Annotated in this window: 45 protein-coding genes and 1 pseudogene (2 of these 46 cut by a window edge); 12 read left to right on the forward strand and 34 right to left on the reverse strand. The window is 71.1% G+C overall.

The genetic code is table 11. The annotated features are described in order from the left end of the window. Nucleotides 1-322, forward strand: the end of a protein-coding gene (locus tag ACZ4Z3_RS30680; RefSeq protein ID WP_468504241.1) for an AI-2E family transporter. 725 nt of this gene lie to the left of the window's left edge; the window shows 322 of its 1,047 coding nt (coding positions 726-1,047); its start codon lies off the left edge, out of view; the stop codon is at nucleotides 320-322. An 84-nt stretch (nucleotides 323-406) separates the two neighbouring features. Here ACZ4Z3_RS30680 and ACZ4Z3_RS30685 read toward each other — a convergent pair whose 3' ends face one another. The 4 genes and pseudogenes from ACZ4Z3_RS30685 to ACZ4Z3_RS30700 all read right to left on the reverse strand — a co-directional run bounded on the left by ACZ4Z3_RS30685 (nucleotide 407) and on the right by ACZ4Z3_RS30700 (nucleotide 5,943). After that, complete coding sequence (locus ACZ4Z3_RS30685; protein ID WP_468504081.1) at nucleotides 407-1,840, reverse strand: non-reducing end alpha-L-arabinofuranosidase family hydrolase; 1,434 nt, start codon at nucleotides 1,838-1,840, stop codon at nucleotides 407-409. 187 nt (nucleotides 1,841-2,027) lie between these two features. Beyond that, entirely contained in the window at nucleotides 2,028-4,499 is a 2,472-nt protein-coding gene (locus tag ACZ4Z3_RS30690) for a CBM35 domain-containing protein (RefSeq protein WP_468504082.1), read from the reverse strand. A 112-nt stretch (nucleotides 4,500-4,611) separates the two neighbouring features. Continuing rightward, nucleotides 4,612-4,716, reverse strand: a pseudogene (locus tag ACZ4Z3_RS30695) (carbohydrate ABC transporter permease); the annotation flags it as partial. Between the two features lie 189 nt (nucleotides 4,717-4,905). After that, nucleotides 4,906-5,943 (reverse strand): LacI family DNA-binding transcriptional regulator, encoded by a 1,038-nt coding sequence (locus ACZ4Z3_RS30700; RefSeq protein WP_468504083.1) that lies wholly within the window; start codon nucleotides 5,941-5,943, stop codon nucleotides 4,906-4,908. An 84-nt stretch (nucleotides 5,944-6,027) separates the two neighbouring features. On the opposite strand from ACZ4Z3_RS30700, the gene ACZ4Z3_RS30705 reads away from it, so the two are divergent. Beyond that, on the forward strand, nucleotides 6,028-8,199 hold the full coding sequence (locus ACZ4Z3_RS30705) for a glycoside hydrolase family 36 protein (RefSeq protein ID WP_468504084.1): 2,172 nt from the start codon (nucleotides 6,028-6,030) through the stop codon (nucleotides 8,197-8,199). Between the two features lie 97 nt (nucleotides 8,200-8,296). Here ACZ4Z3_RS30705 and ACZ4Z3_RS30710 read toward each other — a convergent pair whose 3' ends face one another. The 6 genes from ACZ4Z3_RS30710 to ACZ4Z3_RS30735 form a co-directional block, all read right to left on the reverse strand. Then, complete coding sequence (locus tag ACZ4Z3_RS30710) at nucleotides 8,297-9,019, reverse strand: glycoside hydrolase family 12 protein (protein WP_468504085.1); 723 nt, start codon at nucleotides 9,017-9,019, stop codon at nucleotides 8,297-8,299. Between the two features lie 120 nt (nucleotides 9,020-9,139). Beyond that, entirely contained in the window at nucleotides 9,140-11,128 is a 1,989-nt protein-coding gene (locus ACZ4Z3_RS30715; RefSeq protein WP_468504086.1) for a beta-galactosidase, read from the reverse strand. Continuing rightward, nucleotides 11,125-13,356: a 1,4-beta-glucanase gene (locus ACZ4Z3_RS30720; protein ID WP_468504087.1), complete on the reverse strand. Its 2,232-nt coding sequence runs from the start codon at nucleotides 13,354-13,356 to the stop codon at nucleotides 11,125-11,127. Before ACZ4Z3_RS30720 ends, ACZ4Z3_RS30715 begins: the two co-directional genes overlap by 4 nt. 323 nt (nucleotides 13,357-13,679) lie before the next feature. Next, on the reverse strand, nucleotides 13,680-14,651 hold the full coding sequence (locus ACZ4Z3_RS30725; protein WP_468504088.1) for a carbohydrate ABC transporter permease: 972 nt from the start codon (nucleotides 14,649-14,651) through the stop codon (nucleotides 13,680-13,682). Further along, nucleotides 14,648-15,694, reverse strand: coding sequence for an ABC transporter permease (locus ACZ4Z3_RS30730; RefSeq protein WP_468504089.1), 1,047 nt, complete (start codon nucleotides 15,692-15,694; stop codon nucleotides 14,648-14,650). The genes ACZ4Z3_RS30725 and ACZ4Z3_RS30730 overlap by 4 nt, the downstream gene beginning before the upstream one ends. 26 nt (nucleotides 15,695-15,720) lie before the next feature. Then, nucleotides 15,721-17,406, reverse strand: coding sequence for an extracellular solute-binding protein (locus ACZ4Z3_RS30735; RefSeq protein WP_468504090.1), 1,686 nt, complete (start codon nucleotides 17,404-17,406; stop codon nucleotides 15,721-15,723). 374 nt (nucleotides 17,407-17,780) lie between these two features. Here ACZ4Z3_RS30735 and ACZ4Z3_RS30740 point away from each other — a divergent pair, with 374 nt between their 5' ends. Beyond that, nucleotides 17,781-20,633, forward strand: a complete 2,853-nt coding sequence (locus ACZ4Z3_RS30740; protein ID WP_468504091.1) for a glycoside hydrolase family 3 C-terminal domain-containing protein — start codon at nucleotides 17,781-17,783, stop codon at nucleotides 20,631-20,633. Nucleotides 20,634-20,766: 133 nt separating this feature from the next. Here the strand turns inward: ACZ4Z3_RS30740 and ACZ4Z3_RS30745 are convergent, their stop codons facing one another. The 3 genes from ACZ4Z3_RS30745 to ACZ4Z3_RS30755 form a co-directional block, all read right to left on the reverse strand. Continuing rightward, nucleotides 20,767-22,212 carry an aldehyde dehydrogenase family protein gene (locus ACZ4Z3_RS30745; RefSeq protein ID WP_468504092.1) on the reverse strand — a complete coding sequence of 482 codons (1,446 nt, stop codon included), beginning with the start codon at nucleotides 22,210-22,212 and terminating at the stop codon, nucleotides 20,767-20,769. 365 nt (nucleotides 22,213-22,577) lie between these two features. Continuing rightward, on the reverse strand, nucleotides 22,578-24,431 hold the full coding sequence (locus ACZ4Z3_RS30750) for a PucR family transcriptional regulator (RefSeq protein ID WP_468504093.1): 1,854 nt from the start codon (nucleotides 24,429-24,431) through the stop codon (nucleotides 22,578-22,580). 256 nt (nucleotides 24,432-24,687) lie between these two features. Next, nucleotides 24,688-26,817, reverse strand: coding sequence for an ATP-binding protein (locus ACZ4Z3_RS30755; protein WP_468504094.1), 2,130 nt, complete (start codon nucleotides 26,815-26,817; stop codon nucleotides 24,688-24,690). A 272-nt stretch (nucleotides 26,818-27,089) separates the two neighbouring features. Between ACZ4Z3_RS30755 and gabT the strand changes: the two genes are divergently transcribed. Beyond that, the gene (gene gabT, locus ACZ4Z3_RS30760) at nucleotides 27,090-28,424 is read left to right on the forward strand and encodes a 4-aminobutyrate--2-oxoglutarate transaminase (RefSeq protein ID WP_468504095.1); all 1,335 of its coding nucleotides are present in this window, start codon (nucleotides 27,090-27,092) and stop codon (nucleotides 28,422-28,424) included. Nucleotides 28,425-28,632: 208 nt separating this feature from the next. Continuing rightward, nucleotides 28,633-29,499, forward strand: a complete 867-nt coding sequence (locus ACZ4Z3_RS30765; RefSeq protein WP_468504242.1) for a phosphatase PAP2 family protein — start codon at nucleotides 28,633-28,635, stop codon at nucleotides 29,497-29,499. A gap of 36 nt (nucleotides 29,500-29,535) precedes the next feature. Here the strand turns inward: ACZ4Z3_RS30765 and ACZ4Z3_RS30770 are convergent, their stop codons facing one another. The 14 genes from ACZ4Z3_RS30770 to ACZ4Z3_RS30835 form a co-directional block, all read right to left on the reverse strand. Beyond that, entirely contained in the window at nucleotides 29,536-29,829 is a 294-nt protein-coding gene (locus ACZ4Z3_RS30770) for a Dabb family protein (protein ID WP_468504096.1), read from the reverse strand. After that, nucleotides 29,826-31,007, reverse strand: coding sequence for an aminotransferase class I/II-fold pyridoxal phosphate-dependent enzyme (locus ACZ4Z3_RS30775; RefSeq protein WP_468504097.1), 1,182 nt, complete (start codon nucleotides 31,005-31,007; stop codon nucleotides 29,826-29,828). Before ACZ4Z3_RS30775 ends, ACZ4Z3_RS30770 begins: the two co-directional genes overlap by 4 nt. After that, nucleotides 30,997-32,313: an MFS transporter gene (locus ACZ4Z3_RS30780; protein ID WP_468504098.1), complete on the reverse strand. Its 1,317-nt coding sequence runs from the start codon at nucleotides 32,311-32,313 to the stop codon at nucleotides 30,997-30,999. Before ACZ4Z3_RS30780 ends, ACZ4Z3_RS30775 begins: the two co-directional genes overlap by 11 nt. A gap of 74 nt (nucleotides 32,314-32,387) precedes the next feature. Beyond that, on the reverse strand, nucleotides 32,388-33,143 hold the full coding sequence (locus ACZ4Z3_RS30785) for an SDR family NAD(P)-dependent oxidoreductase (protein WP_468504099.1): 756 nt from the start codon (nucleotides 33,141-33,143) through the stop codon (nucleotides 32,388-32,390). Further along, nucleotides 33,140-33,907 carry an SDR family oxidoreductase gene (locus ACZ4Z3_RS30790; protein ID WP_468504100.1) on the reverse strand — a complete coding sequence of 256 codons (768 nt, stop codon included), beginning with the start codon at nucleotides 33,905-33,907 and terminating at the stop codon, nucleotides 33,140-33,142. The genes ACZ4Z3_RS30785 and ACZ4Z3_RS30790 overlap by 4 nt, the downstream gene beginning before the upstream one ends. Then, nucleotides 33,904-34,605, reverse strand: a complete 702-nt coding sequence (locus ACZ4Z3_RS30795) for a cupin domain-containing protein (RefSeq protein WP_468504101.1) — start codon at nucleotides 34,603-34,605, stop codon at nucleotides 33,904-33,906. The genes ACZ4Z3_RS30790 and ACZ4Z3_RS30795 overlap by 4 nt, the downstream gene beginning before the upstream one ends. Then, nucleotides 34,586-35,218 (reverse strand): type 2 periplasmic-binding domain-containing protein, encoded by a 633-nt coding sequence (locus ACZ4Z3_RS30800; protein WP_468504102.1) that lies wholly within the window; start codon nucleotides 35,216-35,218, stop codon nucleotides 34,586-34,588. Before ACZ4Z3_RS30800 ends, ACZ4Z3_RS30795 begins: the two co-directional genes overlap by 20 nt. A gap of 202 nt (nucleotides 35,219-35,420) precedes the next feature. Next, the gene (locus ACZ4Z3_RS30805) at nucleotides 35,421-35,873 is read right to left on the reverse strand and encodes a hypothetical protein (RefSeq protein WP_468504103.1); all 453 of its coding nucleotides are present in this window, start codon (nucleotides 35,871-35,873) and stop codon (nucleotides 35,421-35,423) included. Between the two features lie 210 nt (nucleotides 35,874-36,083). After that, the gene (locus tag ACZ4Z3_RS30810; RefSeq protein WP_468504104.1) at nucleotides 36,084-37,502 is read right to left on the reverse strand and encodes an NAD(P)/FAD-dependent oxidoreductase; all 1,419 of its coding nucleotides are present in this window, start codon (nucleotides 37,500-37,502) and stop codon (nucleotides 36,084-36,086) included. Between the two features lie 36 nt (nucleotides 37,503-37,538). Then, nucleotides 37,539-38,339 carry an ABC transporter permease gene (locus tag ACZ4Z3_RS30815; RefSeq protein WP_468504105.1) on the reverse strand — a complete coding sequence of 267 codons (801 nt, stop codon included), beginning with the start codon at nucleotides 38,337-38,339 and terminating at the stop codon, nucleotides 37,539-37,541. Beyond that, nucleotides 38,340-39,272, reverse strand: a complete 933-nt coding sequence (locus ACZ4Z3_RS30820; RefSeq protein ID WP_468504106.1) for an ABC transporter permease — start codon at nucleotides 39,270-39,272, stop codon at nucleotides 38,340-38,342. Continuing rightward, nucleotides 39,272-40,441: an ABC transporter ATP-binding protein gene (locus tag ACZ4Z3_RS30825; protein ID WP_055540686.1), complete on the reverse strand. Its 1,170-nt coding sequence runs from the start codon at nucleotides 40,439-40,441 to the stop codon at nucleotides 39,272-39,274. The genes ACZ4Z3_RS30820 and ACZ4Z3_RS30825 overlap by 1 nt, the downstream gene beginning before the upstream one ends. A gap of 8 nt (nucleotides 40,442-40,449) precedes the next feature. After that, the gene (locus ACZ4Z3_RS30830; protein ID WP_468504107.1) at nucleotides 40,450-41,694 is read right to left on the reverse strand and encodes a polyamine ABC transporter substrate-binding protein; all 1,245 of its coding nucleotides are present in this window, start codon (nucleotides 41,692-41,694) and stop codon (nucleotides 40,450-40,452) included. An 83-nt stretch (nucleotides 41,695-41,777) separates the two neighbouring features. Next, a complete protein-coding gene (locus tag ACZ4Z3_RS30835) occupies nucleotides 41,778-43,313 on the reverse strand; it encodes a gamma-aminobutyraldehyde dehydrogenase (RefSeq protein ID WP_468504108.1) in 1,536 nt (511 codons plus the stop codon). A gap of 211 nt (nucleotides 43,314-43,524) precedes the next feature. Here ACZ4Z3_RS30835 and ACZ4Z3_RS30840 point away from each other — a divergent pair, with 211 nt between their 5' ends. Then, nucleotides 43,525-44,091, forward strand: a complete 567-nt coding sequence (locus tag ACZ4Z3_RS30840) for an NADAR family protein (protein ID WP_468504109.1) — start codon at nucleotides 43,525-43,527, stop codon at nucleotides 44,089-44,091. 92 nt (nucleotides 44,092-44,183) lie between these two features. Here the strand turns inward: ACZ4Z3_RS30840 and ACZ4Z3_RS30845 are convergent, their stop codons facing one another. Next, on the reverse strand, nucleotides 44,184-45,044 hold the full coding sequence (locus tag ACZ4Z3_RS30845) for a DUF4190 domain-containing protein (RefSeq protein ID WP_468504110.1): 861 nt from the start codon (nucleotides 45,042-45,044) through the stop codon (nucleotides 44,184-44,186). 843 nt (nucleotides 45,045-45,887) lie between these two features. Between ACZ4Z3_RS30845 and ACZ4Z3_RS30850 the strand changes: the two genes are divergently transcribed. Both ACZ4Z3_RS30850 and ACZ4Z3_RS30855 read left to right on the forward strand, forming a co-directional pair. Then, nucleotides 45,888-46,991, forward strand: a complete 1,104-nt coding sequence (locus ACZ4Z3_RS30850) for an adenosine deaminase (protein WP_468504111.1) — start codon at nucleotides 45,888-45,890, stop codon at nucleotides 46,989-46,991. Nucleotides 46,992-47,024: 33 nt separating this feature from the next. Further along, nucleotides 47,025-47,720, forward strand: coding sequence for a glycerophosphodiester phosphodiesterase (locus tag ACZ4Z3_RS30855; protein ID WP_468504112.1), 696 nt, complete (start codon nucleotides 47,025-47,027; stop codon nucleotides 47,718-47,720). A gap of 26 nt (nucleotides 47,721-47,746) precedes the next feature. Here ACZ4Z3_RS30855 and ACZ4Z3_RS30860 read toward each other — a convergent pair whose 3' ends face one another. Beyond that, nucleotides 47,747-49,441, reverse strand: coding sequence for an RNA polymerase sigma factor (locus ACZ4Z3_RS30860; protein WP_468504113.1), 1,695 nt, complete (start codon nucleotides 49,439-49,441; stop codon nucleotides 47,747-47,749). 211 nt (nucleotides 49,442-49,652) lie between these two features. Next, nucleotides 49,653-50,177: a hypothetical protein gene (locus tag ACZ4Z3_RS30865; RefSeq protein ID WP_468504114.1), complete on the reverse strand. Its 525-nt coding sequence runs from the start codon at nucleotides 50,175-50,177 to the stop codon at nucleotides 49,653-49,655. A gap of 283 nt (nucleotides 50,178-50,460) precedes the next feature. Between ACZ4Z3_RS30865 and ACZ4Z3_RS30870 the strand changes: the two genes are divergently transcribed. Next, entirely contained in the window at nucleotides 50,461-51,120 is a 660-nt protein-coding gene (locus tag ACZ4Z3_RS30870; RefSeq protein WP_468504115.1) for a YceI family protein, read from the forward strand. 82 nt (nucleotides 51,121-51,202) lie between these two features. Here ACZ4Z3_RS30870 and ACZ4Z3_RS30875 read toward each other — a convergent pair whose 3' ends face one another. Further along, on the reverse strand, nucleotides 51,203-51,595 hold the full coding sequence (locus tag ACZ4Z3_RS30875; RefSeq protein WP_468504116.1) for a nuclear transport factor 2 family protein: 393 nt from the start codon (nucleotides 51,593-51,595) through the stop codon (nucleotides 51,203-51,205). A 140-nt stretch (nucleotides 51,596-51,735) separates the two neighbouring features. On the opposite strand from ACZ4Z3_RS30875, the gene ACZ4Z3_RS30880 reads away from it, so the two are divergent. After that, nucleotides 51,736-52,311 (forward strand): PadR family transcriptional regulator, encoded by a 576-nt coding sequence (locus tag ACZ4Z3_RS30880; protein WP_468504117.1) that lies wholly within the window; start codon nucleotides 51,736-51,738, stop codon nucleotides 52,309-52,311. 54 nt (nucleotides 52,312-52,365) lie between these two features. On the opposite strand, the gene ACZ4Z3_RS30885 is transcribed toward ACZ4Z3_RS30880, so the two are convergent. From ACZ4Z3_RS30885 to ACZ4Z3_RS30895, 3 genes are all read right to left on the reverse strand, one after another. Then, nucleotides 52,366-53,154, reverse strand: a complete 789-nt coding sequence (locus ACZ4Z3_RS30885; RefSeq protein ID WP_468504118.1) for an SGNH/GDSL hydrolase family protein — start codon at nucleotides 53,152-53,154, stop codon at nucleotides 52,366-52,368. 184 nt (nucleotides 53,155-53,338) lie between these two features. Then, nucleotides 53,339-54,532, reverse strand: a complete 1,194-nt coding sequence (locus ACZ4Z3_RS30890; protein WP_468504119.1) for an ABC transporter substrate-binding protein — start codon at nucleotides 54,530-54,532, stop codon at nucleotides 53,339-53,341. Between the two features lie 52 nt (nucleotides 54,533-54,584). Next, entirely contained in the window at nucleotides 54,585-56,021 is a 1,437-nt protein-coding gene (locus ACZ4Z3_RS30895) for a gamma-aminobutyraldehyde dehydrogenase (protein WP_359701623.1), read from the reverse strand. Nucleotides 56,022-56,199: 178 nt separating this feature from the next. On the opposite strand from ACZ4Z3_RS30895, the gene ACZ4Z3_RS30900 reads away from it, so the two are divergent. Both ACZ4Z3_RS30900 and ACZ4Z3_RS30905 read left to right on the forward strand, forming a co-directional pair. After that, entirely contained in the window at nucleotides 56,200-56,736 is a 537-nt protein-coding gene (locus ACZ4Z3_RS30900) for an Lrp/AsnC family transcriptional regulator (protein WP_079049258.1), read from the forward strand. Between the two features lie 19 nt (nucleotides 56,737-56,755). After that, nucleotides 56,756-57,671, forward strand: the 5' portion of a protein-coding gene (locus ACZ4Z3_RS30905; RefSeq protein WP_468504120.1) for an aspartate aminotransferase family protein. 449 nt of this gene lie beyond the right edge of the window; 916 of the gene's 1,365 nt are visible here — the first part of the coding sequence; it begins with the start codon at nucleotides 56,756-56,758; the stop codon falls past the right edge of the window.

The following is a 57,671-nucleotide window of genomic DNA, read 5'->3' on the forward strand; positions in this document are numbered from 1 at the left end:
GGTGGCGATCCTGGTGGCGTTCGCCGACCGGGGGCTGGTGACGGCGCTGTGGGCGGTCGGGGTGGTGTTCGCGGTGCAGATCCTGGAGGGGAACGTGCTCCAGCCGATGATCCACAGCCGGACCGTGCAGATGCATCCGGCGGCGATCCTGCTGGCGCTCACCGCGGGCGCCTCCATCGCCGGCATCCTCGGCATGCTCCTGTCGGTGCCGCTGACGGCGGCGGCGTTCGGCGTGCTGTCGGAGCTGCGCTCCCGGTACGGCGACGGCGCGGACCGGGCCGAGCCCGCTCGGCCGAAGGAGATCGCCGGAACGGCGGGATGACCGCCGGCGCCCGCCGGCCGCAAAAAGGGGGAACCCCAGCCGACGTGCGGCTGGGGTTCCTTCAGGTGGTGCGTATCAGGCGGGTCAGCGCTGCAGGGTGAGGACACCCGGCCGGTACGGCCACTTCAGGTAGTCGGTGCCCGCAGCTGTGGCGCCCCGGCCCTGGTAGAGGAACTGCAGGTTGCAGGGGTCGATGGTCTTGGTCTGGTCGGGGTTGTTGCGGACCAGGTCACCGTGGCTGATGTCGTTGGTCCAGGTGGCACCACTGTTGGCCTTGCCCGCGAAGGGGTTGGCCTCGGTGCCGGCCTGCACGGTCCACGGACCGTTCAGGCTGGAGGCGGTGTACGAGCGGAAGTAGCGCCCGTTCGCGCCCCGCGCCTCGACGATCATGAGGTACTGGTTCTGGCCCTGGACCTTGTAGACCTCCGGCGCCTCGAACACCTTGTCCACGGTGTCGCTGATGACCGTCGTGTACGACGAGCCGAAGTTGCCCGGGAAGTTCCCGATCGGCATGGTCGACTTGTAGATCTTGCCGTTGTCACCGGCGAAGAACAGGTGCATGTTCTGGTCGTCGGCGATCAGGGTCTGGTCGATGGGGCCCGTGGGGGAGTTGTCGGTGCTGGGCAGGGTGCCGGTGAACAGCGGCTGCGGTGCGGACCAGCTGTTGGGGTTGGTGGGGTCGGTCGACGTGCGGTAGTTGAAGGGCCAGCCGCCGGCCCACTGGGAGGCCATCACCCAGATGTTCTTGGGCGCGTGGTAGAACAGCGTGGGCGCCACCGCGCCCTGGCTCATGGCGGTCTGGGGGGCCGACGCCATGTCCGACCAGTTCGTGAAGGCGCCGAAGCCCATCGAGCGCCAGTTGCTGCCGTCGGAGTACGTCCCGTAGACCAGGTGCTTGCCCTGGTGCGTCACGGTGGTGAAGTCCTTCAGCGCGGACCACCCGTTCGCCGGCTGCGCCAGCGCGCCGGTCGAGGTCCACCGGTACGTCGACGGCAGAGAACACGTGGTGCCCGACGCGGACAGGCCGGACCACTTCTGGTTGCTGCCACCGTTGCAGGTCGCGATCTCCACCGCGGTGCCGTTGGCGGTACCCGCACCCACGACGCTCAGGCACAGCCCGGACTCCACGCCGACGACCGTGCCGTCCGTGTTCACCCGCCACTGCTGGTTCGTACCGCCGTTGCAGTCCCAGATCACCGGCCGGGTCCCGGGCGTGGTGGCGTGGCCCGGGACGTCCAGGCACTTGTTGCCGTACACGGTCAGCTGGTTGCTGTCCGTCAGCGTCCACTGCTGATTGGTCCCACCCCAGCAGTCCCAGATCTGGGTGGCGGTGCCATTGGTCTGGCTGGCGCCCGGGACGTCGAGACACCGGTTGGAGCCGGTGCCGCGCAGGGCGCCGCTGCTGGCCGCCTGGGCGGTCGGGCTGGCGACCAGCAGCGCCGCCAGCGAGACCAGGGTCGCGGTCGTGGCGGCGAGCACCGCGGACGGACGTCTGCGGCTGAGGCTGAGTCTGTGCATGGGGACCTCGTTTTTCTGAGTGCGCGGCTCTGCCGGCCCCTCGGAGGCTGTGCGTGGGGTGATGCGGCGCGACCTCACATGCGTTCGGCATTTCGAACACAGATCGAAGTATCGAGCAAGTGGATAATAAAGATCCGGCCACCAGCGTCAATACTTCTCACAGAATTCACGAGCCGGAAAAAACGGCCTAGCCGATGACCCGGCCCAGTTCGATCCGGTCGATGTTCGGGGCCCAGGCGGTCGCGTTGGCGATGGTGACCTTGTTGGAGCCCTTCCTCAGGTCGACGGGGACGCCGACGGTCCAGTAGTCGTCCCAGCTCCAGGTGTTCTTGAAGGTGACCTTCCGCGGGGCCCCGGTGCCGACGGTGATGTCCGCCGTGCGGGACATGATGTCGGTGTTGTAGGCGTGGCCGTTGTCCCGGCGGTCGTTGTGGGCGTAGTGGACGACCAGGACGTACCGGCCGGCGGCGGGCGCGTTCACGGTGAACTCCGCTGCGCTGTCGGCGCTGTTGCCGAGCCGGCCGATGTAGGAGCCGCTGGAGGCGTGCGCCGAGTCGACCAGCCTGGCACCGCCGGTGAGCGTGGCGGCGGCGGCCCCGTAGGAGAGGACGCCGTCGGACGAGCCGTCGCCGGAGACGTCGAGGGAGCGCACGGCGGAGTGCTTGGCGGTCGTCTCGATCCGGTTGTTGCCCGCGACGAGGTACAGCTTCAGCGGACGGCCGGGCACCGCCGCCAGCGTCTGCCCGTGCAGGGCGAGCCGCACCGGCGCCGACGCCCGGGGCACCACCCGGTAGTAGCCGTCGCGCGGGGCGTACACGTCGAAGACCGCCTTGTCGCCGGGGCCGAGGACGAGGGCGCCGGTGCCGACGCCGGCCGACGAGGAGTAGTCGTACGACGGCCTGCCGCTGATGTCGGCGAGCGTGGCCTCGTAGGAGGCTGCGGGTGCCGCGGTGCGGGCGGTGAGGTCGATCCGGTCCAGGGTGACCTCGGCGGCGCCCTTGGCGAGGGTCAGGGTGTGGCTGCCGGCCGACAGCTCCACGCGGACGTCCTTCTTGGCGCGGTAGGTCCAGTTCTCGGTGGAGGGGTAGGTGACCGTGACCGGGTCGCCGCCGTCGACGGACAGCTTCTGGGTGGCGGGGGCGCCGGACTGGTTGCCGTACAGGATCGCCAGGTCGTAACGGCCGTCCTCGGGCACGGTCACCGTGAAGTCGACCTTGCTGCCTGCCTGGTTGAGGGAGCCGACATCCTTGGTGCCGGAGGCGGCGTAGCCGTTGGCGTTGGAGACGGTGCCCTGGGTGTAGACCTTGCCGTCGGTGATGGCGGCGTCCTCGGCCTCGTGGGACGCGGTCCAGGACACGGTGGGGGCGGTGGGGGTACCGGAGCCGCCGGGGGTGAGGACGATCCGGTAGGCGGACATGCGGTGCAGGCCGCGCAGGGGGAGGGTCACCGTGCCGTCGTCGGCGACCCGTACCTTCGTGCGGCTCAGGACGCGGGGCGTGGCGTGCTGTCCCTCGTAACCGGACCAGGCGGCCTCGGCGACGGTCGCGGTGACCGTACGGCCGAAGAGGGGCCGGGGGACCTCGCGGACGACGACGTCCGTGTCATCGGCCGAGCCGCCCAGCAGGACCTGGGCCTGGCGGCGGGAGGCGTCGAGGGAGGCGAGGCCCTGAAGGGTGTCGATGGTGTTCGCCCGCGGTGGGGTGACCTTCACGGTGTCGCCGGTGAGGCCCGCGTACCAACGGAAGAACCACCAGCCGCCGTTGGGGATGTTGGAGCGGACGACGTTGCCGTCCATGTTCCCGGCGGCGTCCCAGTACGCCTGGTTGGCGTACACCTTGTTCCTCTCGAACATCGAGACCCACTGCACGAGCTGGCCGGGGACGGACAGGTCGCGGCGGTTGGCGTACTCATCGATGTTGATCTTCAGGGGGGTGATGCCCAACTGCCTTTCCAGGGACCGGTAGTCGTCGTAGTGGCCCTGGAAGTCGCGGAGCGAGCCGGAGCCCAGTTCGTGCCAGGTCATGATCTGGGGCAGGACGTCCTCGCGCTGGGCGAAGGCGAGGAAGTCCCTCAGCAGCCTTGTGTGGTACGAGGCTTCGTTGGGGCCGGCGATCCGCGCGTCGGGGTCGATGGCGCGGATGCGCCGGTACACGGTCTTCCAGTCCCGGAAGAACCGGTCGCGGTTCCTCTCGTACTGGGCCTGGTCGGCGATGTCGAGCTTGTACCAGATCTGGTCGGGCTCGTTGAAGGGGACGTAGACGAAGCGGTCGCTGTTCGGGTCGGCCGCGATCTCCTCGGCGATCCTGTCCACCTTGGGGAGGTAGTCGTCGATGCCGAGGTCCTCGTAGGGCCACTTGGCGTAGATGTCCTGCATCATCACGTTGATCTCGCCGCCGCCGTTGCGGAAGAACGACTTCGAGACGGTCAGCGCGTCGCCGTTGGGGTGCTGGGCGCCGCCCTCCGGCTTCTGCGAGATGCTGGTGATCTTCAGGGGGGCGAGGGCGGCGTCGCTGGGCACCCCGTCGTCGCTGAGCCCGTACAGCGCGCCGTTGGCGCCCCGCATCACGGGCCCCTCGGGGGCGGAGAGGTCGACGGTGAGGCGCTGCGGGTCCGCGGCGGCGGCCGCGGGGGCCCCGGTGGCGGGAAGGGTGCCTGCCATGGCGGCGACTCCAATGACTGCGGTGACCAGGGCGGTTCGCGCCCGGGACCTGATGCGGGTTCGTTCACGGGCGCGTGTGCGGGTGGGGGTGATCACGCGGTCGGACCTCCGGTCATGTGACGGCTCCACTGGTGATTCCGGACACGATCTTGCGCCGGCCGACGAGGAACTCGGCGACCGTCGTCAGGCTCATCACCACGACGTACGCGAAGACGAGTTGTCCGTGCTCCCGTCCCCGGCGGCCGTGGGGTCGCCGCCCGCGGTGGCGGCGGGACCGGCGGCGCGGAGGAGGGCCAGGACAGGCAGTGCTCTTCTGTGCATGAACGTGCCTTTCGAGAAGGAGTGGTTCAGGGCAGAGAGAGGAAGCACGGCGGCGGAGGCGGTCCGGCGCGGGCGCCGGGACCGGTCAGACGCGGGCGGGCGGCGGCCCCGAGCTCTCCCGGATCACCAGCTCCGGTACGGAGACCCGGTGCGGGGCGATCGGGGCGGACTGCTCCAGGACGCCGTGCAGCAGGGCGAACGCGGCCCGGCCGAGGCCGGTGAAGTCCAGGCGCGCGGTCGTCAGGGACGGGGTGAGATACGCGGAGTGCGGGGCGTCGTCGAAGCCGGCCACGCTGACGTCGCCGGGAACGGACCGGCCGTTCTCGTGCAGGGCGCGGAGCACGCCGAGCGCCAGGTCGTCGTTGCCGCACAGGATCGCCGTGACCGACGGGTCCTCCGCCAGCCTCCGGCCGGCCCGATGACCGCCCGCCGGGCCCCAGTTGCCCTGCACCGGGCGGGGTTCGGGCGCGCCCGCCTCCCGGAGCGCCTGCCGCCAGCCGGTGGTGCGGGCGCTGGTGCGGCAGGTGCTGGACGGGATGGCGACGTAGTGCACGGTCTCGTGGCCGAGGGAGAGCAGATGGCGGGTCACCGCGTGGGCGGCCTCGCGGTCGTCGGTCCACACCCAGGGGCGGTCGCCGCCGGGCGGGGTGGCCGGGGTCTCGACGACACCGACGACGGGCAGCTCGGCGGGCACGGCGGCCAGGGCGCCGACACCGGCCGGATCGTAGGCGATCACGATGAGTCCGCCGCCCGCGTCCGCCGCCCGCCGCACCTCGGCGGCGACGGCCGCCTCCTGCGCCGACTCCAGGACACCGATCCCGACCGCGTACGACGCCGCGCGGGCCGCCTCCTCGACGCCCTGGAGGATCGACGCGTAGCCGTAGTGGGTGGTGTTCGCGGTCAGCACGGTCACCGCGCGACTGCGGCCGCTGGCCAGGGCCAGAGCGGTCGCGTTGCGGCGGAAGCCCAGCTCGTCGATGGCCGCCAGCACCCGCTCCCGCGTGGACGGTTTGACGCTGGGGTGACCGTTGATCACCCGCGAGACGGTCTGGTACGAGACGCCGGCGGCGGTCGCGACGTCCCGGATGCTCGCGGGCCGCCTTGTGTGACCGGTCACAACCATGCCAGGATTGTGACCGGTCACACTGGGGGCGTCAAGAGAACGTGAAGCGGGATTCCCGCGAGGGACCGCCGGGAGGGCAGCGATTTGACCAGTGCGGCGGATCGGACGGCGGACGGCTCCACCACCTCGTGCCCGACGTTCAGTTGGGGGCATCCGGCGCTGCGCGCTGAGTTCGCCGCGGCGGCCGACGGCACCCCGCGTCTGGTCCGGCTGGGCCCCGCCGGGACCGCCGTCGAGCCCGGGGTCGCCCTGCCCCTCGTCGAGTTGACGGCGGTCGGGCACGGGAGCGGCTGGTCCGGGCCCCGGTTCACCGGCACGGCTCTCGGCTCGCGGCTCGCGTACCGCGGGCACCGTGACGCCGGCTCCTCCGACTGGGCGCGGCTGACCGTCGAACTCCACGACCCGGTGACGGCTTTGACCGCCTTCGTCGAGCTGGCCTCCCCGATCGGGCTGCCGGTGCTCCGCTCCCGGGTGCGGCTGCGCAACGACGGCACGGACCCCCTCGTCGTCCAGTCCGTCAGCAGCCTCCTCCTCGGCGGGCTGCCCTCCGCCGACGTCCTCGACGTGCACCGGGCCCGCAACGACTGGCTCGCCGAATGCCGTTGGTACGCCGAGCCGCTGCGCGAAACCGTCGCCGACATCGGCGTCGACGCCCACCAGCACGACAGCCGGGCCGCGCTCACCCTCACGGGGCGCGGCAGCTGGCCCACCGACGGCCATCTGCCGATGGGGGCGCTGACGGAGCGGGGCGGTGGCCGGGCCTGGGTGTGGCAGGTGGAGTCACCGGCCGGCTGGCGCTGGGACCTGGGCGAACGCGCGCACGGCACGTACCTCGCGGTGAACGGCCCGACGGACGCCGAGCACCAGTGGCGGGTGCGGCTGGCGCCGGGCGAGGAGTTCACCACGGTGTGGGCGGCGGTCGCGACGGGTTCGGCGCGGGCGGGGGTGTCCCGCCCGGGGGACGGGTCGGCGCTCGACGAGGCGTTCGGGGTCATGACCGCGTACCGGCGGGCCGTGCGGCGGCCGCATCCGGACCATGGCGCGCTGCCCGTCGTCTTCAACGACTACATGAACACGCTCATGGGCGACCCGACCACCGAGAAGCTGCTGCCGTTGATCGACGCGGCGGCTCGCGCGGGCGCGGAGTACTTCTGCGTCGACTCCGGCTGGTACGACGACACTGTGGACGGCGGCTGGTGGGACGGCGTCGGCGCGTGGCAGCCGTCGACGCGCCGCTTCCCCGACGGCGGCATCGAGGCCGTGCTGGACCGGATCCGGGAGCGCGGCATGGTGCCGGGACTGTGGCTGGAGCCGGAGGTCGTCGGCGTGCACAGCCCGGTCGCCTCGGCGCTCCCCCCGGACGCCTTCTTCCAGCGGGACGGCGTAAGGATCGCCGAGCAGGGCCGCCATCAGCTCGACCTGCGCCATCCCGCCGCCCGCGCGCACGTCGACGGGACGGTCGACCGGATCGTCGGCGACTGGGGCGTGGGCTATCTGAAGCTGGACTACAACATCGTCGTCGACCCGGGCACGTGCGCCCCCGGCGACCTCTCCCCCGGCGCCGGGCTCCTCGGCCATGCCCACGCCTACCTGGAGTGGCTGTCCGACGTCCTGGAGCGCCACCCCGGGCTCGTCGTCGAGAACTGCGCCTCCGGGGGCATGCGCATGGACGGTGCCACCCTGGCCGTCGCCCAGCTCCAGTCCATCAGCGACCAGCAGGACCCGCTGCGCTTCCCCGCGATCGCCGCCGCCGCGCCGACGGCGGTCCCGCCGGAACAGGGCGCGGTGTGGGCCTACCCGCAGCCCGGGTTCGACGACGATCTGATCGCGTTCACCCTCGGCGGCGCGCTCCTCGGCCGCATCCACCTCTCCGGCCATCTGAACCGGATGTCGGAGCGGCAACTCGGCCTCGTCCGGGACGCCGTGGACACGTACAAGTCGATCCGCGGGGACCTGGCGCGGGCCGTGCCCTTCTGGCCGCTCGGTCTGCCGGGGTGGACGGACGCGTGGCTCGCGCTGGGCCTGCGGGTGCCGGACGGGGCGTCGTACGTGTCGGTGTGGCGGCGCGGCGGGGAGGCGGACGTGTCGCTGCCCGTCGGGCACCTGGCGGGCCGCGATGTGCGTCCGGAGATCCTGCACCCGTCCGCGGGGAGCGGTGGCTCGGCGGTCTGGGACCGGGACGGGCACGCGCTGCGGGTGTCGCTGCCCCGCACACCGACCACCGTGCTGATCCGCCTTCGCGCCGGGACCGGCTGAACGACCGCCGCCCGTCGGTCCCGCGCGAAGGCGGACGGGCCCGAGCCGGGGCCGTATGGGGGGCGGCACCGGGTCGGCACCGGCTCGGGCGGAGGGCTCAGCTGCTGCTGACGGTCAGGTTGTTGGTCTGGAAGTTCAGGCCGCCGGACGACGAGGTGATCTCGAAGCCGAACTGCACGTCACCGATGGTCTCGTTGCCCATCCAGCCCTTGGTGTCCTTGAGCCACCTCAGGACGGGCAGGATCTGGACCGAGCCGGAGGTGGAGTCCGCGGTCCGCAGGAAGGAGAAGACGTCCCAGTACGTGCCGTTGCTCCGGTACACCCGGCCCTTGTGGACGTTCCAGTTGTGGCCGCCGAGCGTGACGTTGCCCTGGTAGTCGCCGAGCGCGCCGACCGCGCCGTTGTAGTTGACCCAGAGCATGATCTCGTAGTCGTGGTCCGTGTCCCAGACGTCGTACGAGGTGTTGTACGCGCCCGAGGACGGGACCGTGACGTTGTAGTTGCTGTTGAGCGAACCGAGCGAGGTGATCGACTTGTTGATCACCTTCTTGGAGTTGGGGTACGACTTGATGCCGCCGGTGTTGGGGTGGTTGGCCCAGACACCCCAGTTGGTGCCGGAGTTGGCCCAGATGCACTGGCTGCCGGCGCCGCCGCCCCAGATGTTGTTGTAGAGCGTGTAGCCGCCCAGGCTGGTGTTGCCCCACTGGTCACAGCTGTTCCAGACGGCGGCGGAGGCGGGGGCGGCGGCGAGACCGACGGTGGCGCCGAGCGCGAGCGTGGGGGCGAGCAGGGCCTTGCCGATGCGGGTGCGTACTGCCATGGCTTTCCTTCCATGGGTGGGGGGAACTGCGGGAGGATCACCACGCCCCTGTGGGGAGGACGTGGCCTTCTCCGGCGAGTGGTCGGAGCGGTTCCGCGCCGGAGAGGGTCTCGGGGTCGGTCATGGCTTGAGCACCGCGGCCCCGTACCGTCCGAGGGACAGCGGGCCGGTGACCGTCGTGCCCGTCAGGAGGTCGCGGTGGGTGCCCGGCACCTCGAAGGTGACCTCGTCGCGGCCGTGGTTGAGCAGGAAGAGGACGTCTCCCCTGCGCACCGCCTCGACCCCGTCGGGCAGCCCGTCGAGCACCGGCCGCACCCCGGCGCCGTCGGCGATCCGGGTCAGCAGCGCGCGCAGCCCGGCGGGTTCGGGCAGCGTGGAGACGTACCAGGCGCGTCCCTTGCGCAGCACCGACGGAAGGCCGTCGAGTTCACCGCCCCGGTAGGGGATCACCTCGTCCGCGTCGGCCGCCTCCAGTTCCTCGGACCACAGCGTGCCCCGGAAGCCGTCGCAGCGGACGTCCTCCCCGGCGTCCAGCGGCCACCACTCGTGCAGGGTGCGGATGCCGAGGAGATCGCGGAGCCGGGCGTCCATGCCGCCGGGTCGGACCCGGTCGTCCTCGTCGGCGACTCCGGTCAGGAAGCCGCAGACGAGGGTGCCGCCGCCGCGGACGTGGGCGAGGAGGTTCTCGACGGCGGTGTCGGTGAGGAGGTAGAGCTGGGGGACGACGACGAGCCGGTATGCCGACAGGTCGTGCTCGGGGTGGGCGAAGTCGGTGGTGAGATGGGCCTCCCAGAGGGCGCGGTGCCAGTCCCGGACGACCTGGGGGAGGTCCATCTCGGACGACAGGCGGCCGTCCTGCGCGCCGGCCCACCAGGAGTTCCAGTCGAACAGCACGGCGACGTCGGCGGTGAGGGGCCGGCCGGACACCTCGGCGCCGATCGCGGCGAGGTCGGCGCCGAGCCGCTTGACCTCCTGGAAGGTGCGGCCCTGCTCGCCCGCGTGGCTGACCATCCCGGAGTGGAACTTCTCGGCGCCCTGCCGGGACTGCCGCCACTGGAAGTAGCAGACGGCGTCGGCGCCGCGGGCGACGGCCTGGAGGGACCAGAGGCGGTTCAGGCCCCGGGGCTTGGGGTGGTTCACCCCGCGCCAGTTGACGGGCCCGGCGGCCTGTTCCATGACCACCCAGGGGTCGCCGCCCGCCTGCGAGCGGGTCATGTCCTGGACGAGCGCGCCGTGCTGGGCGCCCAGCGGGTCACGCGGGTCCGGGTACAGATCGACTGAGACGACGTCCTCCTCCTCGGCCCAGCGCCAGGCGTCCTGGCCCACCCACAGCGGCATGAAGTTGGTGGTGACCGGGATGTGTGGGGTGTGCCGGCGGACGATGTCCCGCTCCATGACGTAGCACTCCAGGAGCATGTCGCTCGTGAAGCGCTTGAAGTCCAGCACCTGGGTGGGGTTCCTCATGTAGTGGGCGCGGCGGGGCGGGAGGATCTCGTGCCAGCCGTCGTAGCCCTGGCTCCAGAAGGACGTCCCCCAGGCCTCGTTGAGCGCGTCGAGCGTGCCGTACTTCCGGCGCAGCCAGTCGCGGAAGGTGGTCGCGGCCTCGTCGCCCCAGTCGTAGGTGCAGTACTCGTTGTTGATGTGCCACAGGGTGAGCGCGGGGTGGGAGCCGTAGCGGGCGGCGAGGTCCTCGGTGATGGCGGCGGCGTAGCGGCGGTAGACGGTGCTGGAGTGGGAGAAGTGCTGGCGGGAGCCCCACCACTCGACCTGCCCGTTCTCGTCGCGCGGGAGGGTGTCGGGGTGGAGGCGGCCCATCCACGGCGGCGGGGAGGAGGTAGGGGTGGCGAGGACGACCCCGACGCCGTGCTCGTGCAGCAGGTCCATCAGGGTGTCCAGCCAGCCGAACTCCCTTGCTCCGGGCCGGGGTTCGAGCTTCGCCCAGGAGAAGACGCCGAGGGTGACGGAGTTGACGCCCGCCTCCTTCATGAGGCGGACGTCCTCGTACCAGACCTCCTCGGGCCACTGCTCGGGGTTGTAGTCACCGCCGAAGAGAAGCCGGCCGCGGGTGGCGTCGGCGAGGGTGGGCCCGGTGTGCCGCCGCCGGGTCATCGGACCGGGTCCCCGTACTGGATGCCGCGGCCGTTCGTCCCCACGTACACGCGGCCGTACAGCCGCGGGTCGCCGGCGATGGCCTCGCCGGTCCAGCCCCACTGGTGGGCGTCGTCGTTGACGCGGGTCCAGGTCCGCGCGCCGTCGTCGGAGCGGAGGACGGCGGTGAGGCTGTCGACGGCCCCGATCTGGTAGATCGCCGGGTAGGCGGCGCCGGGCGCGGCCTTGCCGAAGCCGAGGACGTGCGAGGCGCGCAGGCCGGCGACCTTCGTGAAGGAGGTACCGCCGTCGGTGGACCGGTACAGGCCGTTCGTCTTGGTGCTCAGCCACAGGTCGCCGGTGCGTCCCGGGGTCGCGGCCAGCTTGTACTGGCTGTCCCCCGAGGGCAGGCCCGTCGCGCCCGCCGTGAAGGAGCGGCCGCCGTCGGTGCTGGCGTAGAGCGTGCCGGTGTCGGTGTCGTACGCGTAGAAGCGCGTCGCGTCCGCCGGGTCGGCGACCGGGGTGGCTCCCTTCGGGAAGGAGGGGACCTCGGTCCAGGTCACCCCCTTGTCGGTGGAGCGGTGGGCCGTGTACTTCGTGCCGTCCCAGTGGACGAAGGACCACAGCAGCACACTGCCGTCGGTGTTGACGGCGATCGGTCCCGGTGCGTCCTTGGCGATGGCGGGCTGGCTCCCGAAGGGCGCCCAGGTCCGCCCGCCGTCGTTCGAGAAGGCGCCGTTTCCGTGGTCGCCCCAGCCGGCGCGGACCACGTACGACGGCTTCGCCGCGGCCTGCGCGAGGCCGGTCGCCGATCCGAACACGGGGTTCGTCGCCATTCCGCGCCTCGGGGACGCCGTGAGCCGCTCGTGGTACATCGTGCCGATGTCCCCGAGTCCGCTGATCAGGTGCGCCTCTCCGACCGGGGGCGAGAGCAGCTGGCGCACGGCTGTCTCCTCGAGGCCGCGGATCTGCGGGGCCCAGTGCGTGAGGTCGCGGGTGCCGTAGAGGGTCGCACCGGTGCCGTACACGACATGCTTCGAGTCGTACGGGTCGAGCGCGAGGGCCTGGATCCACCAGCCGAACTTCGGCTTCTCACCGCCCCACTTGAGATAGGGGGTCTCGGACACGTCGAAGACCGCGGAGTCCTTGAGGGAGGTCCAGGTGCGGCCGCCGTTCGTGGAGCGGAACACCGTGTCGATGTCCGCCCAGCGGTTGTTGGTGGAGACGACGACGGTGCCGGGGCGGCGGGCGTCGACGGCGACCCCGCCGTAGCCGAAGGTGTCGGCGGAGCCGTCGGCCGCCGTACCGCCCGGCTTCACCGGGGTGACGTCGGTCCACTTGCCGCTGGTGGTGCGCAGCTTGTGCACGCTGCCGTCGGACTGGCCGTTGGGGCCCGGTCCGTTGGCGTACGTCACGTACAGCTCACGTGAGTGCCGGTCGTACGCGGCGCGGATCGGGACCTTGGCGGAGACGCCGGCCGGCTGCCCGGGGACCGCCTCCCAGGTGGTGCCGTCGGTCGTGCGGTACAGGTTGGCGGTGGCGGAGGTGCCGTCGCCGTCGCCCCAGCCGGCGTAGAGGGCGCGGCCTGCGGCGACGAGCAGGGTGACGCCCTGCCCGGTGGCGGTGGGCGTGGCCGGGAAGCCGGTGGCCCTCACCCAGGTGGTGCCCCGGTCCGTCGACCTGAGGAGGCCGTCGTGCCGGGTGCCGAGCCACAGGGTGTCGCTGTCCCGGGGGTCGACGAGCAGGCGCTCGCCCGTTCCCCGGCCGTCCTCGTTGCCGCCGAGCTTCACGGTGAGGTCGCTACGGGTCCAGGTGGCGCCGCGGTCGTCGGAGCGGAGGAGCGCGCCGTTGCCGGCCCAGGACTGGGTGTAGGTGCCGAGTGCGAGGTAGACGCGGTTCGGGTGGGCCGGGTCGACGGCGATCGACTCCACACCGAGGAGGTTCCAGTCGTCCCAGCCGAGGTGGTCGGTCAGCGGGATCCAGCGGGCCCTGCGGTCGTCCCAGCGGTAGGGGCCGCCGATGTCCGTGCGGGCGTAGGCGAGGCCGCGGACGGAGGGGTGGAAGAGGACGCCGGTGATGAAACCGGTGCCGCCGATCACGGCGGTGCGCCAGCGGTAGCCTCCGGCGGTCGGGCCGTTTCGGGCCTCGGTGGCGTGGGCCGGGGTGGTGAGTGCGGGGAGGGTGGTGAGGGCTGCTGCGGCTGTGGTCGCGGTGAGTACGGTGCGGCGGCTCGGGTGGGGCGTGCGCATGACATACCTCGGGGCGTCGGGAAGGGGCAGGGAGGGGGAGGGAGGGGGAGGGAGGGGGAGGGAGGGGGAGGGAGGGGTGCGTCGGGGGGTGCAAGGGGGCGTCGGGGGGCGTGTTTCGGCGCCTGAGAGCTCGGGGTGCCGGGGTGGGGTGGCGACTGCCGGTCGTGTGTGGCTGGTCGCGCGGTTCCCCGCGCCCCTGGAAGGGCTGCGCCCTTCGGCGGGGCGGGGCTCCGCTGACACAGGCGTCCGGCCGCTGGGCCCGCCGTGCTCGGCCGGGTGACAGGCACGGCCGAACACGGCGGGGGTCGGGCGGGCGGTGCGGGTCAGCCCTTGATCGCCCCGGTGAGCATGCCCTTCTTGAAGTGCTTCTGAACGAAGGGCGACAGGACGGCGACCGGGAGCAGGGCCATCACCATGACGGCCATCTGGATGGCGAGCGGGGAGAGTTGGCCCGTGTTGATCTGGGCCGCGAGGCCGACGGGGCGTTCCTGCTTCTGGACGAGCTGGATCATGACGTTCTGCAGCGGCATCATGTCCTGGTCCGTGAGGTAGATGGACGCGTTGAACCAGGCGCTCCAGTAGCCCACCGCGTAGAAGAGGGCGATGACCGCGAGGACCGCCCTCGACAGCGGCATCACGATCTTCCACAGGATGCGCCAGTCGCCGGCGCCGTCGATACGGGCGCTGTCGATGAGTTCCGGGGAGATGCCCATGAAGAACGACCGCAGGACGAGGATGTTGAAGACGCTCACCGCGCTGGGGAGGATCAGCGCGAGATAGGTGTCCGTGAGGCCGAGGGCCTGGACCAGGAGGTACGTCGGGATCAGGCCCGCGCCGAAGAACATGGTCGCGAGCAGGGTCATCAGGATCCAGCGGTGGCCGAGCGAGCCCGTGCGGGAGAGGCCGTAGGCGCACAGGACCGAGACGGTCATGCTGAACAGGGTGCCGACGACGGTGACGCCGACGCTGACCAGCGCGGCCCGCTGCACCTGGCCGCCGCCGAGGAGTTCCTGGTAGGCGACGAAGGTGATGCTTCTCGGGACGACGACCAGGCCGCCCGCCTCGTCGATGGTCTTCTTCGTCTGGAGGCTGGTGACGATGACGATCCACAGGGGGAAGAGGATCGCGAGGCAGGCGAAGCCCAGGGCGATGCCCTTGCCCGCGAGTCCCGCCTTGGCGGGTTCCTCCTCCCAGACCGGGCGGGGTGGGGCGGCCCAGCGGCCCGGCCTGTCGGCCGTCGCCCGCCGGTCGGCGGTCTCGGTCTTCTCACCCGATGTGTGGAGGAGCGCGCTCATTTCTTGTACACCCCCTGCTCGCCCATGAGATGGGCGACCTTGTTGGCGGTCAGGACCAGGGCGAGGCCGACCACGCCCTTGATGAGTCCGGCCGCGGCGGCGTAGCTGAAGTCCTGGTTGCGGATGCCGTTCCACCACACATAGGTGTCGAGGACGTCGGAGGCCTCGACGCCCACCGCCTGTCGTTGCAGGAGCAGTTGCTCGAAGCCGACGGTCAGGGCGTCGCCGACGCGCAGCACCAGCAGGAGGGCGATCACCGGGCGCAGGGCGGGCAGGGTGATGTGCCACATGCGCCGCCAGCGGCCGGCGCCGTCCATGGCGGCGGCCTCGTAGAGGTCGTGGGAGACGGAGGACAGCGCCGCGAGGAAGACGATGATGCCCCAGCCGGCGTCCTTCCAGATCATCTCGACCGTGACCAGGTACTTGAAGGTCTCCGGGTTGGTCATCAGGTCGAAACCGTCGACGCCGTGCTCGCGGAGGGTCTGCGCGATGACGCCCGCCCCGCCGAAGATCTGCATGAACACGGTGACGACGAGGACCCAGGAGAAGAAGTGCGGGAGGTACATGACCGCCTGGGCGACCGCCCGGACCCGGGGCCTGACGATGCTGTTGATGAGCAGCGCGAGCAGGATCGGGACGGGGAAGAACAGGACGAGCTGGAGGAAGAACAGTACGAACGTGTTCTGCACCGCGTGCCAGAAGTCCGAGTCCGCGAAGATCCGTTCGAACTGCTCGACGCCGACCCAGGGGCTCTGGAAGATGGCGACGAAGCCGTTCTCGCTGAGGTAGGGGTCGTAGTCCTGGAAGGCGACCACGTTGCCGAGGATCGGTATGTAGTTGAAGACCAGGATCAGCAGGACCGCGGGCAGCGTCATCAGGAGCAGGGCGCGGTCACGCTTGAATCTCAGGCGGAGGCTCAGCCTGCCCGCGCGCCGGCCGCCCTGGTGCGGGGGCCGGGTGGTGTCGTCGGACGCGGACGCCACCGGGGTCGTCTCCGAAGTCTTCGCCTCGGCCCTCGGCCGGGGCACCGTGCTGTGGGACACGGCCTTCTCCTCGTCTCGGCCCCGGGTCAGTTCGCCGAACCGGTGTCGTCGAGCAGCTTCTTGTACCAGTCGCGCAGGTCGTCGCCGCCCTTGCTCTTCCAGTCGGCCACCGCCTGCTGGACGTCACTGATCTTCTTGCGCCCGCGCACGGCGTCGTCCTCCAACTGTTCGAAGTTGTCGGCGAGGTTGGCCCATCGGTTGGGCTCGGTGACGGTCAGCCCGAAGAAGGAGGTCTTCTTGGTGAAGGCGCCCATGCGCTGCTGCCACTCGACGACGCCCTTGGCGATCTCGGGGAAGTCGGGGTAGGCGACGTACGGCGCGGGGTTGCCGGTGTAGTCGTAGGCGCCGTTGACCTCGTTGACGCCCGTGGTGGACTTGACCGGCAGGCCCTTCTTCATGTCGTAGTCCGTGCCCTCGACGCCGTAGGCGGTGAGCATGAACTCCTTGGTGCCGTAGGGCGCGGCGCAGAAGTTGCACAGGGCGAGGAAGTCCTTGATCTGCTGCTCGGACGCCTTCTTGCTGACGAAGGTGAAGATGTTGGCGGGCTGCCCCGCCCACAGGGTGGGGTCACCGCCGTCGGGGCCGAAGAAGTCGAACGCGGCCATGTCGAAGTCGCTCTTCTGCGTGGCCTGTTCGGACACCGAGCCCCACCAGGAGGAGATGTTGTCGTTGAAGACCAGGCACTGACCGGCGGTGAACCGGTTCCGGGCGTTGCCGCCCGCCTTGCCGGAGACGGCGTCCGGGTGGACCACGCGGGCCGCGTAGAGCTTGCGGGTCCACTCCAGGGCTTCGAGGTACTCCTCGGTCTCGACGCGGTTGACCAGTTTGCCGTCGACCATGTTCCACCACAGCGCCTTGTCGCTGCCGGGGAAGACGCCGTAGATGCTGAACGCCGACCACTTCATGTCGTCGCAGGCCCACACCTTCGACCGGGCGTCGGTGGCCTCCTTCGCCCAGGACAGGAACTCGTCGGGACTGCCCGGGACGGTGTAGCCCTTCTTCTCGAAGATGTCCCGGCGGTACATGGGCGCGACGTCCGAGACGTACGAGGCGGGCATCGGGATCGCGCGCAACTGACCGCCGAAGATGCCGCGCTGCCAGGCCTCGCTGGGCACGGCCGCGAGGTTCGGGTACGCCTTGACCTTGTCGCCGGAGAGATACGGACCCAGGTCGGCGAACTTGGCGTTGATGGCGCTGGGTATCTTGCCCATCAGGTTCCAGCCGGGCACGACGACCACGTCGGGGATGTCGCTGGAGGCGAGGACCGCGCCGAGCTTCTGGTCGTAGGTGACGCCGTCCTGGTTCTGCCAGGTCACCTCGACGCCCACGGCCTCGTTCATCGCCCTGTAGTACGGGTTGTCGCCCTTCGGCGGAGTCCCCCAGAACGGCGCCATGACCTTCAGCCGGCCGCCGCTGCCCAGCTTCTTCGGGACCGAGGTCTTCAGCTCGGCCGTGGGGATCGCCTTGGTGAAGCCGACCGCCGAGCCGTTCTTCGACGGGATGTCGGGAGTCACGACGTTCGACGCGACGAACGTCGGGAGGATCTTCTTGGCGTCCTTGCCCGTCGTCGTGCCCTCCTTGCGGCCTTCCTGCGAGCCGCCGCAGGCGGAGAGCAGGGGGACGCCTCCCGCCACGACGGCGGTGGCGACCGCCGTGGAGGCGAGGAAGCTTCTGCGGCTCGGAGCGGAGGGGGCGGCGGAGTTCGGCGTCATTGCGTCAACCCTTCATGGCGCACACCAGGACACCCGGCGGTGGCCGTCGGCTGCGGTGTCTTGAGTGGGACTGGCTGTGCTGAAGCGATGGAACCCATGACCGGCGGAGGGGATGGGGAGGCAAGCGAAGCGATCCCTCCGCAGTCGAAGCGCTTCGATGTTGCTGCGAGGTTAAGTGAACGACCGGGGGTGCACAAGGGTCGATTCCCAGATTTCCCGGAGGTACGGACCACTGCGCGGCGCTCGAACGCGGCCCGTATGACAGTGAGGAAACGGATCTGTTGCGCCTTGGTCTCTTGACACCCACCCCACGGTCGAATGAGCATCGAAGCGCTTCGAAAGGCCCGCGCCGCTCCATCGCAAAGGGATCCCACGTGACCGCTCAGACGCCGCCCGTGCCACCGTTTCGTGATCTGCGGCTGCCGATCGCGAAGCGCATCGACGACCTGCTCCAGCGGCTCACCCCGGACGAGAGGATCGCGTTCCTGCACCAGTTCGCGCCCGCCGTCGACCGGCTCGGGGTGGCCGCGTTCCGCACCGGCCAGGAGGCCCTCCACGGGGTCGCCTGGATGGGCCCCGCGACGGTGTTCCCCCAGGCCGTCGGCCTCGGCGCATCCTGGAACGAGGACCTCGTCCGCCGGGTCGGCGAGGCGGTCTCCACCGAGGTCCGCGCCATGCGGGCACGCGACGACCGCGTCGGCCTCAACGTCTGGTCGCCGACGGTGAACCTCCTGCGCCACCCCCTGTGGGGCCGCAACGAGGAGGGCTACTCGGAGGACCCGGCGCTGACGTCGGCCATCGCGACCGCGTACACCTGGGGTCTGCGCGGCGACCACCCCACGTACTGGCGCACCGCGCCCGTCCTCAAGCACTGGCTGGCCCACAACAACGAGACCGACCGCTCCGAGACGTCCTCCTCGGTCCGCCCGCGCGTCCTGCACGAGTACGACCTGCGGGCCTTCCGCTCGACCGTCGAGGCGGGCGCGGTCGCCGGTGTGATGCCCGCGTACAACCTGGTCAACGGCCGCCCCAACCATGTCTCGCCCTACCTGGCGGAGCAGCTGCGCACCTGGACCGACGAACCCCTGCTGGTCTGCTCCGACGCCGGCGCCCCGTCCAACCTGGTCGACTCCGAGCACTACTTCGACACCCACGAGGAGGCGACCGCCGCCTCGCTGCGCGCCGGCGTCGACAGCTTCACCGACCACGGCACCGACGGCTCGACGATGATCGGGCGCATCCGGGGAGCCCTCGACCGGGGCCTGCTGACCATGGACGACGTCGACGAGGCGGTCCGCCGCCAGCTCTCCGTCCGCTTCCGGCTCGGCGAGTTCGACCCCGGGGCCGACCCGTACGCCGACACCAAGGACTTCGACACCCCGGCCCACCGGACCCTCGCCCGGGAGGCCGCCGAGCAGGCGATCGTCCTGCTGAAGAACGAGGGCGGTCTGCTGCCGCTCGCCGAGGACACCCGGATCGCCGTGGTCGGCCTCCTCGCCGACGAGTGCAAGCTCGACTGGTACAGCGGCACCCTCATCCACCGCTCGACCCCGTTGGAGGGCATCTACGACCGGTTCGGCGCCGAGCGCGTGACGTTCGCGGAGGGCGTGGACCGGGTGAGGCTGCGCACGGCGGGCGGCGCGTACCTGGCCGTCCCCGAGTCCGGCGACACCGCCGACGCGGTGCGCGGCGCGGAGGGCGCCCTCGACCCGGCGCTCCTCGCGGGCCGTACGGATCTGCCACCGCTCACCACCGACGCGACCGGCACGGAACTCGCCCTGGTCGACTGGGGCGAGGGCGTCCTCACCTTCCGCGCCCCGGACGGCCGTTACCTCTCGGTCGCCGAGGACGGCCGGGTCCGCGCCGCCGCCGACCAGCCGGGCGGCTGGGTGGTCCAGGAGACGTTCCGCCTGGAACCGCACGAGAACGGTCACCTCCTGAAGCACACGGGGACGGGCCGGTACGTCACGGTCGCCGCCGACGGCGTGAAGGTTGCCGACGAGAATCCGGAGGTCTTCGAGCTCGTCGTGGCGCAGCCCGGCGAGGACGCGGTGGCGGAGGCCGCCGCCGGGGCCGACGTCGTCGTCGTGGTCGCGGGCAACGACCCGCACATCAACGGCCGCGAGACGGAGGACCGCACCACCCTGGCCCTGCCCGCCCACCAGGAGCGCCTGCTGCGCGCGGCCCGCGCCGCCAACCCGAACACGGTCCTGGTCCTGGTCTCGGCCTACCCGTACGCCGTCGACCCGGCCGAGTTGCCGGCCGCCCTGTGGACCGCGCACGGCGGCCAGGCGGCGGGCACCGCCCTGGCCCGTGTCCTCGCCGGCGACGTCTCCCCCGCCGGCCGCCTCCCGCAGACCTGGTACGCCTCCGACGCGGACCTGCCCGACCTCCTCGACTACGACGTGATCGGCGGCCGCCAGACGTACCTCTACTTCGAGGGCGAACCACTGTTCCCGTTCGGCCACGGCCTGTCGTACGGGGAGTTCGCGTACGGGAACCTCGACGCACGTGTGGAGCAGGGAGACGGCGAGGGCGAGCTGACGGTGTCCTTCACGGTCACCAACACCGGCGCGGTCACTGCCGACGAGGTCGCCCAGCTCTACGTCCGCGCCGTGGACCCGTCGGTCCCGCGCCCGCGCCGCGAGCTGGCCGGCCACCGCCGCGTCACCCTCGCACCCGGCGCGGCGACCGAGCTGACCTTCCGACTGCCGCTGTCGGTACTGGAGTTCTGGGACGTGGCACACGGCACCCTGCGGCTGGAGCCGGGCTCCTACGAGGTGCTGGCCGGCGCGTCCAGCGAGGACATCCGGCTCCGTGCGACCGTCGAGGTCGAGGGCGAGCCGCTCACCCCGCGCCCGGTCCGCGAACGCGGCCTGGACGCGGCGGACTTCGACGAGCAGCGCGGCACGGAGATCGTCGACCGTACGAAGGTGTCCGGCGACGCGGTGACCCCGCTGGGCGGCGCCTCGGGCGAGCTGATCTTCAACGGCTGCGACTTCGGGCCGGGCGTCACCGGGATGTCGGTCGAGGTGGCGGGCGGGGGAAGCGTCGAGTTCTCCCTCGTCGGCGGCCCGGCGCTGGCGACCCTGACGCTCGACACCCCCACCGGGGACCCGTACGCGTACACCACCCTGCACGCCGCCGTCTTTGCCGCCGGTGTGCACGACGTCCGCCTCACGCTGCGCGGCCCCCTGCGGCTCGCGCGTGTCGGCTTCTCCGGTTGAGGGTCCGGAAGCAGGCCGACACAGAAGGGGCCCGGCACCGGAAGGCATCGGTGCCGGGCCCCTTCATCCCGGGATCTGACCCCAGACTACATGAAAACGATTGTCAGAAGCTAGGGGTAGTGTCCGTGCAGACTCAGAGCTGGAGGCCGGTCAGGACCAGCACCCGCTCGTAGGTGTAGTCCTCCATCGCGTAGCGCACGCCCTCGCGGCCGACGCCGGACTGCTTGGCGCCGCCGTACGGCATCTGGTCGGCGCGGTAGGACGGGACGTCGCCGATGACCACGCCGCCGACCTCCAGGGCGCGGTGCGCGCGGAAGGCGGTCTGCAGGTCGTGGGTGAAGACGCCCGCCTGGAGGCCGTACTTGGAGTCGTTGACGGCGGCGAAGGCCGCGGCCTCCCCGTCCACCTTCTGGAGGGTGAGGACGGGGCCGAAGACCTCCTCGCAGGAGAGCGTGACGTCGGCGGGCACGTCGGCGAGGACGGTCGGCGCGTACGAGGCGCCGTCGCGCTTGCCGCCGGTGAGGAGGGTGGCGCCCGCGTCGACGGCCTCCTGGACCCACGTCTCGACCCGCTTGGCGGCGTCCTCGCTGACCAGCGGGCCGACGTCGGTGGCGGCGTCGGACGGGTCGCCGGTGACCTGGGCCTCCACGGCGGCCACGACGCGCGGCAGCAGCCGGTCGTAGACGGACGCGTCCGCGATCACCCGCTGCACCGAGATGCAGGACTGGCCGCCCTGGTAGTTGGAGAACGTGGCGATCCGGTTGGCCGCCCAGTCGAGGTCCTCGTCGGAGGCGTAGTCGGCGAGCACGACCGCCGCGCCGTTGCCGCCCAGTTCCAGCGTGCAGTGCTTGCGGGGCACCGAGTCCATGATCGCGTAGCCGACCTTCTCGGAACCCGTGAAGGAGATGACGGGCAGCCGCTCGTCCTGCACCAGGGCCGGCATGCGGTCGTTGGCGACGGGGAGGATGCTCCACGACCCGGCGGGCAGCTCGGTCTCGGCCAGCAGCTCACCGATGACGAGACCGGAGAGCGGGGTGGCCGGGGCGGGCTTCAGGATGATCGGCACACCGGCCGCGATCGCCGGGGCGATCTTGTGGGCGCACAGGTTCAGCGGGAAGTTGAACGGCGCGATGCCGAGGACGACGCCCTTCGGGAAGCGGCGCGTGACCGCGAGCCGCCCCTGACCGCCCAGGTCGGTGTCGAGGCGCTGCGCCTCACCGCCGTTGAACCGGCGGGCCTCCTCCGCCGCGAACCGGAACACGGACACGGCACGGCCGACCTCGCCGCGGGCCCACTTGATCGGCTTGCCGTTCTCGGTGGAGATCAGCTGCGCGATCTCCTCGGTCCGCTCGGTCAGACGCCGACTGACGTGGTCCAGGGCGGCGGCCCGTACGTGTGCCGGGGTCGCGGCGAACTCGTCCCGTACGGCGTACGCGGCTGCGACCGCCTCCTCGACCTGCGCGTCCGTGGGCACGCTCACCGTGCCGACGAGCCGGTCGTCCCACGGTGACGTGACGTCGAACGTGGTCTCACCGGTGGCCTCGCGGCCGGCGAGCCAGAAGGCATGCGTGGCGGTCATAGTCGTTCCCGGCCCTTCGGTGCGTCTCTGTACAACCTCTTCTCGGCTCCACGGTAGGGCCGTGAGGCCGGGGGGTCGTTTGTCCGGGGCGTATGAGTGGGGCGGGGGGTTGCTCCGCTTTGGTGCGGTGGGGGTGGGGCCGGGCGCCTGGTGACTCGGGGGTGCGGGTGGGTGGGCGGGTGCGGGTGCCTGCGGCCCCTTCGTCAGGGAGCGAGGGCGGCAGGCCCCGCTTCTTGAGGGGCGCGGGGAACTGCGCGACCAGCCCCCACTCACCCGCACATGCCCACTCCCCCGGCGGGGTCGAAGGGGCGCAGCCCCTGGGGATGGGACGGGTAGGGGCGGCGGGGGCGAGGAACCCCCTCCGGTCACTCCCCCGCCGCGGACGTCGCCTTCAACGCCAGCCACAGCTCCATCCGCACATCGGGATCGTCCAGCGACCGCCCGAGGATCTCCTCCACCCGCCGCATCCGGTACCGCAACGTGTGCCGATGCACCCCGAGGTCCGCCGCAGCCGCGTCCCACTGCCCGTGCCGCGACAGCCACGCCCGCAGCGAGGCGACCAGGTCCCCCCGCCCGGTCGCGTCGTGCTCCCGCAGCGCGCGCAGCAGCCCGTCCGCGAAGGCCCGCACCGCGTCGTCCGCGAGCAGCGGCAGCACGGACCCGGCCGCCAGTTCCTCGTGCTCGACCAGGCACCGCCCCCGCCGCCGCGCCACCGACAGCGCCTGCTCGGCCTGCTTGTACGCGGCCGAGACCGCGATGGGCCCGGCGGGCGCGGAGAGGCCGACGACGAGTTCCTCCTCCTCGGAGAACGCGGATGCCGCGGCAGCGCCCGCGGCGGAGGCCGACAGGGGGGACGGGCCCGAGCCGGGGCCTCCGGCCGAGACCGAGGGACCGGCCGGGGCCGGGGCGGCTCCTGAAGCCGCCGCCGTCGTCCCACCCGTACCCCCCGCGCCTCGCGCGGTCGTCGCCCGTGCCGTCTCCAGCGCCGCCGCGAACTCCCCGCACGCGGCCACCGCCGCGCCCCCGTCCACGGCGAGCACGACGAGCCGCTCCCCCTCGGGCACGACGAGCACGGCTTCCCCGGCCCGCGCGGCCGCCGCCTCGACGACCTCGGCGAGCTGCGCGAGCGGATCGCCGTTCGCCGTGGCGGCGGCCAAGGCGGCAGCCCGGTACCGCCCGCTCTCCCGGCCGGCCCCACCGCCACCGCCGACGGCCGCGCCGCTCCCGGTCGACGCACCGGTCGGGCCGGCCGCGCCCTCCGCCCGCGCCCGGGCCGCCGACGCGGAGCCCGACTCCGCGAGGATCAGCCGGAACGGCGCGTCCAGCAGCTCTCCGTACAGATCCCCGGCGACGGCCCGCGCGTGGTCCGGCTCCCCGGCCAGCAGCATCCGCAGCACCGCCGCCCCGATCCGCTGCTCGGCGGCGTGCAACGCGCGCGACCTCTCCGTCGTCAGGGTCAGCAACGCGATCGCGGAGTGGACGGCGTACCGCTCGGCGGTGCCCAGCGCGGCGGCCGTGCCGACGGCGAGCGCGGCGCGGGCCCGGCGCCCGGTGCCGAGGGAGTGCAGCTCGACGCGGTCCTCGCCGCCGACGACCGCGCTGGCCGGGGCGGGCCGGTCCCGCAGCCGTTCTACGTCGGCGGTGAGCCGCCCGGCCCGCCGCTCCGCCCACTCGGGCGCCGCGGCGACCACGGCACCGGAGGCGTCGTACAGCGCGGCCCACCCGTCGACCTGTGAGGCGAGCGCGGCGAGCACCCCCTCGGGACCGGCGCCCAGCGCCTGCTTGGTGAGTTCGCGCTGTGCGGCGAAGCCCGCCGTCACCGCCCGGTACTGGTCGGCGGCGATGGCCGCCGACACCGCCTTGCTGATGGCGAGGAAGGGCGTGCGCCGGGGCACTTCCAGCAGGGGCAGCCCCTCGGCGTCCGCCGCCTCGACGAGCGCCTCGGGGACCTCCTCGTAGTTCACCCCGACGGCGAAGCCGAGCCCGACGACCCCGGCTCCCACCAGCCGCCGTACATAGCGCCGCATCTCCTGCGGATCCTCCGCGTCCAGCTTGAGCGCGGTGATCAGCAGCAGTTCGCCGCCCTCCATGTACGGGACGGGGTCGGCGAGTTCGCTGACGTGGGCCCAGCGGACGGGCACGTCCAGGCGGTCGCCGCCCGCCCGCACGGTCAGCTTGAGCGCGGAGTGGTGGACGAGCGAGGCGAGCGTCGGGGGCATCGGGCCTTCAGAACGGTTCGGAAACTACTCGGAGCGGCGTCGCGTCGGGCATCGGGATCCCGGTCGGGTCGGCGATCACCGTCGTACGTTTTGGCCGCCGCGTATGAACGGCCTGCGCCGATTCTGCCTCACCGTACGGTCACCGCGCGCCCCCGCAAGCCCGATCCCGCGCCCCTTCCGCCCCCGATGACCTCCGTCGGCCTCCGGTGGCCTCCGGTGGCCTCCGCCGTTCAGCCCCTCCGCACAGGCCCGCCGTTCAGGCCCGCAGGTTCACCAGCAGCGGCGGCGCGTGTTCGCCGCGGACGTCCGTCAGGGACAGCACCGCGTGGCCGGGCGGCACGGCGTGCGCCAGCTCGGACGCGGACCAGCGCTCCCGTTCGACCTGGCGCACGGTGACGGCGCGGGCGGTCGGCGCGGACCCGGTGATCACCCGGCGCAGCGCGTGCCACGCCTTGCCCGCCGGGGAGTCCGCGATGATCTGCCGGTCGGTGACGTCCCGCGCCTCGGTCCACTCCTTGCCCCAGACCTCGGCGAAGTCCTGGCCGTCCCAGGGGGTGATCCCGGACAGCGCCATGCGGCAGCCGGTCGCCCCGAGCAGCGGCCCCCGCAACGGCCGGGGCACGTCGTCGAGGGTGCGCAGGGTGAGGACCGTGCCCGCGTTGGCGGACCGCAGCCGCTGGATGCCGCGGACGGCCTCGGGGGTGATGACGCCCGTCGCGTCGTCCAGCACCAGGCACGCGAACAGCGAGCGGTCCTCCCGCACCGACACGCTCGCGGTGAACTGCGCGAGCACCAGCCGGGCCAGGATCCGCGAGGCGTCGGCGTGGCCGCGCTCGGGGAGGTCGACGCGGACCCGTACGGGGTGGTCGAGCGCCCGGAGGGAGAAGGGTCGGGACTGGCCGGAGGTGTCGAAGAACCCGGCGAAGGCGGGCCGGTCCAGCAGGGCGACCCGGTCGGCGAGGACGGAGCCGACGTCTCCGGGGTGCCCGAGCTGCCGCTCCCGCGCGTCCAGCTCCCGCAGCAGCGACTCCTGCCCGGCGTCCTGGAGCGCCTTGCGCAGCTCGCCCAGCGGGCCGGGGGCACCGTCGAGCAACTGCCGCAGCTGCGGCACCGACGGGAACCGGCCGTGCACCGCCCGGAACGGGCCGAGCAACTGCGCCAGCACGGTGGTCGAACGCCGGCTGTCGCCGCCGGGGTGCGGATCGGCGAGGTCGCCGACGAGCGCCTCGGCGAGGACGGCGGCCGCCTCGTCGGGGTCGGTGGTGCCGCCGTAGAGGTCCAGGTCGTACACGGACTCCGGGTTGCCGATGCGGACGACGACGTCGTAGGCGTCGGCCGGGCCGAGCCCCGCGCCCGCCGCGCCCACGACCACCACGGCGGCCCGGCCGGCCAGCGCGTGCAGGCACAGCGACTCGGCGACGGGCCACACGACGCCGCCGGTCTTCCCCGACCCGGCGGGCCCGACGGCCAGCAGGGACGTGCCGAGCAGTTCCGGGCCGAGAGCGAGGCCGGTGCCGCGGTAGGCGTACGGGTTGCGGGGGTCGTCGGCGGTCGTGCCGAGCCGGACCTGCCCGGTCACCATGTCGTGCTGCGCGAGCCGGCCCGGGAGGTCCCGCTCCCCCGACGGATGCGGACAGGCCGCCGCGCCGTCCTTCAGCACCGCGCCGGTGAACGTCGCCATGCTGTGCCGCCCACTGCGCACCCCCTGCCAGGCCCGCATGATCCGCGCGTGATCCACATCCCGCATGAGCCCGGCCCGCGCCTCGGCCCCGAGCCGGTCGGCGACGTCGGTCGCACCGGCCTCCCTGAGCTGGGGCCATTCGGCGGGATCCCGCTCGGGCGGCGGCAGGACCTGCCGCTCACGGGGTTGTTTGAAGCGCGGGGCGCCGTACCGGCGCCAGACCTCGCCCCAGCGGCCGAGCCGCCCGACGCCGATCATGATCGCCAGGGCGACGACGACGTACCAGACGTAGCTGAGGACGACCGCGGAGTACGAGTGGGCGGGGGCCCAGGAGTCCGGGATCATCGCGTAGAGCGGTACCAGCCACCAGCCGCCGAGGTAGCCGTTCCACAGCAGGGACCAGATGAGCCAGCCGACGAGGAAGGCGATGACCGCGCCGCCGAGCAGCTGGCGGCCGGGGACGATCTCGGGCTCCTCCTCGGGCCGCGGCCGGTGGCCGAGCCGCCAGACGCCGGGCGCCGCGTCCGGCCGGGGGGTCCGCAGCCAGGTCAGGAAGGTGTTCCCGTCGGGCCTGGGCGGCGCTCCGGGCACGCCCGCGGGCATGGGAGGCAGCGGAGGCACCGCCGGCATCTCCGGCGACCCCGCCGGACGCGGCACAGGATTCGCATGCGTGCCCCGTGCGTCCCGCGTCCCGTCGCTGTTCATCGCCTTGCCCCCTGACCAGCCGTTCCGTCCACCATCAGCGTGCCAATCTAACGCTCTCGCAAGGGGAGTTCACCGCATACGCGGCCGGGCGGGCCCGGAAGCTGCCGGTCCGTGACCCGAGCGGCCCCGGTTCACCTCCGACAACGCGCCATGTCCACCACGGACAAGCGGACTCTGCGACAACGCCCACATGGAGCATGCCCACCACTCCTCCTCGGTCCTAGCCTGCGAGAAAAGAAGACAAGCGTCCGTAACGCCCCCAGGAGCCCCACATGAGCGCACTTCCGCAGGAGCGCCGCGTAGTCACCGCCATTCCCGGACCGAAGTCGCAGGAGCTGCAGGCACGTCGTACCGCCGCGGTCGCGGCTGGCGTGGGCTCCGTGCTGCCGGTCTTCACCGCACGCGCGGGCGGCGGGATCATCGAGGACGTGGACGGCAACCGGCTGATCGACTTCGGCTCGGGCATCGCCGTGACGAGCGTCGGCGCCTCCGCCGAGGCCGTGGTCCGCCGGGCCTCCGCCCAGCTCCAGGACTTCACGCACACCTGTTTCATGGTCACCCCGTACGAGGGCTACGTGGCGGTCGCCGAGGCCCTCGCCGAGCTGACCCCGGGCGACCACGCCAAGAAGTCCGCGCTGTTCAACTCGGGCGCCGAGGCCGTCGAGAACGCCGTGAAGATCGCGCGTGCGTACACCAAGCGGCAGGCCGTCGTCGTGTTCGACCACGGGTACCACGGCCGCACCAACCTGACGATGGCGCTCACCGCCAAGAACATGCCGTACAAGCACGGCTTCGGCCCGTTCGCCCCCGAGGTCTACCGCGTGCCCGTCGCCTACGGCTACCGCTGGCCGACCGGTCCGGAGAACGCGGGCCCGGAGGCCGCCGCCCAGGCCATCGACCAGATCTCCAAGCAGGTCGGCGCGGAGAACGTCGCCGCGATCATCATCGAGCCGGTCCTCGGCGAGGGCGGCTTCATCGAGCCCGCCAAGGGCTTCCTCCCGGCCATCAGCAAGTTCGCCTCCGAGAACGGCATCGTCTTCGTCGCCGACGAGATCCAGTCGGGCTTCTGCCGCACCGGCCAGTGGTTCGCGTGCGAGGACGAGGGCATCGTCCCCGACCTGATCACCACCGCCAAGGGCATCGCGGGCGGTCTTCCGCTCGCCGCGGTGACCGGCCGCGCCGAGATCATGGACGCCGCCCACGCCGGCGGCCTGGGCGGCACCTACGGCGGCAACCCGGTCGCCTGCGCGGGCGCGCTCGGCTCCATCGAGACGATGAAGGAGCTCGACCTCAACACCAAGGCCAAGCACATCGAGGCGATCATGAAGGCCCGCCTCACCGCCATGGCCGAGAAGTTCGACGTCATCGGCGACGTCCGGGGCCGCGGCGCCATGATCGCCATCGAGCTGGTCAAGGACCGCACGACGAAGGAGCCGAACCCGGAGGCGACCGCCGCGCTGGCGAAGGCCTGCCACCAGGAGGGCCTGCTGGTCCTGACCTGTGGCACCTACGGCAACGTCCTGCGCTTCCTGCCGCCGCTGGTCATCGGCGAGGGCCTCCTGAACGAGGGCCTCGACATCATCGAGCAGGCGTTCACCCGCGTCTGAGCCATACGGAATCCCCCATCCGCCTCCGACGTCCCGCGCTTCCCGTAACCGGAACACGGCCCCGGATTCCGGTGCCTGTGCACGAGCGTCGGAGGGCGTGAAGAAGGTGTGCAAAGTGCATGTCGGGTCGCGTTTTCGCCTGTCGCCACCGCACGGCCTGTCGTAGGTTCTTGGGCAGATGAGAGATACACCCCGCCCACAGGGGACTGTGGGCGACACCTGGTCGGGGCCTCCCCAGCTTCGTCCTGGTCGTGCCCTCGCGCACACACCCGGAGCTTCCGGCTCCGGATCTCCTCACCGATCGGATGGCCGCTCGCCCCAAACCCCCCGGGGCGCGCGGCACACCGATCCGGACGGCCGCTCTCGAACCACCCCCCCTGTTCGAGGGCGGCCGACCATTTCCTCCGGCCGTCGCGCCGGGCCCCACGGCCTCCCCGGTCTTCCCGGGCTCCTCCTTCTCGGCCTTCCGGGCCTTCTCTTCGCGCTGATCACCTGGCAGGTCGTCGCGGACGGCCCGCTGGCCCGAGCGGACGCACGCCTCAGCGACTCCCTCGTACGGCGTGGCGCGGCCGCGCAGTTCCTCGCCGACCTCGGCAATGTCACCGTCGCCGTGCCGGTGCTCGCGCTCGTCCTCGTGTACGTCGCGTGGCGCGCGCGTGCCACCGGTACGGACCACTGGTGGCGGCCCGCCGCCGGCGCCGCCGCCCTCATGGCTGCGGTACCGCTCTGGGTGATCCCGCTGAAGGAACTGGTCGCCCGCAGCGGCCCCGCGATCATGGGCCCGGGCACGGGTTTCTACCCTTCCGGCCACACGGCGACCGCCGCCGTCGCGTACGGCGCCGCCGTACTGCTGCTTCTGCCCTGGCTGCGCGGCGCCCCGGCGCGCGGCGCGGCCGTCTGCTGCGCGGTCGTCGTCAACCTCGGCGTCGGTGCCGGCCTGGTGCGTCAGGGTTACCACTGGCCGCTCGACGTGGTGGCGAGCTGGTGCGTGTGCGCGACGCTCCTCGCCGCGCTGAGCCGCTGGTCGCACCCCCGCACCGGCACCACCGACGGGACGGGCCGGGAGGGGCGGTAGGGGTGGGGGGGTAGGCGAGCCCCGTCGACCCGTGCGTCAGGCCTCCACGTCGACGACGACCCAGTCGGCGATCTCCCGCCAGAGCTCGGCCGAACGCCGGTGGAACGGGTGGGTCAGGTAGCGGTCGACGGCGGGGATGTCGTCCAGGACTCCCTCGGCGTAGAAGTCGTAGGCGACGGCCCGGGTGGACACATTGCGTCCGCAGCGCCAGCTGTGGAGTCCGGGCACCTCGCTGCCCACCTTCGCGGTGGACTGCTCCGCCTCGACGGCGCGCGGGTCGTTCCAGTCGATCCCCGGCTTGAAGCGGAACAGGACGACGTGGCGTATCACAGCAGGTCTCCCGTGGATCGTGAGAAGGCGGCGAGCCGGGCGACGGCCTCGCGGAGGCGTTCCTCGGGGGCCAGCAGACTGACCCGCACGTATCCCTCGCCGTGCTCGCCGAACCAGTGGCCGGGGGCCACGGCGACCCTGGCCCGGGTGAGCAGGTCGTCGGCGAACTGGGCGGACTTCCGGCGGCCGGGGATCGGCAGCCAGGCGAAGATCGACCGGGGTACGTCGACGGGCCATCCGGCGTCGCGCACCCCGGCGACGAAGAGGTCACGGCGTCGTTCGTAGACCGCCGTCAGCTCGTCGACGCAGTCCTGGGGGCCGGTGAGGGCCGCGACGGCGGCGCGCTGGATGAACGGCGGGAGCGAGACGTAGTAGTGCTCCTGGAGAAGGTTGATCGCGGCGATGACGTCACGGTTGCCGACCACGGCTCCGATCCGCCAGCCGGCCATGTTGAACATCTTCGACAGCGAGACGAACTCGACCCCGACGTCCTTGGCCCCGTCCGTCTCCAGGAAGGAGACGGGCCGCTCACCGTCGAAGCCCAGTGCTCCGTAGGCGAAGTCGGACGCCACGATCACGCGGTGTTCGGCGGCGAAGCGGACGGTCTCGGCGTAGAAGTCCGGCGGGGCGGTCACCGATGTGGGGTTGTTGGGGTAGTTCAGGAACATCAGCTTGGCCTGCGCGCGGGTGACCGGGTCCAGCTCGGTGTAGTCCGGCAGGAAGCCGTTCTCCCTGCGCAGCGGCAGGGGGCGCATGTCCGCCCGGGCGAGGACCACGCCCGCCCAGTAGTCCGGGAAGGCCGGGTCGGGCATCAGGCACACGTCACCCGGGTCGAGGAAGCACTGGCTGATCTCCACCAGGCCGGCCTTGGCGCCGAACAGGATCGCGACCTCGGTCTCGGGGTCCAGTCGGACCCTGTGGTGAGCCGCGTACCAGTCGCCGATCGCGGTCTTGAGTTCGAGCAGACCCGAGAAGGAGCCGTAGCGGTGGGTGGCCGGGTCGAGGACCTCCCTGCGCAGCGCTTCCACGATGTGCGGCGGAGTCGGCAGGTCGGGATTGCCCTGGCACAGGTTGACGACGTCCTCACCCGCGGCGACGAGCTGGTCGATCCTGGCCACGGTCGTGGCGAAGGAGCTTCTGGGCAGATCACGCAGCCTGCGCGCGGTCTCAGTCCTCATGGGCCACGACCTTCGCTCCCCCGGCCCGGTCCACGGCCGCGTCGGGATCCGCGGCCCCGGCGGCCGGGTGACCCGCGGGCCGCTCGCGCCCCCGGTGCGCCCAGCCGGTCAGGGCGAAGGCCAGGAGAGTGATGGCGGCGCACACCCAGCCGAGGGCGTCGAAGCCGTACGCGGAGAACAGGGAGCCGAACACCGCCGCCCCGATGGCCACCCCGAGGTTGGTGGCGAGGCTGTAGAACGCGAGGATCGCGCCCCGGTGCTGTTGCGAGCACTCGCTCAGCAGGGTGCTGAGCAGGGTGACCACGAGGCTCTGCATCGCCCCCCACAGGAACAGGCACACCACGAGGAGCGGCGTCCAGCGCGTGGCCTGCGGGATGAGCGCGAGGGCCGGTACGAGCCCCGCCAGCAGCACGACGAGCACCCGCTCCTTGCCCCACTCGTCGGCCCATCGCCCGGTGAGGAAGCTGGTCGCGAAGCCCAGACCGTAGAGAAGGATCATGATGCCGGTCATGGAGCTGCCCGTGCCGAAGCGGTACTGCAGGGCGCTGCCGAGGAAGGTGTACATCCCGTAGAAGCCCAGCATGTTCAGGAAGGTGGCGAGGACGTAGGTGGGCACACGGGGCGCCAGGAAGGCGCGGGCCGCGTCCCGGATCCAGCCGCGCTCCGACGGCTCGGCGGCCGGCTCCCCGTCCGGTGTTGCATCGGCCCGGCCGGTGGCGGTGCCGCTTCCGCCGGCCCGGACCAGCACCAGGGTCACGAGGGCACCGAGGATCGCGAGCAGCCCGAAGGTCCAGCGCCAGCCGACCCAGCCGCCGACGAAGGATCCCATCGGTACGCCGAGCACGAGCGACAGCGACCAGCTCGACACGATGATCCCCATGGCCCGGCCGCGGTGCCGGTAGGGGATCTGGTCACCGACGAAGGCGTAGGCCGTCGGTACGAAGGCGCCCGTCGCCAGGCCCGCCAGGGCCCGTCCCGTGAACAGCAGGGCCGGTGAGGGGGCGAGCGCGCACAGGACGGTCCCCAGGACGAACATCGTCATACCGATCGTCAGGCTGACCCGGCGTGACATGCGGTCCCCGAGGGGAGCGAAGATCAGGGCGCCGACAGCCGTCGCCACGCCGTACACCGTGACGGACAGCGCCATGAGGGCCACCGAGGTGCGGAACGAGTCGGCCATGCCCACGAGCAGCGGTGAGACCACCAGCTCCTCCGAGCCGACCGCGAAGATCCCCGCCATCAGGGCGAGTACGGTCAGGAGCGGGAACCCGCCGGAGCGTTCCTCGCCGTTCAATCGGTCCGACACTCGGCAAACCTTTCTTTCTTCCTTCAGGTGCGGGGGGATCGCGGGATGACGATCCGAAGGCCCTCGGCGGGCTGCTAGATGGCCGTGTAGCCGCCGTCGACGGTGAGTGCGGTGCCCGTGATGAACGACGACTTGTCCGACGCGAGGAAGAGGATCGCGTGGGCGACGTCCTCGGGCGTGCCCAGGCGGCCGATCGGATTCAGCTTGGCCTTCTCCGCCTTGACGGCGTCGTCGTGGCCGTTGGAGACGTCCGTCATCGGGGTGTCGATGATGCTGGGGCAGACGCAGTTCGCCCGGATGCCGTGTTTCGCGTAGTCGATGGCGAGCGACTTGGTGAGCATCAGCACGCCGCCCTTGGTGGAGTTGTAGGCGGCTATGCCGGGCCAGGCCACCAGCCCGCTGACGGAGCAGACGTTCACGATGGACCCGCCGTGGGCGGCCGACATCATCTGGCGCAGGGTGTGCTTGGAGCACAGGAACATGCTCTTCAGGTTGGTGTCGACCAGCCGGTCCCACTCGTGCTCCTGCATCTCGTGCAGGGGTGTGGTGACTTCGATGCCGGCGTTGTTGACGAGGACGTCGAGTCGGCCGAAGGTCTCGGTGGCGGTGGCGACGAGCCGTGCGCAGTCCGCCTCGACGGTCAGATCGGTCGGCACGAAGACGGCGTCGAGCCCTTCCTCCCCGATCTGCGCGACCACGTCCTCACCGCCCTTCTCGTCGATGTCCCCGACGACGACCTTCGCGGACCGCCGAGCGAACTCGATCGCGGTCCGGCGGCCGATTCCGGAGGCGGCACCGGTGACGATGACCACCTTGTCCGTGAACGTCATACGCATGTCATGTGGCCACCGTCGACGGAGATCTGCTGTCCCGTCACATAGGAGGCCTCCTCGGACGCCAGGAAACCGATGAGGGCGGCGACCTCCTCGGCGGTACCCGGCCGGTCCATGGGGATGGACCGGCGCATCCGGTCCTCGGCCTCCTGCGGCGGGATCCCCTGGGAGCGACTCATGTGCCGCACGGCCCGGTCGTACCGCTGGGTGCGGATGACGCCGGGGTGCACGCAGTTCACGGTCACTCCGTGCGGGGCGTACTGACTCGCCAAGTACTTGCCGGCGTTCGCGACGGCCGCGTTCACCAGACCGGAGAGGAACAATCCGGGGGCGGGTTCCTTTCCGACGTTTCCGACGACATTCACGATGCGTCCGAATCCGTTGCGCATCATGAGCGGTGCCACGATCTTGATCAGATCCAGGTAGGGGACGAGCTTCTGCTCCATGGCGACACTGATGTCGCCGGCCGACACACTGTCGAAGGCACCCGGCGCCGGACCGGGCGCGTTGTTGACCAGAACGTCGATCCTTCCGAACCGGCGTTCCGTCTCACCGACGAGTTCGGCACGAAAAGCGGGCGAGGTGATGTCTCCCGCGATGACGTACGGGGTGGGTTCGCCCACGGATTCCGCGGCGACCTTCTCCAGGTCGCTCCGGTTTCGGGCACAGAGGACCGTGGCGTAGCCGGTCGCGTTCAGGCGCAGCGCGGTCGCCCTTCCGATACCGCGGCCGGCCCCCAGAACGAGTGCCAGTCGGGTCACTCGCTTTCCTGTCCCACGGTCGGCTTAGGGACCCGGTGGTAGCGCGGAGGGATGAAAATGTTCAGGGAACGCGCCACGGCGGTGTTGGGATTCGCGGCTCCGTGCCCCTCCTGACTGGCGCAGAAGTAGGTGCCGCCGAACAGCAACTCATGCCGTGCGCCCTCGACGGTCATCTCGTAGCGCCCTTCCAGGCAGGTGCCGATCTGTTCGTGCGAATGCTTGTGGTAGGGCATCTCGCCACCGGCCGGAATGTTGGCGATCATGAGCTCGATCCAGTCCGCCAGGAAGAAGGTGACATCCATGCCGACGAACTTGCGCGATTCCAGTGGTTCGAGGAAATAGCCGCTGGGGGCGGGGTAGCTCTCCCCGGGCTTGTCGCGCTTGATCTCCAGCAGGACCGTCTCCTCGGCGGACGTGTTCGTCACGGAAAGGCCCGCTCCGGGCGGGGCGACGAAGACGTCGTGCTCGGCCGTCATCGACTTCGTGACGCCCTCGACCGTCACGGCGGCTTCCCCACGCACGACGATCCCGACCCGCGCCCACGCCGTCGCCGCCTCGTCCAGAACGGCTCCGGGCGCCAGATAGGAGAGCCGCACCTCGGTGTCGTCGCGCCGATAGGAATCGCTTCGGACGCCGTTGTCGTGCAGCAGCGCGTCAGCGGCCGGGAAGAAGGGGGTCTCACGTACACCGGTGGTCATGTCCATCCTTCTTCCGCGAAAAAACGGTCCAGGTCATGGGGATGCGCGAGAACCTCTGGACGAACCTCAGGTTGTACTGCTCGACCGCCTGCTCGTTCGTCAGGGCGATGTTGTAATGCCCGTCGGCGACGCGGCCGGCGGCCTGACTCGTGGAGGTCACCGTCGCGACCTTCACGGGCCCGGCGACATGGTGCTCGAGCATCGGAACAGGAGCGGGGTGACTGACGACCGTGTCGGTGCGCAGCACCTCGTCGTCGAACGCGAAGTCGGGCCGGGTGGCGAGACCGTATTCCGGCGTGCTCCCATGAAACACACTCACCGGCTGCAAGCCGGGATGCATATAGAACGCGTTGATTTTCGAGTAGGCGTGGGGCACCAGTGCGAGGTCTATGACTCCGTCGACGAGGGCGTCCATGCACCGCTCGAAGGTGTCTTCAAGAATTATCTCGCAACCCTGAGGATCGCCTATGCAGCGCAACATCATCCGGGCGATGTGCTCGCTGCTCGTCCCTTCCGGCCCCAACGTCCCGATCTTGACGGACCGAGCGGGATCCAGGGAAAAGAGCGCCATGAGCGCCTGTTTCTCGACGCCGGGAATCCGTAATAATTCCATGACCACCTCCATTCTTCGGCCAGGGCCAGTTGGCTGGCACATGCATCTGGGGACGGACTGGAGCTTAAGGCACTCGCTTGAGCCGTTCAAGTGCGAACTTGACGGCTTTTGTTTCCCTTATGTTTCGCCTATGCGAATCAAGTCAATGGCGCAATCCATTCCCCTTGCCGCACCAAGAACGGTGTTTCTCGGGCCTTTGTGCTCAACACTCATGGTCCCCGGCGAGGCCCGCCGCCGCCTCGTGCATCGCCAGTTCCAGCAGGGCCGGGTCGGTGAGGGTGCCGGTGCCGTCCGGGGGGATCAGCCAGCGGACACCGCCGGACTGCCGACCGGGGTAGGGCACCACGATCCAGGTGCCGCGGCCGGCGCTGCGCACCCCCGTGCCGAGCCAGCGGGACGCCGTGCCCGGGGGCACGAAGAAGCCCATGCGGTCGTCGCCGAAGTCGACGAGCACGGGCCCTGGTCGGTCGATGACGCGGGTCAGGACGTCCAGCGTGGGGTAGCCCAGCTCCCCCGGCAGGATCAGCACGTCCCAGGCCCGGCCCGCCGGGAGCAGGGTGACTCCCAGGGGGTTGCGTTCCCACTCCCAGCGGCAGGCGTCCGGATCCGGCGCCACCGCTGCCAGCCACTCGACCGCCGTCTTGGCCCCAGTCATGACGGGGACCTCCCTCTCTGTAGAGCTCCGTCGGACGCGGTGTCGCGTCAGGAGCACAGACAGCGGTGCGGGGCCGGCATTACGCGGGTTCCCCTCATGTGTTGGTGGTGAATCGGATGACGGCATTCGAGATGGGCGTACGCCTGCCCAGCACGGCGTACGCCCATGGCGCGCGAGCGCTTCGGTGCGCCCCCTCCATCCTGCGTGGTGTCAGCTGTCGAAGCCCAGCCCCAGACGGTCCATGGCTTTCAGCCAGAGATTGCGCCGGCCGCCGTGGGAGTCGGCGCGGGCGAGGGACCACTTGGTGAGGGCGATCCCGGTCCAGGCGAACGGTTCCGGCGGGAACGGCAGGGGCTTCTTGCGGACCATCTCCAGCTCGGTGCGTTCCGTGCGCTCCCCCGCGAGCAGGTCGAGCATGACCTCCGCGCCGAACCGGGTGGCGCCCACCCCCAGCCCGGTGTACCCGGCCGCGTAGGCGACCTTGCCCTGGTGGGCGGTGCCGAAGAACGCCGAGAAGCGGGAGCAGGTGTCGATGGCGCCGCCCCAGGCGTGGGTGAAGCGGACGCCTTCCAGCTGCGGGAAGCAGGTGAAGAAGTGGCCGGCGAGCTTGGCGTACGTCTCGGGCCGGTCGTCGTACTCGGCGCGCACCCGGCCGCCGTAGGGGTAGATGGCGTCGTAGCCGCCCCACAGGACGCGGTTGTCGGCGGAGAGCCGGAAGTAGTGGAACTGGTTGGCGGAGTCCCCGAGCCCCTGTCTGTTCTTCCAGCCGATCGACGCCAGCTGGCCGGCGGTGAGCGGCTCGGTCATGAGGGCGTAGTCGTAGACCGGGACGGTGTACGCGCGGACGCGCTTGACCAGGCTGGGGAAGATGTTGGTGCCGAGGGCGACCTGACGGGCGCGGACCTGGCCGTAGGGGGTGCGGACGGCCATGCCGGCGCCGTACGCCTTCAGACTGAGCGCGGGAGTGTGCTCGTAGACGCGGACGCCGAGCTTCACACAGGCGCGCTTGAGACCCCAGGCCAGCTTGGCGGGGTGCACCATCGCGACGCCCCGGCGGTCGTGGAGCCCGGCCTCGAAGGTCGGTGAGGCGACCTGCTCGCGGACGGCGTCCGCGTCGAGGAACTCGATGCCGTCGGCGAGGCCCCTGCGGCTGATCTCGTCGTACCAGTCGCGCAGTTCCCAGGCCTGGTAGGTCTCGGTGGCGACATCGATCTCACCGGTGCGTTCGAAGTCGCAGTCGAGGTCGTGCCGGGCGACCGCCGCCTCGATCTCGTCGAGGTTGCGGGCGCCCAGCTCCTCCAGCTTGTGGATCTCGTCCGGCCAGCGGCTGAGGCCGTTGGCCAGACCGTGGGTGAGGGAGGCGGCGCAGAAGCCGCCGTTGCGTCCGGAGGCGGCCCAGCCCACCTCACGGCCTTCCAGCAGGACGACATCCCGTCCGGGGTCGCGCTCCTTGGCGATGAGCGCGGTCCACAGTCCGCTGTAGCCGCCGCCGACGACCAGCAGGTCGCAGGTCTCGGCGCCGGTGAGGGCGGGCTCGGGGTGGGGCTTGCCGGGGTCTTCGAGCCAGTACGGGACCGGCTGTGCGTCGGAGAGAGACTTGGTCCAACGGTTCATGGCGCTTGGGGCCATGATTTCAACTCCCTACGAGAATTCCGACGGGCGGCGTTATGCCTTCTGCCGCTTTCTGCGGTTCGTGAAGACCATTCCGGCCACCACGAACAGTACGGCGATCAGGAACATGGCCGTACCGATGACATTGATCTGGACGGGCGTTCCCCGCTGTGCCGAACCCCAGACGAACATGGGGAAGGTGACGGTCGAGCCCGCGTTGAAATTGGTGATGATGAAGTCGTCGAAGGAGAGCGCGAAGGCGAGGAGCGCGCCCGCCGCGATACCGGGGGCGGCGATCGGCAGGGTGACGCGCAGGAACGTCTGGACGGGGCCGGCGTACAGGTCCCGCGCGGCCTCCTCCAACCGTGGGTCCATCGACATCACGCGCGCCTTGACGGCGACGACGACGAAGCTGAGGCAGAACATGATGTGGGCGATGAGGATCGTCCAGAAACCCAACTGCGCGCCCAGATTGAGGAACAGGGTGAGCAGCGAGGCGGCCATCACGACCTCGGGCATCGCCATCGGCAGGAAGATCAGCGAGTTGACGGCGCCCCGCGCGCGGAACCGGTAGCGGACGAGCGCGAAGGCGATCAGGGTGCCGAGGACGGTGGCGCCGAGGGTCGCCCAGGCGGCGAGCTGGAGGCTGAGCGAGAGCGAGCCGCACAGGTCGGCGACGCCGCAGGGGTCGGTCCAGGCGGCCGTGGAGAATTCCTGCCACTCGTAGTTGAAGCGGCCCTTCGGCTGGTTGAAGGAGAAGACCGTGACCACGACATTGGGCAGGAGCAGATATCCGAGGGTGAGCAGTCCCGCGATGACGACGAGATGCCGCTTGAGCCAGTTCAGGAAGGCCATTTAAACCAGATCCTCCGTCCCGGACCTGCGAATGTATACCGTGACCATGATGAGGATCGCGGCCATGAGGATGAACGAGAGGGCCGCCGCCGTCGGATAGTCGAGAATTCTCAGGAACTGGCTCTGGATGACGTTGCCGATCATCTGGGTGTTGGTGGAGCCGAGGAGCTCGGCGTTCACGTAGTCGCCGCTGGCGGGGATGAAGGTCAGCAGGGTGCCGGAGACGACACCGGGCATGGACAGCGGGAAGGTGACCTTGCGGAAGGTGGTGAACGGGGTCGCGTAGAGGTCGCCCGCCGCCTCGTGCAGCCGTCCGTCGATGCGCTCCAGCGAGGTGTAGAGCGGCAGGATCATGAACGGCAGGAAGTTGTACGTGAGGCCGCAGACCACCGCGAGCGGCGTGGCCAGCACACGGTCGCCCGCCGTGAGGCCGAGCCAGCTGGTGACGTCGAGGACGTGCAGCGAGTTGAGTGCGCCGACCACCGGGCCGCCGTCCGCGAGGATCGTCTTCCAGGCGAGGGTGCGGATCAGGAAACTGGTGAAGAACGGCGCAATCACCAGGATCAGGATCAGATTGCGCCACCGCCCCGCGCGGAACGCGATCAGATACGCCAGCGGGTAGCCCAGGAGCAGGCACAGGAACGTCGCCGTGCCGGCGTAGAGCACCGAGCGCAGGAACTGCGGGTAGTACTCGCCGAGCGCGTCCCAGTAGGTCGCGAAGTGCCAGGTGACCTGGTAGCCGTCCTCCAGGGAGCCCGTCTGCACGGACGTGGAGGCCTGGTAGACCATCGGCATCGCGAAGAACACGAGCAGCCAGATCAGACCGGGCGCGAGGAGAAGGTACGGCGTCCAGCGGCCCCTTCTGCGGGGCGGCTTCTCCGTCGGTACGGGGGCGAGGGGCGGTGGCGCCTCGGCTTCGGCAAGGGTCGACATCACAGGGCCGCCCCCTCTTCGACACCGGCGGAGCCCGCTGTCCCAGCAAGCAGGGACTGGGCGGCGTCCAGGCCGAAGGTGTGGGCCGGGCTCCAGTGCAGGACGACGTCGGCGCCGGGGACCAGGCGGGCGTCGCGGTCGATGTTCTGGACGTACACCTCGAACTCGGGGCAGACCGAGCTGTCGATGACGTACTGCGTGGAGACCCCGATGAAGCTGGTCGCGGCGATCTTCCCGGTGATGCGGTTGCGGCCGACCGGGATCTCGCCCGCGTCGTCCGCGTGCGTCAGGGTGATCTTCTCGGGGCGGATGCCGACGAGGACCTTGCCGCCGGTGGTGGCGGGCGCCGCACATCGCGCCTCGGGCAGGACGAGCTTGCCGTCGCCCGCCTTCAGCACGATCTCCTCGCCGCTCCTGGAGTCGACCTCGGCCTCGATGAGGTTGGAGGTGCCGAGGAAGTTGGCCACGAAGGTGGTCTTCGGGTTCTCGTAGAGGTCGGCCGGGGAACCGAGCTGCTCGACCCTGCCGCCGTTCATCACGGCGACCGTGTCGGCCATGGTCATGGCCTCCTCCTGGTCGTGCGTGACATGGATGAACGTGATCCCGACCTCGGTCTGGATGCGCTTCAGCTCCAGCTGCATCTGGCGGCGCAGCTTGAGGTCGAGGGCGCCGAGCGGCTCGTCGAGGAGCAGCACCTTGGGGTGGTTGATCAGGGCGCGGGCGACGGCGACGCGCTGCTGCTGGCCGCCCGAGAGCTGGTGCGGCTTCTTGCGCGCCTGCTCGCCGAGCTGGACCAGGTCCAGCATCTCGTCGACCTGCTTCTTCACGCTCTTGAGGCCGCGCCGACGCAGTCCGAAGGCGACGTTCTCGAAGATGTCGAGGTGCGGGAAGAGGGCGTACGACTGGAAGACGGTGTTCACCGGCCGCTTGTACGGCGGGAGGTGCGTCACGTCCTGGTCGCCGAGCGACACGGTGCCCCGGGACGGTTCCTCCAGGCCTGCGATCATCCGCAGCGTGGTGGTCTTGCCGCAGCCGGAGGCGCCGAGAAGGGCGAAGAAGGAACCTTCCGGCACGGTCAGGTCGAGTGGGTGCACGGCGGTGAAGGAGCCGTAGGTCTTGCCGATGCCGGTGAGGCGGACGTCACCGCTGCTGTTCTGTGTGGTCTTCATGGTCCTCGTCACGCCCCCGTCAGCTTCGCGAACTTCTCTTCGTACGCCGTCTCTTCCTTCTGGGCGAGGGAGCGGAAGGCGTGGGACTTGGCCGCCATGGCGGCGTCGGGGATGATCAGCGGGTTGTTCGCCGCGTCCTCGTCGATCTTGGCCAGCTCCGCCTTCACGCCCTCGACGGGGCACACGTAGTTGATGTACGCGGCGAGTTCGGCGGCCGGCTTCGGCTCGTAGTAGTAGTCGATGAGCCGTTCGGCGTTGGTCTTGTGCCGGGCCTTGTTCGGGATGAGCAGGTTGTCGGTCGAGGTCATGTAGCCGCTGTCGGGGATGACGAAGTCGACGTCCGGGGTGTCGGCCTTGAGCTGTACGACGTCACCGGCCCACGCGATACAGGCCGCGAGGTCGCCCTTGCTCAGGTCGGAGGTGTAGTCGTTGCCGGTGAAGCGGCGGATCTGGCCCTTGTCGACGGCCTTCTGGAGGCGGGCGATCGCCGCGTCGTAGTCGTCGTCGGAGAACTTCGCCGGGTCCTTGCCCATGTCGAGCAGGGTCATCCCGATGCTGTCGCGCATCTCGGAGAGGAAGCCGACGCGGCCCTTCAGCTTCGGGTTGTCGAGCATGTCGGAGACCGACTTGACCTCCTCACCGTCGAGGGCCTTCTTGTTGTAGGCGATGACGGTCGAGATGCCCTGCCAGGGGTAGGAGTAGGCCCGCCCCGGGTCCCAGTCCGGGCTGCGGAACTGCTGGGAGAGGTTCATGAAGGCGTGCGGCAGGTTGGACGGGTCCAGTTTCTGTACCCACCCGAAGCGGATCAGCCGGGCCGCCAGCCAGTCGGTCACGCAGATGAGGTCGCGGCCGGTGGCCTGACCGGCGGCGAGCTGCGGCTTGATCTTGCCGAAGAACTCGACGTTGTCGTTGATGTCCTCGGTGTACTTGACCTTGATGCCGGTGCGCTCGGTGAACGCGTCGAGGCTCGGGTGGTGCTTGCCGCTGTCGTCGACGTCCATGTACTCGGTCCAGTTGGAGAAGGCGATCTCCTTCTCCTTGGCCGAGTGGTCCTCGGACGAGACGCCCGCGGTGTTCTTCGCCGCGGGGATGCCGCAGGCGCTCAGCGTGCCGAGCGCGCCGACGGCGAGCGCGCCGCCCGTTCCGGCGCGCAGCAGCGAACGGCGGCTCAGTGCGGCCCTGCCGTTCCTGAGACTGCGCCGCATGGCGGCCACCTGGGCCGGGGACAGGCGGTCGGGCTCGTACTGCTCCATGCGCGTGATGCCCTTTCGGGAGGTGCCCTTTCGGGAGGGTGGCGAGGACCGGCCGGAGGTCGGGCGGCCGGTCCCCGGTCTGACTAGCGGTCCCCGAAGATCGTGCGGTGCCAGTCCTTTCTGGCCACCGCCGTATTGTCGAACATGACATGCTTGATCTGCGTGTACTCCTCGAACGAGTACGCCGACATGTCCTTGCCGAAGCCGGACGCCTTGTAGCCGCCGTGCGGCATCTCGCTGATGATCGGAATGTGGTCGTTGACCCACACGCACCCGGCCTTGATCTCCCGTGTCGCGCGACCCGCCCGGTACACGTCGCGAGTCCACGCGGAGGCGGCGAGCCCGTACGGGGTGTCGTTGGCCAGGCGGATGCCCTCGTCGTCGCTGTCGAACGGCAGGACGACGAGGACGGGGCCGAAGATCTCCGACTGGACGATCTCGCTGTCCTGGGCGGCGTCGGCGACGAGGGTCGGACGATAGTACGCGCCCTTCGCGAGCTCGCCCTGCGGTGTCTGACCGCCGACGACCACGCGCGCGTACCCGCGGGCCCGGTCGACGAACCCGGCGACCCGGTCGCGCTGGACGTGCGAGATCAGCGGGCCGAGGTCGGTGCCGGGCGCGAACGGGTCGCCCAGCCGGACGGTCTCCATGAGGGCGGCCGTGCGCTCGACGAACGCCTCGTAGAGGGGACGCTGGATGTACGCGCGCGTGGCGGCCGTGCAGTCCTGCCCGGTGTTGATGAGGGCGCCGGCGACGGCGCCGTGCACGGCGGCCTCCAGGTCCGCGTCGTCGAAGACGACGAAGGGGGCCTTGCCGCCGAGTTCCAGGTGGAGCCGCTTGACGGTGGCGGTGGCGATCTCGGCGACCCGCTTGCCGACGGCGGTGGAGCCCGTGAAGGACGTCATGGCCACATCGGGGTGCCCGACGAGGTGCTCGCCGGCCACCCTGCCGGTGCCCGTGACGATGTTGATCACACCGTCGGGGATTCCGGCGTCGGTGGCGGCCTGCGCGAACAACAGCGAGGTGAGCGGGGTCGGCTCGGCGGGCTTCAGGACGATCGTGTTGCCCGCGGCGATCGCCGGGAGGATCTTCCAGGCGGCCATCTGGAGGGGGTAGTTCCAGGGGGCGATGGAGCCGACGACACCGATGGGCTCACGCCGCACGTACGAGGTGTGGTCGCCGGAGTACTCGCCGGCCGACTGGCCCTGGAGGTGGCGGGCGGCGCCCGCGAAGAAGGCGGTGTTGTCGATGGTGCCCGGGACGTCGAACTCACGGGTGAGCTTCAGCGGCTTCCCGCACTGGAGCGACTCGGCGCGGGCGAAGTCCTCGGCCCGGTCGGCGAGCACGGCGGCGAACCGGTGCAGCGCGTCGGACCGCTCGCCGGGGGTGGCCGCGGCCCAGCCGGGGAAGGCGCGGCGGGCGGCGGCGACGGCCGCGTCCACGTCGTCCGTGCCGGCCAGCTCGTAGGTGAGAACCTCGTCGCCGGTGGCGGGGTCGACGACCGCGTGCGTGTGGCCCGACGTGCCCTTCGTGAGGCGGCCGGCGATGTACTGCGCGCCGGCCGCGAAGCGTTCCTGCGCGGGGAATCGGTCCGGGGTGGCGGTGCCCGGGTTCTGCATGTCGCTCTCCTCCGCCTTGTCCCCCTGTGTCCTGGGGGCGGGTGGCGTAGCTCCAGCTCGATTTGAGTGCCGATCCTGACAGAGGGACGGGGCATCAACAAGTGATTCCGTTGTTGCCTTTTGGTTACGCGACGGAATCTGTCGACCAGGTGTCCAGTCGCGGGTGAAAATCGAGGACGGAGTGTCCGTGGCGGGTGCCACACTCGTCGGCATGCTGAAGATCGATTCTTGGGACGCGCTGATCAGCGAGGTCCAGGCGGGGGCGAGGGTCAAGTACCTGCACTTCTGGGGGCACCGTCCGCGGCCCGACGGCCGGGTGGGGCCGAGCTGTCTGAGTCAGTGGTGGCCGTCGCCGTTCACGGTGGACGGCGTGGAGTACGCGACGGCGGAGCACTGGATGATGGCGTCCAAGGCCCGGCTGTTCGGTGACGTGGAGGCGGAGCGCAAGGCCGTCGCGGCGTCGAGCCCCGCGATGGCGAAGAAGGTGGGGCGCCTCGTACGCGGCTTCGACGAGGCCCTGTGGGAGCGGGAGCGGTTCGGCATCGTCGTCGAGGGCAGCGTCCACAAGTTCGCCGCGCACGACGATCTGCGGGCCTGGCTGCTGGGCACGACGGTCCGCGTCCTCGTCGAGGCCAGCCCCCTGGACCGCGTCTGGGGCATCGGCCTCGCGGCGGACGACGAACGCGCGATGGACCCCACGCGATGGCGTGGCCCCAACCTGCTGGGCTTCGCCCTGATGAAGGCGCGGGAGCGACTGCTGCGGGGGGAGGACGGGTAAGCCCGGGGTCTGGGGCAGCCACAGACCCGCAGGGCCCCCGCGGCCCTGGGACCCACCGCGGTGGGCCGGTGGGGGCGGGCTCGGAGGAAGGGCTACGGGCTCGGCGAGGCGAGGCGGGCGAGCGCCGGCGGGGCGTTCTCGCTCGACAGGGCCAGGGACAGGGACAGGGAGGTGTCGTAGCCGTCGTCGAAGACGTCGGTGTCCGACTCGTCCGTGCCGTACGGTGCGACGACGATCAGGACGAAGAAGCCGATGCCCATGAGGAAGCCGGCGATGCCGCAGATGATTCCGGCCAGCGCGTGCCCGGGGTTCGTCGCCTCGCCCCGGCTCGCCTTGGCGCGGCCGATGACGCCGAAGATCACCGCCATCACGCCCAGCAGGATGGCCAGCGGCCACATGCAGAAGAGGGTGGCCGCGCAGATCCCGAGCACCATCGAGGCGATGCCCATCCCGTTGCTCGGCGGGGGCGGCATGAGGGGCCAGCCGTAACCGGAGGTGTGGGCGTGCCCGGCCGGGCCGGGACCGCCACCCGGGTACGGCGCATAGCCGTACGGGAACTGCCCCGGTCCGTCGGGGCTGATCGGCGGGGGCGGCACGGGGGCGCCGGGGCCGGGTGTCGACGCCGGAGGAGGACAGGCGGCGGGCGCGGGCGGGGGGTAGGCGGCGTAGGGCGCGGGCGCCGGGTAGGCCGTCGTGCCGTCGGAGGGCGGGGCGAACGGACTGCTCGGGGCGGGGCCCTGCGCAACGGGGTGCGGAGTGGCTGTGGGAGGAGCGAAGGGGTTGGTGGCGTGCGGCGCCGGAGCCGGTGAGGGCGACCCGGCCGAGGGCGGGGCGAAGGGGTTGGCCGGGTGCGGCGGGGGCGCCGGGAAGGCCGTCGTGTCACCCGGTGCCGCGAAGGGGGCGCGGGCCCCGGACGCGGTCGCGGGTGGCGGGGTCCACGCCGGAGGGGTCACGGGCTCCTGCGCGGCCGGGGCCGCGAACCCACCGGGGCCGGCCCAGGGCCGGGGTGCCCCGGACACCGGCTCGGGGCCCGTCGCACCGGGGGCGGGGCCCGTTGCACCGGGGGCGGGGCCCGTTGCACCGGGGGCGGGGCCCGTTGCACCGGCGGCCGACTTGTCGAGCGACACCCGGGCGGCATCCGCCACATCCGCGTTCGCAGGCTTGTCGAGCGATACGCGAGCGGCATCCGCCACGTCTGCACGCGCAGGCTTGTCGAACGCGACCTTCCGGGTGGGCGCCGACGGCCCTCGGTCCTCGGGGCGGGGCGGCAGGTCCGCGGGCGCGGCCGCTCCCTCCGACCCCTCCGACCCCTCCGACCCCTCCGACCCCTCAGACTCCTCCGACTCCTCCGAAGTGGGCGCGGCACCCTCCCCGGCGGCGGCACCCTCCCCGGCGGCGGCACCCTTGGTCGGCGTCGCGGCTGACGCAGCCGCCTGCGCCTCCGCGCCGGCCCCGGCGCCGGATATCGCACTCTCCCCCGGCGCCACCCAAGCACCCCGGAGTGTCGGCGGGTCTGCCGGTGTCGCCGGAGTCGTGGCCTCGTCGGACGACATGCGCGGGTCCCCCTCTGTTCCGTTCCGCGTCGTGGCGTTGCGTCTCGTCGATCCCGTCGTACCGCTGACCGGACAAGCGGAGGACGGCGCACCATCAGCCGCACGTTCGGTCATGCTAAAGCCCGACGCCCCCGACGCGGATCCCGCCGCCTACGATGACCCCCGAGTCATCGATCAGCCGATCACCCGCGTCCCCCGAAGAAGACCATCGGTCCGGGCCGGACGCCGTTCCCGGGAGGAACCTTGACCGACCACCGCACCGCGCCCGGCGGGCCCGCCGCACCCGGCGTCTCCCCCGCGCCCGACGGCAGCGGCGCCCGCGACCTGCACGCCTTCATCGCCGGCCTGCCCAAGGCCGAACTGCACGTGCACCACGTCGGCTCCGCCTCCCCCCGGATCGTCTCCGAACTCGCCGCCCGCCACCCCGACTCGAAGGTGCCGACCGACCCCGAGGCGCTTGCGGACTACTTCACGTTCACGGACTTCGCGCACTTCATCCAGGTGTACCTGTCCGTCGTGGACCTGATCCGCACCCCGGAGGACGTCCGGCTGCTGACGTTCGAGGTGGCCAGGGACCTGGCCCGGCAGCAGGTGCGGTACGCCGAGCTGACCATCACGCCGTACTCGTCGACGCGTCGCGGCATCGACGAGCGGGCGTTCATGGACGCGATCGAGGACGCCCGCAAGGCGGCCGAGGCCGAGTTCGGGACCGTACTGCGCTGGTGCTTCGACATCCCCGGCGAGGCGGGACTCGTGTCGGCCGAGGAGACCGTCCGGCTCGCCACCGACGACCGGCTGCGCCCGGAGGGCCTGGTGTCGTTCGGGCTCGGCGGGCCCGAGGTCGGTGTGCCGCGGCCGCAGTTCAAGCCGTACTTCGACCGGGCCGTCGCGGCCGGGCTGCACTCCGTTCCGCACGCCGGCGAGACCACCGGGCCGGAGACGGTCTGGGACGCGATCAACGAACTGCGCGCGGAGCGCATCGGGCACGGCACGAGTTCCGCCCAGGACCCGAAGCTGCTCGCCCACCTCGCCGAGCACCGGATCGCCCTGGAGGTCTGCCCCACGTCGAACATAGCGACGCGCGCGGTCCGCACCCTCGACGAGCACCCGATCAAGGAGTTCGTGGCGGCCGGTGTCCTGGTGACCGTCAACTCCGACGACCCGCCGATGTTCGGCACCGACCTCAACTCCGAGTACGCGGTCGCCGCCCGGCTGCTCGACCTCGACGAGCGGGGGCTGGCCGCGCTCGCGAAGAACGCGGTGGAGGCGGCCTTCCTCGACGAGCCCGGCAAGGCCCGGCTGGCCGCCGAGATCGACACCTACACCTCGGCCTGGCTCGCCCCCTGATCGCACCGGAAGACGACCCGCACCGGAAGCACCATGAACCCCCTGCGCACCGTGACCGCCGTGGCCCATCGCGGCGCCCCGTACCGCCACCGCGAGAACACCCTGGACTCGCTGCGCGCGGGGCTCGCGCTGGGCGCGGACGCCGTCGAGTTCGACGTACGGACGACCCGCGACGGCGTGCCGGTCCTGCTCCACGACTCCACGCTGAAGCGGCTGTGGGAGCTGGACCGGCCGATCGCGGCACTGTCCGCCGCCGAGGTGCGGGGGCTCACGGCGGACGGTGTGCCGACGCTGGCCGAGGCCTTGGCCGTCACCGGGGACAACCGGGTCATGATCGACCTGCCGGGCGCCGCCGACCGCCGGGCGATACGGCAGGTCGCGGGCGTCGTACAGGAGTGCGGGGCGCAGGAGCGGGTGTACTACAGCGCCGGGGCCGACACCATGCTCGCGCTGCGGGCCGTCGCCCCCGACGCCGAGATCGCGCTCACCTGGAAGACCCTCGCCCCGCCCCGCCCGGCCCTGCTCGCCGTCGTACGCCCCCGCTGGCTCAACTACCGCTTCGGGTTGGTGAGCCGGGCCCTCGCGGACCGTGTCCACGGCGACGGCTACCTGCTGTCCGTGTGGACGCCGGACACCCGTCGCTCCATGCGGCGGCTGGTGGACCTGGGGGTCGACTCCATCACCACGAACCGCGTCGACACCCTGTGCGCCCTGCGGAACGGGAACTGACGACCGCGCGTCCGGGTAGCCGACCCTCACACGTCGGACCGCTGGGCCACCGTCGCCGCGTCCTCCGGTGTCTCCCGGGTGACGTACTGCGGCACGGGCGTCGTGTCCGTGCCGTTGTCGCGGACGAGGCCGTAGCGGAGGGCGCCCTGGTCGGGGCCGCGGTTGACGTCCTCCTCGACGGCGGTCCGGGAGGAGGGGAACACGGACATGTTGTAGTCGGCGCCGCGTTCGTTCTGGACGAGGGTGACCGTGCCGTCGAGGTAGAAGTACTCGTTCTGCCACATCTGCTGGGTGCCGTCGGGAAGGACGATGTAGCCGATGTCGGGGCCGCCCATGCCGCTGGTCCGGCCGTCCGGCGACACCGGGTCGTCCATGCGGCGGCCGCCGCCCGAGGCGACGTGGAAGAGCCTGCCCTTCAGCCCGGTCCAGGCCGGCATGACCAGGGCGCCCGGCCGGTACTGCGGCGCGAGCTGCCAACGGACGAGGATGTAGCCCTCCCCCTTGAGGGTCACGCTGTCGCCGCGGTGGTTCATCACGGCGTGCGCGCCGCCGGTGCTCTCGATCCCCGTCTCGGGCCGGCGAGGAAGGGCTCGGGGCGGGGTGTCCGGGTCGGGCGCCCGGTCCACGGCGTCCACGACCGTGCCGTACGACGCCTCGCGCTTCTTCTTCGGCGACGCCGACGGTGACGGGGGCGGGCTGGGGGACGTCGAGGGTACGGGCGCGGAGGGGGAACGGCGCGGGGCGGGGGCCTGCGGGCGGGCCGTGCTCAGTGCGGTGGGCGCCGCTTGCGGGGCCCGTTGTTCAGGGGGCTTCGTCACCACGTATGCGCCCCCCGCGACGATCGTCGCGGACGCCGTCACCGCCACCGCCGGTTTGGTGAGGGCGCCCAGCACCTTGGCGGACCACCCGACGGAGGCAGTGGCGGCCGTCGCCGCGACCGCCGCCTTGCCCCCGAACGCCAGCGACAGGGTGAAGCCGACGGGGAGCGGGACGAGGGCGAGGCCGACGAGGAGACGCTCGGCGGGTACGACGGCCTCGCCGCGCCTGCCGTGGCCGTCGCAGCGGTCGCAGCCGCGGATGTGCCGGGCGATGCGCTTGCGCCACACCGAGTCGGGCCGCCCGGTCCACCGGGCGGTCACCTGGCGCAGGTCGGCGCAGGAGGAGTCGAGGGCCCTGACGATGCCGCGCGCGGTCTCCAGACGGGCCTTCATCCGCTGCACCCGTACCGCGGCGTGCTGCCGGCTGATGCCGACGGCGGCGGCGAGGTCGCGCCGGCTGAGTTCGCCGGCGACCTCCAGCCACCACAGGGAGAGCAGTTGCCGGTCCTCGTCGTCGAGCCAGCGGACCGCCTCGGCGACCTCGCGTCGCTGGCCCTCCAGTTGGAGCCGCAGCACGGTCAGTTCGGCGAAGTCGGCGGCTTCGTGGCCGTCGGTGTCGGCGAGCCGGTCGGTGGTGCGCCGTCGCGCCCGGTCCCGTATCTGGCGCATCGCGATGGCGACGAGCCAGGACCGGAAGCTGTCCGGGTCGCGCAGGGTGCCGAGGTTGTCGACGGCGCGCAGCATGGTCTCCTGCACGACGTCGTCGACGTCGGCGTGACCGTTCAGGGCTCGGCCGACGATGTTGTAGACGAGCGGCAGCCAGCCCTCGACCAGTTCGTCGAGGGCCCGCCGGTCGCCCGCCTGTGCGGCCGCGATGGTGGAGCGCCACTGCCGCCCGTCCACGTACGTTCCTTCCGGCCCCGGGGGGTGCACCCTGCTCAATCGGCTGTTTTCCGTACCTTCTCAGCCGTTCCCGTGACAGGGGGAACCCGCGAGGCGGAGATCACACGTCCCATGCGGCGCGCTCCTGTACGTGGGGAAACAGGCGTCGGCGTGGAGACGGGACGCAGGCGCCGCCGATAACAGTTTTCGGCCCGTGACGCGGCCGGGGCACTCAGGCCGTGGCCGCCGGCGGCGTCGCGACCGGCGTCAGCGCCTCCAGCCGCTTGATCCGCTTCCACACGACGTACAGCGGGATCACTCCGAACACCCCGAACGACATGTCGATCAGCGACCACCAGAAGGGGATGCCTCGGACGGGACCGCAGATCAGGGCCAGCGGGATGATCCCCGCGCAGGCGATCATCCCGACCTCGACGACCCAGATGTTGCGCACCGGGTCGCGGCACGGCCCGGAGAAGGCGACCGCGATCACGAGGTGCGCGAAGGCCAGCCAGTCGGTGCCGTACAGCAGGAACGGGTACTCGGCGTCGGCCTCGTCCAGCCCGGCGCGCACCCGCTCGATCCACTCCATGAGCCCCGGCAGGTGGTCACCGACGGACAGCGACCGCATCAACTCCTCGGTCCAGCGCAGCTCGTGGACGAGCGGGAAGGCCGTGGCGCCGCTCAGCACCAGGCAGACGACGAAGAAGACCAGCCACGCGCGGATGCCCTTCACCAGGGCGGCTCTGTCGCTCATGGCAGGAGCGTACGCCCGTACTTGAACACGTTCAAAAGCCCCCCCTCGCCCACCCCACACCCGCCACCCGCCACCCGCCACCCGCTCACCGCCGGACCCCGCGCGGCGCGCCCCATACCTCCGGACGCAATAAGGCGATTCTTCCCGCTTTTCGCGACCCGCCCGCCGTTCGACGAATTACGGCGAATGGCAGGAGAATGCGACGGGCAATTCGTGGTGACCGTGTGCGCGGCTCTTGAAGAAGGCTTGCGGCCCTTTACCAACTGCCGTAGTTACGTGAATCATGAACCTGTTCAACCGTGCTGCGTCCCTGCGCCGCCCGGCTCCCCCCACTGACCGACAACTCCCCCACGAATCCCCGGCGTTCGCCGCCACCGGCACGCTGGATCCCGCCCTGGCGGGGCTGACCGGAGAATGGATCATCGACCGGGCGCACAGTCGTATCGGTTTCTCCGTCCGCCACGCCCTGGTGACGACCGTGCGCGGAGCTTTCACGCAGTACGAGAGCCGGCTCTATTTCGACGGCCGTGACCCGTCCCGCTCGCAGGCCGAGATCCTGCTGTCCACCGCGTCCGTCGACACGGGCGTGGAACAACGCGACGCCCATCTGGTCGGCCGGGACTTCCTCGATGCCGCGACCTATCCCCGGATGCGCTTCGCCAGTACGGCGGTGGACCTCGTCGGCAACGATGTCTACCGCATGACCGGCGACCTCACGATCAAGAACGTCACCCGTCCCGTCGACCTCGAACTCACCTATATCGGCCATGTCGTCGACCCGTTCGGATACGAGCGTGTCGGCTTCGACGGCACGACCACGATCAACCGTTCCGAGTGGGGCCTCACCTACAACCAGCGGCTCGCCGAGGGCGGCGCCATGGTCAGCGAGAAGGTCCGGCTGCAGTTCGACCTCGCCGCGATCCGCCAGTTCCCCGGGGCCTGACGAGCCCACGAGGAGCACCCGACGGGCATGACGCGGCCGCCCGGGGTCATGCGCCCCGGGCGGCCTCGTCGGCGATGACGCGTCACCCCTCGGCGGCCTCTTGCGCGATCCGCTCGAACTGGGCGCCCATGGCCTCGGAGAGCGCCTGGGCGGCCGAGAGCGGCCGCACCATCACCGTGAACTCGTCGATCCTGCCCTGCTCGTCGAAGTGCAGGAAGTCGCAGCCCTGCAACCGCTTGCCCGCGACCGTGGCGGTGAACACCAGGGCGTGGTCACGGCCGTCCGGGTTGGCGATCTCACGAACGTAGGTGAAGTCCTCGAATACGCGGGAGACGGCCCGCAGGATCGCGGCGGTGATGGCCTTGCCCGGGTACGGCTTGAAGGCGACGGGGCTGGTGAAGACGACGTCGTCGGCCAGCAGGGCGGCGACGGCGTCCATGTCGCCGCTCTCGACGGCCTTACGGAAGGGATGCACGAGCCCACCTCATGAGCTGATATTGAACAAATTGACTATGACACAGGCAGGCTAGAGGGCGGCTTCCCCCTTGTCCACAAGCGCGGAGGCGGCTGTACGTCGCCTCCTTGAGTAGTCACACGCGGTGTTAGCGTGGGTCCATGGCGTTGCGGAACGCGGTGATGGCCGCGCTGTTGGAGGGCGAGGCGTCCGGGTACGACCTCGCGAAGGCGTTCGACGCGTCCGTGGCCAACTTCTGGATGTCGACCCCCCAGCAGCTCTACCGGGAGCTGGAGCGCATGGAGGCCGAAGGGCTGGTCGCGGCCCGTGTCATCGAGCAGCAGCGCCGCCCCAACAAGAGGCTGTTCTCGCTGACGGAGGCCGGGCGCGCGGCCGTGCACGCCTACACCGTCGAACCCCTCGGCAAACCGTCCGCGATCCGGGACGAGTTGCTGGTCAAGGTGCAGTGCGTGGACGCCGGCGACATCGACGCCGTACGCAAGGCCGTCGCCGAGCGCATGGAGTGGGCCACGGCCAAGCTGGCCCGCTACGAGCGACTCCGCCGCCGTCTGCTCGACGGGCGCTCCGAGGAGGCGTACTTCGCCGAGGCCGAGCGCGTCGGCCCCTACCTCACCCTGTTGCGCGGCATGTCCTTCGAGCGGGAGAACCTCCAGTGGGGCGACATGGCGCTCCGCCGCCTCGACCAGCGCGCGGCCGCGCTCCACGCCGAGAACTGACCCCGCGGCCCGGGTCCGCGGCGAAGGCCGACCCCTGCTCGCCCCAGGGCGTGGTCAGGGCGTGGCGGTGAGCACCGGGAGCAGTTCGGGGCGCTTGGGTCGACGGCCGTCGCCGGAGGACTGTCCGCGCAGCCGGCGGAGCAGCCAGGGGCCGAGGAAGGCCCCGGCCCAGCGCAGTTCGGCGCCGAGGGCCCGCAGCCCCGCGGCCGCCGCCCCCTCGGGCGGCAGCGGCAGGGTCCAGCTGTCGTCGCTGCCGGGCAGGCCGAGCGCGTACGCGGCGGCGTCCGCGATGCGGTCGTGGCCGAGGGGCCCCGCGTGCAGCCGGTCGGCGCTCCACAGCCTCGGGTCGGTCGCCACCGGGTGCGCGGCCGTCTCCGCCACCACCACGCCGTGCCGTGCGGCGGCCTCGCGGATGCGCTCGTTGAGCGCGAGGACCCGAGGGGCGAGCGGCCGGGCCATCGGCGAGATCCGGCCGACGTCGGGGAACATGAGCGTCGCGACCGTGGCGCCCTGCGCGGTGAGCGCGGCGAACATAGCCTCCAGGTGACCGGCCACCTCGTCCAGGTCGCAGCTCGGGCGGAGCACGTCGTTGACGCCGGCCACCACGGTGGCGAGGTCGGGCCGCATCGCGAGCGCCGGGGCGAGCTGCTCGGCGCGCACCTCGCCCGCCTTACGGCCGCGCACGGCGAGGTTCGCGTACAGCAGGCCGGGGCTGTGCCGGGCGACCCGCTCGGCCAGCCGGTCCGCCCACCCCCGGAACCCGTGCACGTCGTCGCCGTCCCCGAGCCCCTCGGTCTGACTGTCACCCAGGGCGACGTACCGCAGATACGCACCGCTCGACACGGGCCGACCGCCTCCTCGCCAACACCGCCCGCGAAGGGCGAACCGATCACCCCTAGACAACTCCGTACCTAGGTGCATTGTTGACTATGAAGATAGCGCCGCGCCCGAAGCACTCACAACACGGGCTCCTCAACCCCGACCCCCGCACCGGCCACCCCGACACGGGCCGCCGCGGCGCCTACCCTCACAACCCCACGATCCCGTTCCAGCGCCTGGCGAACCCGGGCCGTTCCTTCGGGGTGATGTCGCGGGCGATCGCGAGGCGGGACCGCATGGTGCCGTCGGGGAAGATCAGGGGGTCCTCGGCGAGCGCGGCGGTCTCCTTGTCCGAGGCGGAGGCGAGGACGTCGCGGGCGGCGGGGACGGGGCAGACGTAGTTGACCCAGGCGGCCAGTTCGGCGGCGACCTCGGGGTCGTAGTAGTGATCGACGAGGCGTTCCGCGTTGGTCTTGTGCCGGGCCAGGTCGGGGATCATCAGGGACTCGGACCACAGTTCGGCGCCCTCCTCGGGGACGACGAACGCGATGTCGGGGTCGTCGGCCTGGAGCTGGATCACATCGCCGGAGTAGGCCTGGCAGGCGAGGACGTCCCCGGACGCCAGGTCCTTGATGTAGTCGTTGCCGGTGAACCGGCGGATGTGGCCCGCGCGGACGCGGGCCTCCACCTGGTCGCAGATCCGGTGGAAGTCGTCGGCGCTCCAGCGCGTGACGTCGACGCCGTTGCCCTGCATCAGCAGCGCGAACGCCTCGTCCAGCCCGGAGAGCAGGGTGACGCGCCCCTTGAGGTCGTCCGCCCACAGGTCGGACAGACGGCGCAGTTCGCTGCCCACCTTCCGCCGGTTGTAGGCGATCCCGGTGATCCCGGACTGCCAGGGCACGGTGAACGCGCGTCCCGGATCGAAGACGGGCGACCGCAGTTGCGGATCGAGGTGCGCGGTGACGTTCGGCTGGGCCGCCCGGTCCATCTCCTGCACCCAGCCCAGCCGTACGAACCGGGCGCACATCCAGTCGCTGAGCACGATGAGATCGCGCCCGGTGTCCTGGTGGTTCATCAGCGCCGGGCCGACCTTGCCGAAGAACTCGTCGTTGTCGTTGATCTCCTCGACGTAGTCGACCCGGATCCCGGTCCGCCGTTCGAACGCCGCCAAGGTCGGCCTGCGCGACTCGTCCGCGTCATCGGTGTCGATGTACAACGGCCAGTTCGCCCAGCTCACCCGCTTCTCCTGGATGGACCGGTCTGGTCCGGCCCGGTCCCCGGGCGCGACATACGCGGCAGGCACCCCGCACCCGGCGAGCCCGCCGGCCAGCGCACCGGAACCAAGGGCGCGCAGAACAGAACGACGGGACGGAGGACGGGCGTTGCCCCGCGGTACGAACATCACCGCAGCATGCCGCCCGGCCTCCACCCCGTGCAACGAGGCGGACCGCCCGTCAGTCCAGGGACGTCATGACGTGCTTGATCCGCGTGTAGTCGTCGAACCCGTAGCCCGAGAGGTCCTTGCCGTACCCGGACTTCTTGAATCCGCCGTGCGGCATCTCCGCGACCAGCGGGATGTGCGTGTTGATCCACACGCATCCGAAGTCCAGCGCCTTCGACATCCGCATCGCCCGGCCGTGGTCCTTGGTCCACACCGACGAGGCGAGGGCGTACTCCACGCCGTTCGCCCACTCGACGGCCTGGGCCTCGTCGCTGAACGACTGCACGGTGATGACCGGCCCGAAGACCTCCTTCTGGATGATCTCGTCGTCCTGCTTCAGCCCGGAGACGACGGTCGGCGCGAAGAAGTAGCCCTTGTCGCCGACCTGCTTGCCCCCGGCCTCCACGCGCGCGTGCGCCGGCAGCCGCTCGATGAACCCGGAGACCTGCTTGAGCTGGTTGGGGTTGTTCAGCGGACCGAACAGCACGTCCTCGTCGTCCGGCTGCCCGGTCTTGGTGTCGGCGGCGGCCTTGGCCAGCGCCGTCACGAACTCGTCGTGGATCGACTCCTGCACCAGCACCCGCGTGGCCGCCGTGCAGTCCTGCCCGGCGTTGAAGAAGCCCGCCACGGAGATGTCCTCGACGGCCTTGGCGATGTCGGTGTCCTCGAAGACGACGACCGGCGCCTTGCCGCCCAGCTCCAGGTGGACCCGCTTGAGGTCCTTGGACGCCGACTCGGCGACCTGCATGCCCGCCCTCACCGAACCGGTGATGGACGCCATGGCCGGAACGGAGTGCTCGACCATCAGGCGGCCCGTGTCACGGTCGCCGGTGATGACGTTGAAGACGCCCTTCGGGAGGATCGCCCCGATGATCTCGGCCATCAGGACCGTCGACGCCGGCGTGGTGTCCGACGGCTTCAGGACGACCGTGTTGCCCGCGGCGATCGCCGGGGCGAACTTCCACACGGCCATCATCATCGGGTAGTTCCAGGGCGCGACCTGCGCGCAGACGCCGACCGGCTCACGGCGGACGATCGAGGTCATGCCCTCCATGTACTCGCCGGCCGAGCGGCCCTCCAGCATCCGGGCCGCACCCGCGAAGAAGCGGATCTGGTCGACCATCGGCGGGATCTCCTCGGACCGGGTCAGTCCGATCGGCTTGCCGGTGTTCTCCACCTCGGCCGCGATGAGTTCCTCGGCCCGCTCCTCGAACGCGTCCGCGATCTTCAGCAGGGCCTTCTGGCGCTCGGCCGGGGTGGTGTCCCGCCAGCCGGGGAACGCGGCCGCGGCGGCCGCCATGGCCGCGTCGACGTCGGCCTCGCCGGACAGGGGCGCGGTCGCGTAGGCCTCGCCGGTCGCGGGGTTGACCACCTCGGTGGTCCGTCCGTCGACCGCGTCGCGGAACTCCCCGTCGATGTAGTTACGCAGACGACGCAGCTCGGTGCTCACTGCCGTGCCCTCCAGATATGGGTTCCAGATGGGGGTGTCCATCCTTTGAGACACCACCCTAATCCGCCGACCGACGTTTTCAACACCCCCGACACCAGACTCGCTGCGAAATCCGCAAGCTACGGCGCTGTAAACAACGAATTTCATCGATCCGGCCTTGCGGAACTGTCGAGGTCTCGTGCACAGTGTGCTCGTGGCCAGTCGAAGCGCAGAGCAGAGGGACTCCCGCGAGCCCCGGAGGGACTCCAAGGAGCCCAGGAACGGCACTCCCCAGTTGGACGCCGTCTCCCTCGCCATCGTCCAGCAACTCCAGGAGGACGGCCGCCGGCCGTACGCCGCGATCGGCAAGGCCGTCGGCCTCTCCGAGGCGGCCGTGCGGCAGCGCGTGCAGAAGCTGCTGGACCAGGGCGTGATGCAGATCGTCGCCGTCACCGACCCGCTCACCGTGGGTTTCCGGCGCCAGGCCATGCTCGGCATCAACGTCGACGGCGATCTCGACCCGGTCGCGGACGCGCTGACGGCCATGTCGGAGGTCGAGTACATCGTGATCACCGCGGGTTCGTTCGACCTGATGGTGGAGATCGTCTGCGAGGACGACGACCACCTCCTCGAGGTGATCAACAAACGCATCCGGACCCTGCCCGGCGTGCGCTCCACCGAGAGCTTCGTCTACCTCAAGCTCAAGAAGCAGACCTACATGTGGGGAACCCGATAACCGTGAGGACGCGATAACCGTGAGCCCCAAGGACCTCAGCAAGACCGCGTACGACCACCTGTGGATGCACTTCACCCGCATGTCGTCGTACGAGAACTCCCCGGTCCCCACCATCGTCCGGGGCGAGGGCACGTACATCTACGACGACAAGGGCAAGCGGTACCTCGACGGTCTCGCCGGTCTCTTCGTGGTCCAGGCGGGCCACGGCCGCACCGAACTCGCGGAGACCGCGCTCAAGCAGGCGCAGGAGCTGGCCTTCTTCCCGGTGTGGTCCTACGCCCACCCGAAGGCCGTCGAGCTGGCCGAACGCCTCGCCCACCACGCGCCCGGCGACCTGAACAAGGTCTTCTTCACCACCGGCGGCGGCGAGGCGGTCGAGACCGCCTGGAAGCTCGCCAAGCAGTACTTCAAGCTCGTCGGCAAGCCGACCAAGTACAAGGTCATCTCCCGCGCCGTCGCGTACCACGGCACCCCACAGGGCGCCCTGTCGATCACCGGTCTGCCCGGCCTCAAGGCCCCCTTCGAGCCGCTGGTCCCCGGCGCGCACAAGGTCCCGAACACCAACATCTACCGCGCCCCGCTCTTCGGCGACGACCCCGAGGCCTTCGGCCGCTGGGCCGCCGACCAGATCGAGCAGCAGATCCTCTTCGAGGGCCCGGACACCGTCGCGGCCGTCTTCCTGGAGCCGGTGCAGAACGCCGGCGGCTGCTTCCCGCCGCCGCCCGGCTACTTCCAGCGGGTCCGCGAGATCTGCGACCAGTACGACGTGCTGCTCGTCTCCGACGAGGTCATCTGCGCCTTCGGCCGCCTCGGCACGACGTTCGCCTGCGACAAGTTCGGCTACGTCCCGGACATGATCACCTGCGCCAAGGGCATGACCTCGGGCTACTCCCCGATCGGCGCCTGTGTGATCTCCGACCGCATAGCCGAACCCT

The sequence above is a fragment of the Streptomyces sp. NPDC030296 genome, assembly GCF_055572815.1.

Bases quoted from the DNA above. Each gene is read 5' to 3' on its own strand.
- ACZ4Z3_RS30795 (WP_468504101.1), bottom strand. From the start codon at position 34,605: ATGACCACCGGTGTACGTGAGACCCCCTTCTTCCCGGCCGCTGACGCG.
- ACZ4Z3_RS30830 (WP_468504107.1), bottom strand. From the start codon at position 41,694: ATGGAGCAGTACGAGCCCGACCGCCTGTCCCCGGCCCAGGTGGCCGCC.
- ACZ4Z3_RS30745 (WP_468504092.1), bottom strand. From the start codon at position 22,212: ATGACCGCCACGCATGCCTTCTGGCTCGCCGGCCGCGAGGCCACCGGT.
- ACZ4Z3_RS30810 (WP_468504104.1), bottom strand. From the start codon at position 37,502: ATGGCCCCAAGCGCCATGAACCGTTGGACCAAGTCTCTCTCCGACGCA.
- ACZ4Z3_RS30815 (WP_468504105.1), bottom strand. From the start codon at position 38,339: ATGGCCTTCCTGAACTGGCTCAAGCGGCATCTCGTCGTCATCGCGGGA.
- ACZ4Z3_RS30825 (WP_055540686.1), bottom strand. From the start codon at position 40,441: ATGAAGACCACACAGAACAGCAGCGGTGACGTCCGCCTCACCGGCATC.
- ACZ4Z3_RS30700 (WP_468504083.1), bottom strand. From the start codon at position 5,943: ATGGTTGTGACCGGTCACACAAGGCGGCCCGCGAGCATCCGGGACGTC.
- ACZ4Z3_RS30725 (WP_468504088.1), bottom strand. From the start codon at position 14,651: ATGAGCGCGCTCCTCCACACATCGGGTGAGAAGACCGAGACCGCCGAC.
- ACZ4Z3_RS30820 (WP_468504106.1), bottom strand. From the start codon at position 39,272: ATGTCGACCCTTGCCGAAGCCGAGGCGCCACCGCCCCTCGCCCCCGTA.
- ACZ4Z3_RS30750 (WP_468504093.1), bottom strand. From the start codon at position 24,431: ATGCCCCCGACGCTCGCCTCGCTCGTCCACCACTCCGCGCTCAAGCTG.
- ACZ4Z3_RS30785 (WP_468504099.1), bottom strand. From the start codon at position 33,143: ATGACGTTCACGGACAAGGTGGTCATCGTCACCGGTGCCGCCTCCGGA.
- ACZ4Z3_RS30870 (WP_468504115.1), top strand. From the start codon at position 50,461: ATGAACCTGTTCAACCGTGCTGCGTCCCTGCGCCGCCCGGCTCCCCCC.
- ACZ4Z3_RS30775 (WP_468504097.1), bottom strand. From the start codon at position 31,007: ATGAGGACTGAGACCGCGCGCAGGCTGCGTGATCTGCCCAGAAGCTCC.
- ACZ4Z3_RS30890 (WP_468504119.1), bottom strand. From the start codon at position 54,532: ATGTTCGTACCGCGGGGCAACGCCCGTCCTCCGTCCCGTCGTTCTGTT.
- ACZ4Z3_RS30835 (WP_468504108.1), bottom strand. From the start codon at position 43,313: ATGCAGAACCCGGGCACCGCCACCCCGGACCGATTCCCCGCGCAGGAA.
- ACZ4Z3_RS30685 (WP_468504081.1), bottom strand. From the start codon at position 1,840: ATGCACAGACTCAGCCTCAGCCGCAGACGTCCGTCCGCGGTGCTCGCC.
- ACZ4Z3_RS30710 (WP_468504085.1), bottom strand. From the start codon at position 9,019: ATGGCAGTACGCACCCGCATCGGCAAGGCCCTGCTCGCCCCCACGCTC.
- ACZ4Z3_RS30840 (WP_468504109.1), top strand. From the start codon at position 43,525: ATGCTGAAGATCGATTCTTGGGACGCGCTGATCAGCGAGGTCCAGGCG.
- ACZ4Z3_RS30800 (WP_468504102.1), bottom strand. From the start codon at position 35,218: ATGGAATTATTACGGATTCCCGGCGTCGAGAAACAGGCGCTCATGGCG.
- ACZ4Z3_RS30855 (WP_468504112.1), top strand. From the start codon at position 47,025: ATGAACCCCCTGCGCACCGTGACCGCCGTGGCCCATCGCGGCGCCCCG.
- ACZ4Z3_RS30735 (WP_468504090.1), bottom strand. From the start codon at position 17,406: ATGACGCCGAACTCCGCCGCCCCCTCCGCTCCGAGCCGCAGAAGCTTC.
- ACZ4Z3_RS30805 (WP_468504103.1), bottom strand. From the start codon at position 35,873: ATGACTGGGGCCAAGACGGCGGTCGAGTGGCTGGCAGCGGTGGCGCCG.
- ACZ4Z3_RS30715 (WP_468504086.1), bottom strand. From the start codon at position 11,128: ATGACCCGGCGGCGGCACACCGGGCCCACCCTCGCCGACGCCACCCGC.
- ACZ4Z3_RS30755 (WP_468504094.1), bottom strand. From the start codon at position 26,817: ATGAACAGCGACGGGACGCGGGACGCACGGGGCACGCATGCGAATCCT.
- gabT (WP_468504095.1), top strand. From the start codon at position 27,090: ATGAGCGCACTTCCGCAGGAGCGCCGCGTAGTCACCGCCATTCCCGGA.
- ACZ4Z3_RS30880 (WP_468504117.1), top strand. From the start codon at position 51,736: ATGGCGTTGCGGAACGCGGTGATGGCCGCGCTGTTGGAGGGCGAGGCG.
- ACZ4Z3_RS30865 (WP_468504114.1), bottom strand. From the start codon at position 50,177: ATGAGCGACAGAGCCGCCCTGGTGAAGGGCATCCGCGCGTGGCTGGTC.
- ACZ4Z3_RS30690 (WP_468504082.1), bottom strand. From the start codon at position 4,499: ATGGCAGGCACCCTTCCCGCCACCGGGGCCCCCGCGGCCGCCGCCGCG.
- ACZ4Z3_RS30720 (WP_468504087.1), bottom strand. From the start codon at position 13,356: ATGCGCACGCCCCACCCGAGCCGCCGCACCGTACTCACCGCGACCACA.